Below are 57,671 nucleotides of genomic sequence, written 5' to 3' on the forward strand. Positions count from 1 at the left end.
GCTATACAAGGTTAGTTGGTGCTGAAGACAAATGGAGTGACACTAATTTTAGAATTAATCTTGATTATGAACCCGACGACAATACTTTGTGGTATTTCTCCGTTACAACAGGATTTAGATCTGGAGGATATGCTCTAGGTGTTTCAGGACAATATGATAGCGAGAGAGATGAATTTGGAACTCCAATAGGAGATAATCAAAGACTTGTTTCTTACGATGAAGAAACTGTTGAAGCTGTAGAGATAGGATATAAGGGCTTACATTTGGATGAAACCCTTCAGGTGTTTGCATCAATATATCAATATGATTACGATGGATATCAAGACGAATTACAGCAATTTGATCCAATTCGTGGTGCAGGTGCAAATTTTGTATCAAATGCCGATGGCATAACAAATAAAGGGTTTGAAGTAGAACTATATTATGCTGCAACTGAGAGACTAACTTTATCTGGTAATTTTAGCTATACAGAAACTGAGTACGGGGAAGACTATTTTGTCTTTACTGTGGATGACCCAATAAATCCAGTTCCTGTTTTTGGAACGTTTACTCAAGGATTTATTTCAGCTCAAGTTACTGATCCATCTCAAGCAGCTGACTATACAGTAAACCTTAAAGGTGGTCCTTTGAAGGGTATACCTGAAGAGAAAGCTACAATTAGAGTAAGTTATGAACAAGATACAAGATTTGGTCCACTGTATTACTTGCTAAGTCATTCGTATACTGGAGATTTTTCAGCTTCAGGTATACAAAGGCCGCTTGATAGGATTGATTCAAGAGAGACTACTAATTTAAATATTTCTTGGTTCAGTCAAGACGGAAATCTATCTGTGAGAGCTTACATCGATAACTTGTTTGATAACGATAATTACTATGCCTTAAGCACAGGAGATCATGAAACAAATTATCGAAAATCTGTTACAGCACTACCTCCTAGAGTAATGGGAGTAGACATGAGATACCGTTTCTAATTTCATAAAAAACGAGAAACAGGCTCTTAGGAGCCTGTTTTTTTTGTCTTCTTCTTTTTCTTCTGTAGTATGCTCAGCATTACAGTATGAAATTCAAAAGAACTAAAATTATTTGCACCATAGGACCCTCAACAGAGAGTTTCTCAAGTATTAAAAAACTTCATGAAGCTGGTATGAATGTAGCTAGATTAAATATGTCTCATTCCAATCATAAAAATGCAAAGAAGATAATAGATCGTATAAAAAAACTCAATCAGTCAATAGGGACTCCTGTTGGAATTTTGTTAGATACGCAAGGTCCGGAAATAAGAACAGGTGACACTTCACAAGTTGTTAATCTTGAACCTGGTCAATTAGTCTCTTTCACTATTCGAGATGAGGTTGATGTGGAAACTACATCAATAAGAGTTCATTATGATGAGCTCATTCAAAGTGTAAATGTCGGAACACTTATTAGTTTAGACAATGGACTGCTAAATTTTAAAGTACTTAAAAAATCTAAAAATGAACTTGAGTGTAAGGTCCTAGATGGTGGAAAGCTTGGAAGCAAAAGACATGTCAATTTACCAGGTATTCGCATTAACTTGCCTTCAGTTACTGAAAAAGATAAAAGGGACATTGCATTTGGTTTAAAAGAGGATGTGGATTTTATCGCCTTGTCCTTTGTAAGAAATGCTTCTGATATAGACGATTTAAAAGAGATTCTTAAAAATAAGACTAAAACAGTAAAAATTATTTCAAAGATTGAAGACAGAGAAGGGTTATCGAATATTGAAGAAATTTGTGAAGTTTCTGACTCTGTAATGGTGGCACGAGGAGACTTAGGTATTGAAACTGATCTTGCAAATTTACCAAATATCCAAAGAAAGATAATGTCTAACTGCGCAAAATACGGAGTGAGGTCTATTGTCGCTACTCACCTTCTAGAATCAATGATTGATAATCCCACACCCACAAGAGCAGAAGTTACTGATGTTGCAAATGCAATTTATGAAGGAGCCGATGCTGTCATGTTATCGGGTGAGACCACTATCGGAAAATACCCAATTGAGTCTGTAAAATTTATATCAAGAATAGCGAAGCAAACCGAAAAATACAGAACTCTTGGTTATGAAAGCAAACTCATATCTAAAACAGACTGGCAACATCTAGGCGTAGCAGCAAAGGATATAGCTGAATCTATTAAAGCTGATGGGATCATTGCAATTACTCGGTCAGGTCAAACTGCTGAAATTGTAGCTAATGCTAAACCCTTTATGATTCCTATATTTGCATTTAGCAATAATAATAAAACTATTAAACAATTGTCTTTAACTGGCTCTGTTCATGCTTATAAATCGTCTATGCACTCAGATCATGAAAAAAATCTTCAATCAATTATGAAAATTTTAAAGAAAGAACTCTCACCCACAAGAGAGTTAAAATTTGTTGTGATTTCAGGTATCCTTTCAGAAAATTCTGCTGATGCGATAGAAGTAAGATCATTGAGTACTAAATAAAAACTTACTGACAAATCATTCTTTGTATAAGCCTTTAATCTTTATTTTATACCTATAAACTTATCTACAATGACTGAATCTATAGTCGAAAGACTAACATTAAAGACAAGGATAGGCTATGGAATAGGAGATATAGCAATTTGTTTATACTGGAGTGGGGTAGGCTTATATCTTCTATATTTTTATACAGATGTTGTTGGTATATCTGCATCCTTAGCAGGGTTGATTTATTTTATTGGGATGGCTTGGGATGCTGCCACTGACCCATTCATGGGTTACATAGCTGAAAGAACAAGAACAAAATGGGGTGTTTATCGTCCATATTTATTGTTCGGCAATATTCCTTTGGCTTTGTCATTTGTTTTATTGTTTTGGGTTCCACCTCTAGAAGGTTCTTTATTATTCTTTTTTCTTTTATTCGCAAATTTATTGCATAGGACATGCTTTACTTTAGTGAGCGTTCCATTTTCATCTCTCACTCCAAGGATAACTTCTGATAGTCGAGAAAGGACTAATTTAACCGGTTTTAGAATGTTAGGAGCTCAAACTGGAACAAACCTGATGGCCCTTTTAGCTTTTCCAATTATTTTTTGGGTTGGAGGAGAGGATGAAAGTATGGGGTTTATAGTTTTAGCTTCTATAGCTGGAATAACTGCCATACTCATACACTCAATAACTTTTATAACAGTAAAAGAACCTGAGAGTGATCAGGGTATAGAGAGAGTTGGTGGAAGTCTTGCTGATGCAGCAATGGCAATTGGAAAGAATAAACCTTTTTGGCTGGTTTTTTCTGCAACTTTAATTGTAGGAATTACAACTATATTTTTTGGAAATAACCTAATTTATTACACGAAATATGCTTTGGATCTGCATGCACACCAAGGAGTAATTCTATTTACTAGTGGCATAGTAGCTTTTTTAAGTATACCAATTTGGTGGATCATCTCTAACAGATTAGGTAAGAAAATTACATGGTTAATCTCAAGCGCAATAACCTTATCTTCATTAATATTATTTTATTTTTATGATATTAAGACACTAAATGAATTACTTTTTTTAGTCGCGTTTATTGGTTTTGGCAGCGGTGCAGGAGGGATTTTATTTTGGTCCATGCTACCTGATACTATTGAATATGGGGAAGTACATACTGGGGTTAGAAGTGAGTCATCATTATATGGATTTATGACGTTTGCTCAAAAAGGGTCTATAGCAATAGCAGTATTAATCTTAGGCTGGGTTTTAGATGCAATTGGGTATCAGGCAAATCAAGTTATGTCTGCATCTACAGTTGATAATATGAAAATTATAATGACTTTGATACCTATATTGGGTATTTCATGTAGTCTAATAATAATTTATTTCTACCCTATAGACTCAAAAATGCATAAGGATCTATTGAGACAACTTCAAAAGGAAACAATATGAAAATAATTAAATGGGGAATATTAGGTACTGGTTCAATAGCAAAAGCGTTTGCAGATGCTTTAAAAGAAACTGAAGGTCAATTAGTTGCTGTAGCCAGTAGCACTGAACAAAGGGCAAAAGAATTTTGTGCACCTTATGGTTGCAAACCAATTGGAGGTCATCACAATTTAATTTCAATGCCAGAAATTGATGCGATTTATGTAGCAACACCTCACACAAGTCACTTTGAACTCACAGCCCAATGCCTAAAAAATAAAAAAGCAGTTCTTTGTGAGAAGCCTATGACTATTAATGCGACCGAAACAATGGCTCTTATAGATCTATCCAGAAAAAATAACACACTTCTGATGGAAGCATTTATGTACAAAATACACCCGCAAACCAAAAAAATAATGGAGATTATTCAACAGAAGTTGAATGCTCCATTAGATATAAGTGCTGAATTTTGCTTTTCAGTTGATGTCCCAGAAACTCATCGACTGGTTAACCGTGAATTAGGTGGCGGATCTATTTTGGATATTGGATGTTATCCAGTTTCCATATCACGACATGCTGTAGGAGCTGCAAATGGTAAGAACTTTCTAAATCCAATATCAATCGAAGGAGAGGGAGAGTTAAATTCTCAAGAAATAGATCTAAATGCTTCAGCAATTTTAACGTTTGAAGATAAATCAGTAGCTAGAATAAAGTCAGCTACCAATCTAAGCTCAGAGAGTGATGTAAGAATTACAGATGGCACCAATACTATCTTAGTAAATCAACCTTGGCATTGTGGAGAGTTTACAGACAGAAAATCTCAATTAAAAATAATAGATAAAGAAGGTAATGAAGAGGAGATTGATATTTCAACTGATAAAGGAATTTATGCATTAGAAATAGATCATTTTTCAGAAACTTTTCATACCCAAGCTACAGAATCGTCGCTTATTCCACATAATGATTCTCATGGCAATATGATCGCTCTGGATACTTGGAGAAAAGATTTAAGAGTCGTTTATGATGAAGATAGGGGGGAAAGAAGAAAGTTTCCCGTCATTTCTAACAAAATTCCAAGAGAAATACTGCCAACTCTAAAGATTCCAGGAATTGATAAAGAATTGTCTCGTTTAGTATTCGGTTGCGATAATCAATCCGATACTAATCATGCATTTGCAATGTTTGATCATTTTTACATGAAAGGAGGAAATGTTTTCGATACAGCCTATATTTACAACAATGGAAAGAGTGATTATTACTTGGGAAGTTGGATTGAATCTAGGAATTTGAGAGAAGAAGTTGTAATTCTTGGAAAAGGGGCACATACACCCGATTGCGAACCAGACAAAATTAGGCCGCAATTAGAGGAAACTTTAAATAGAATGTCCTCTGAATATCTGGATATCTATTGCTTACATAGAGATAACGAGTCTTTACCAGTTGAAGGTTTTATCGATACTTTAAATGATCTCAAAGAAGAAGGACTGATAAAGGTTTTCGGTGCTTCGAATTGGTCATTAAAAAGATTTAAACAAGCGAATAACTATGCTTTATCCAATGGAAAGGAGCCCTTTACAGTTTTGAGTAATAATTTCAGTCTTGCACGCATGAACAATCCTGTTTGGCCAGGATGTTACAGCTGTTCTAATGATGATTATGTCGAATATCTTACCGATAGTCAGGTTGCTATCTTTCCTTGGTCTAGTCAAGCCAGAGGTTTTTTTCTTGACTCTCAAGAATTTTCTGGATTAAGACATGTTGCTGATCCAAACAGAGAAGAACAAGAAAGGGTATGGGGAAGCAAGGAAAACAAAGAAAGACGAAAGAGATGTTTTGAGTTAGCTTTTCAAAAGTCAGTTGCTCCAATCCAATTGGCTTTATCATTTGTGCTTAACCAAAAGTTTCCATCTTTTCCATTGATAGGTCCTAGAAACTTTTTTGAAACTGAAAGTTCATTAGAAGCTATAAAAATTGATTTAACTGCTGATGAAATCTCGTGGCTTAATCTAAATTCTGAAACTATAAAATAATTCTTTTATAAAAATAAATTTATTGATATTCTTGCTTTAGGCGTCCCACATTCAATTTAACACGAGGGGAATTGAATTTGTGGATCTTTATTACCCTCTACAGGAGGTGATCACTATTAGTATTTATTTTAGAAGAGGAACAACAGGAGTATCCTTCTGACACGGGTTACCCCGGTTCCGGCTAACAGTTTTAACAGTTAGTTGAAAAGTAGTTGAGATACGCTTTTCGGAATCCCCGCCCTAGGGTGGGGATTTTTTTTACTTTCTAGCACCCTCACTATCGAAAACTCTCAGATAAATAAGCTGCTCGAGTTTAGACGTATTTTTAACTTTAACGTAGTCACCTTCTTCAGCTAAGATGATGTTTCCTGCAGTTATAGTCATCTCAGCTTTGTGTTCAATACCAAAACTAGGATTTGTTCCATGACCGGCTTCGTGATTTGCGTACTCCACGACTTCCATTTCACCGACACCAGATAGAAATACATAAACAACTTCCGATTCAATCAGTCTATGTCCACCGGTAGACCCATTTGGATCAATAATTGTTTTACTTGCAACGAGTTTTTCTAAAAGAGTATTAGTATAAACTTTGTAAGTATTTTCACTTCTCCAAAGATTTTCTCCGACTTGAAAGTTTTCGTATTTTTTTGCCATATCAATAAAAGTTAAAATGTTATTCTAGCATTACTTCTTCTTAACTGTTTAGTAACTTGCACTATAAGATCCATAAAGGTAATGAATCCCTGTTTTAATAGATCCTTAGGGAAACAATATTATTAACAAGATGGCCTGACTATAGAAAAAATTTACATATTCTGGCAAAATTAAATTAATAAACGGGAGGCTTTATGTCAAAACAAGCAACTTTTACTGAAATGCTAAATGGTACTGCCGAGGATTATGCAATCATCGGTAGAGAAACTTCTGAATATGCAAAAAATTTACCCGATAGAATATTAGAACATCTGGCTATTTTAAAAGGTGATACCGGCGGCTTTGCTGTTGATCGTTTTACTCATTGTTTACAAACTGCTACAAGAGCATATAAAGATGGAAGAGACGAAGAATACGTAGTTTGTGCCTTACTCCATGACATTGGAGATACCTTGGCCTCGGCAAATCATGCTGACCTTGCTGCCACAATGCTGCAACCGTTTGTTTCTGAAGAGAACTATTGGATTGTGAAACATCACGGAATCTTCCAAGGTTACTATTTCTTTGACTTTTTAGGACTGGACAAAAATATGAGAGATGAATACAGAGATAGTCCTTATTGGCATGCTTGTGCTGAGTTTTGTGCAAAATATGATCAAAATTCTTTTGATCCAGATTATGAATGCATGTCCATCGAAGAGTTTGAACCGATGGTGAGAAACGTATTTGCTAAACCAAGAAAATCTATCTACAAAGCAAGAGATTACGCCTAATCACAATTTGCTTCTATGGACAGAATAGAATCCTTAATAGGGGAGCTTACCCTTGAAGAAAAAGTTTCTATTTTGTCAGGTTCTTCAGCTTGGCATACCACTGCGGTACCTAGACTTAACATTCCACGAGTAAAGATGACTGATGGCCCTATAGGTGCCAGAGGAGATTCAGTTTCTGGTGCTACTTCGGCTTGCTTTCCAAGTGCCTCATGCCTTTCTTCTTCTTGGGACAAAGATAATATTGAAAATATTGCAAGAGCTATTGGAGTAGAAGCAAAGAGCAAAGATGCAGATGTTCTTTTGGGTCCAACCATTAACCTGCATAGGCATCCATTAGGTGGTAGACATTTCGAATGTTACTCCGAAGACCCTATTCTAACTGGTGAGCTAGCAAGCAGCTATGTAACAGGTGTTCAATCTGTTGGAGTCTCAGCATGTCTGAAACATTTCATCGGTAATGATACTGAATATCAAAGACACTTTGTAAGTTCAAATATTGATGAAAGAACTTTGAGGGAGTTATATCTTTTACCTTTTGAAATGGGCGTAAAAGCTGGATCTTTGTCAGTTATGTCAGCTTATAATCAATTAAATAATATATTTTGCTCCTCTCATGACGAGATGCTCAATAAAGTTCTTAAAGATGAATGGAATTTTCCTGGATATGTAGTCAGTGATTGGGGAGCTGCACAAGATACAATTGGGAATGCCAATGGTGGTCTTGATTGTGAAATGCCAGGTCCTGCCAGAAGTTGGGGTGAAAATCTTGTCAAAGCTGTTAGTGACGGTAAGGTCAATGAAGAAACAGTTGACGATAAGGTGAGAAGAATTTTAAGAGTAGCTGAATTTACGGGGAGATTAGATAAATTAGATGAGATGCCTGAAGAGAGTAACGATTTAGAAGAAGATAGGATTCTTATAAGAAAAGCTGGATCTGAAGGTATGGTTTTACTCAAGAATGATGGAGTCTTACCCTTACAAAAAGATAAAATCAAAAAACTTGCTGTTATTGGACCCAATGCTCTTAAGGGACAATATATGGGAGGAGGGAGTGCATCACTAAGTCCGCATTATGTCATCCATCCATTAGAGGGAATTGAGTCTGCTTTAGGTAAAGGTAAGAAAGTTGATTATGCAAAGGGCTGCCACACTCATAAATTCTTACCTGCAATTCCAGGTGAACTTTTTAAAGAAAATAATGGATTTAAGGTTGAATTTTATGATGGACAAGAGTTTGAAGGCCAACCCATTGAAACCAAGATTCTCAAAGGTAATAAGTTTTGGGCTATGGGAGGTTTTGGTTTAGATATAGTTGCGCAATCTAAACGACCTTCATTGAGTGTTAGGTTTACAGGTGAATTGCAACCTAAATTCTCTGGAGAGTATGATTTTGAAATATTTAGTATTGGACCTTCTAGGCTCTCAATAAATGGTGTAAATCAGATCGATAATTGGACTTCTCAAGATCCAGGCGATGCATTTTTTGGAATGGGTTCTGCTCCAAAAAGAAAAAAAATAAATTTTGAAGAAGGGCAAACATATCTATTAGAGGTTGAATATAAATGGGAGGGAAGATTCCCAGCTGTCCAAATTGGAATGCAGGCACCAGATCAACATGACTTAATGGAGGAAGCTATTTCTGTAGCAAAAGAGGCGGATGCGGTAATCTTAATAGTTGGTACTAATTCAGATTGGGAAACCGAAGGAAATGATAGGTCAAACCTAGACTTACCCTCCAACCAAGATGAGTTAATTGCGAAAATATGTAAAGTCAATAAAAATACTGTAGTTGTATTGAATACTGGATCACCTTGCTTAATGCCTTGGGTTGAAGACGCTGGTTCAATCTTACAATGTTGGTTTCCAGGTCAAGAGTTTGGAAATTCTTTATCTGACATAATCTTTGGAAAAATAAACCCGTCAGGTAAATTGCCAACCACATTTCCAAAATCAATTAAAGATACGCCAGCTTATGCGACATACCCAGGTAAAGATCTTCAAATGGATTATGAAGAAGGTTTATATATTGGATATAGATGGTACGAAAAGGAAGAAATTGAACCATTATTCCCATTTGGACATGGACTATCATATACGTCCTTTGAGTATTCAAATTTGAGAGCTGTTCCTCCAAAAGGAAATGCTTCTGTGGCTGCTTTTGAACTAGAAATAAGTAATGTTGGCAATGTAGCTGGCAAGGAAATCATACAAGGCTATATTAAAGTGCCAGATTCAAAAGTTGATCGTCCTCCAAAAGAGTTGAAGAAATTTACGAAAATTTCTTTGGAACCAGGTGAGACTCAAAAGATAAAATTTGAATTATCAGAAAGAGATTTATCCTTCTGGAATGTCGATAATCATTCATGGCAAGTGGAACCTGCAGAGTATATATTTGAAGCTGGTGCTTCAGCTTCTGACATAAGATGTTCAGCTTCCGTCTGGTTGGGTTGATCAGACCTTTTTTGGTGCGCCTTTTTCTTCTACCTCTTGATCATGAAATTTTCTAGTTTCAACTAGTTCTGGTATAAGTTTATCTAATTGTTCTAGAGTCCATAAATTGTCGGTAGTAAAAGATTGAATAATCGCAGGTTGTTGCATAATACCAAGTATTCCACCTTGAGAATGTATGATTTGTGAAGTTACCTCGCTAGCTTCCTCTGTACATAGCCAGGCTACTACAGGAGCTATTTGACCCGGTCCTTGTGTCCAATCATTTTCATCGTATTTTCTTCCTGCAGCTTCAATAAGATCAATTGTCAGTCTAGTAGCCGCTCCAGGAGAGATTGTATTAACTGTACATTTATACTTAGCAACTTCTAATGCAAGTGATCTGGTAAAGCCGGCTATTCCTTCTTTAGCTGCGCCATAATTTACTTGTCCAAAATTCCCAAATAATCCTGAAACAGATGACATATTAATAATTCTGCAACCCAAGACATTATTATCTCTCATGTACCTTACTAACGGTCTAGTGCAGTTGTAGTGACCTTTTAGATGAACCTCCATTATGACGTCCCAATCAGATTCTTCCATATTGTAAAGTGTTCTATCCCTCAAGACTCCTGCATTATTGACAAGTATATCCGCTCGACCAAAAGCATCTATTGCAGTATTAAATATATTTTGTCCACCTTCAACTGTTCCCACGGAGTCATAGTTGGCCGCTGCATCAGAGCCAAGTGCTTTTATTTCTTCAACAACCTCATCGGCTACTTTACTTTCACCGCTTCCATCTCTACCTCCACCCAAATCATTTACAACAATTTTTGCTCCCTCTGATGCTAAATAAAGGCATATTTCTCTTCCTATACCTCTTCCAGCTCCAGTGATTATTGCAACCTTATCTTTTAATCTAGCCATAATTTTCTCCCTCATTTATTCTACTTCGAAAAAAAATTTTAAGGTATTTATTTAGTCTCATTTAAGGTATAAAGAAAGTCGTTAATTAGGGAAAATAAGATTAATGGATAAAGATTTAGTTAAAGCCCAAAGCGCTTCAAATGGAATGCTTGGAACCTATGGCATAGGTGCTATTGGAGGTGGAATTAAAAATAATCTTTTAGGTTACTGGTTGCTCTATTACTATAATCGTGTCTTAGGCTTGGATGCTGATATGGTTGCTTTAGCAATAGCTATTGCACTTGTCGTTGATGCTTTAACTGATCCTTGGGTTGGTATATGGTCAGATAGAGTCAGAACAAAATGGGGTCGCAGGCATCCGTTTATGTACATTGCGATAATTCCTTTTGCGTTGTCATATTTTTTTATTCTTCAGGACCCAGGGGATCTTTCACAGACATCACATTTTACTAGACTACTTTTCCTTCTCATCCTCATGAGAGTATCAATGACCTTTTACGAAATTCCCAGAGGAGCCTTAGCGCCTGAGTTAACCAAAGACTATGATCAGAGGAATAAAATAGCTGGTATTTCAATGGCCTTGGGGTGGTTTGGTGGCGCTGGAATAGCTTTCATACACCAAGAATACTTTCTTGTAGATAGTTTTTCTAATGCTACAGGTTATCAGCTTCTTGGTTTCTGGGGTGGTTTAGGAATTTTTATTAGCACAGCATTCACTGCTATAGGGACTCATAGCCAAATTCCTAATCTTCATGTACCTCCAGAAAGATCATTTCATATTCCTACATTTCTAGCTGAGGCGAAACAAACTTTATCCAATAAATCATGGTTAGTGCTATTTGCCTCTGGTTGTATTTATGCATTAGTAGTAGGAACTGACACAGGTGCAGGAGTTTATTACTCTGATTATTTTTGGGAATGGAAGCCTAACGAAGTATCTTCATTTGCACTCTGGCAAGCTATTTCAGTAATAACTCTAGTTCTTCTAGCATCGTGGATAGCGAGCGGAAGAAGTAAGAAAAAAATTGCTGTAGGAATTTTTCTTTTCTCTATTTTTATAGGCCCTTTACCAATGATCTTAAGACTATTAGATCCTTATTTTGATTTACAGCTTTTTCCATCAAATGGAACTGACACAATCTGGTGGATTCTTCTCATCCATAGTTGCCTAATTGCCGCCCTGGGTTCACTGGGATTTGTTTTTGTGACCTCCATGGGTATGGAGATTGTTGAAGATGTTGAAACAACTACAGGTAGAAGAGAAGAAGGATTGTTGGGAACTGTTAATGGATTTATACAAAAGTTAATTGGGGCTGGCGGTGTTTTAATAGCAGGCTCAATTGTCAGTTGGGCTGGTTTCGATGATCCAAATGTAACAAGAGAAATGTTAACCGGTGAAATCATTAATAGATTTGCATTTGTGCATGTAGTAATTGGCATTTGTTTACCTATAATTTCTACATTATTACTTTTGATGTATGACATTGACCGTAAAGGACATTTAGAGAATGTTAATGACCTTGGCTATGTAGATAAGAGTTAATGTTCTTCTTTCCAATTTCTGATGATAATGAAAGCGCTACAAAACCTTTAGTCTGTTATTTTATTATCGGTATTTGTTGTTTCGTTTTTCTCTGGCAGAGCACACTTCCTGTTCATTTAAATAGGGAAGCAATTTATAATTTTGGAGTCATTCCTGCAGCGTTGCTTGGTTCTCAAGAAAGCTTTATAAGTCCATATTTAACAATTCTCACTTCAATGTTTATGCATGGAGGATGGATACATCTTATTGGCAATATGGTTTTTCTTTGGATCTTTGGTGACAACATTGAGGATAGTATGGGTCACAAGAAATTCCTTATCTTTTATTTGCTATCTGGTATAGCTGCTGCTTTACTTCAGACATCAATCGACCCTGAATCCAATGTCCCAATGATTGGTGCAAGTGGAGCAATTGCTGGAATTTTGGGAGCATATTTGGTTCTTCATCCAAAAGCTAATGTAAATGTTTTATTTTGGTTATTTATCTTTATAACAGTAATAAAAGTTCCTGCTTTTATTGTCCTAAGTATCTGGATCATCAGTCAATTTTTTAGTGTTTCAATGGGTAGTGAAGGTGGAGTTGCGTATTTTGCTCACATTGGTGGCTTTATAGCAGGTTGTTTTTTAATTTATTTTTTTAAATATTCTCATGTAAGGTTATTTCAAGAAGGAAATTCAAAATCTTTTGAATCAAGTAATTTCTCTATTAATGGGTTATTTAATCAAAGAAAAGAAAGGGATTTTATGCAGGAATTTATCGACACAGCGAACAAAAAAGATAAAAATTAATTAATGCGCTACATATATTATCTACTTGGAACTGTCTTTATTGTTTGCGGAATATACATAACCGGAATATATCTAGATTTATATGGTGAATTAGAAGAGCCAGGTCTTTCAGTAAATTCTGAACTTCCTAAATCTTTAGTGGATAAAAAACAAATTTCTCAAAAACCATATGGAAGACAGAAACAAATCTTATTTGGAGATACTCATGTTCATACTACATATTCAACTGACGCTTTTCTTTGGAGCTTGCCAATACTCAACGGCGAAGGTCCTCATCCGATAGCTGATGCTTGTGATTTTGCACGGTTTTGCGCCAATCTAGACTTTTGGGTTTCAACTGATCATGCAGAGGCCTTAACACCGAGAAAGTGGAAATCCATAAAAGAAGCTGTAAGGAATTGTAACAGTCCCACAGATGCAAAAGATCCTGATTTAGTAACTTTTCTCGGATATGAATGGACTCAAGTTGGAAATACAGCTGACACACACTACGGCCATAAAAATGTAATGTTTCTAGATATTGAAGAAGGCAAAGTTCCGGAACGTGCAATTGGCGCTGGTGGATTAGCGACCAACGGAATGAGAGCGGGCATACCTGGACAGTCAAGACAGTTAAGACCAGCTGCTTTACTTGATTTTGAAAATAGACACAGATATTTTGATTTTATAGCTTTTGCTGATGAACTAGCTGAAGCAAAAATGTGTGATGAAGGTATACCATCAAGTCAGTTAAGCGACGATTGTTATGAATATGCAGATACTCCGAAAGATTTATTTGAAAAGCTTAGAGATTTAAATTTCCCTACAATTGTCATACCGCATGGGAATACGTGGGGTTTTTACACTCCACCCAATTCAACTTTAGACAAGCAACTAGAGGCAGACTTTAATGATGATAATTTGCAAATTCTGTTTGAGGTTATGTCGGGTCATGGAAATTCTGAAGAGTATAGGTCCTGGAGATCATTAAATGTTGATCAAAATGGAAATTTCATTTGCCCTAAACCTACTAAAGAATATTTACCGAGTTGTTGGAGAGCAGGAGAAATTATCGAAGAAAGATGTCTCAATAACGGATTTTCAGATAGTGAATGTTCTTTAAGAGCTGAAGAGGCAAGAGATAATTATGCTGTAATGGGTGTTGCAGGACACTTAACTGTGCCCGGTGTAACAATAGAAGATTGGCTAGATTCTGGACAATGCAGAGATTGTTATCTTCCTTCTTTTAATTATAGGCCTGCAGGATCAGCTCAATATGGGCTTGCAATCTCTAATTTTGATGAAGAAAGTCCCAAGAGATTTAACTTTGGATTTATTGCATCGAGTGATAATCATAGAGCTAGACCAGGAACGGGATACAAAGAAATTGATAGATTTGTTACAACTGAAGCCAATGGACCAAGTCATGACTATGTGGGCGAAGTTCTTTACCCTGTTGAAGAAATTAAAGACAGATCAAATGATTTAAGAGACCAGCCATTACTTGGATTGAGAGCTGGATTTGGAGCTTTTGAAGCAGAGCGAGAAGCTTCCTTTTTTACAACGGGAGGATTAGCTGCTGTTCATGCTTCTGGTAGAGATCGGCAATCTATATGGCAAAGTCTAACCAGTAAAGAAACTTACGGGACTACAGGAGACAGGATTCTTCTTTGGTTTGATTTAGTGAATCAAGATTCACTGATTCCAATGGGAAGCACTGTCAATAAAACAGACAACCCTACATTCAGAGTCAAGGCAGTTGGTGCATTTGAGCAGAAGCCAGGATGTCCCGATTATTCCTCTACTGATATAACCAAGGAAGAAATAGAGAGAATTTGCAAAAATGAATGTTATAACCCTTCTGATACAAGAAAAATTATCTCTAGAATTGAAATAGTTAAGATTACTCCCCAGATTGCTAAGTCCGAGCGTATCGAAGACCTAATTGATGATGCTTGGAAAACTTTTGAATGCAAACCAAGTCAGCAAGGATGTGAGATTGAGTTTATAGATGAAGAGTTTGAAGATAACTCAAGGGATACAATTTATTACGTTAGAGCAATCCAAGAACCATCACCTGTAGTGAATGGTGGCAATCTTCGTTGTACTTTCAACGATAAAGGAGAGTGTATTAAGGTAAATATCTGTTATGGTGATTCAAGAACTGACAAAGAAGATGATTGTCTGACTCTTTCTGAGGAAAGAGCTTGGTCTTCTCCAATTTATATAAATTTTACCGAAGCTTAAGATAATACACATAAAGCATGGAAAAGCAGCCACAAGAAACTCAGTTAGATTTTAAAACAAAGTTTTTTTATGGGTTTGGGTCCATATCATTTGGAATTAAAAACAATGGCTTTAGCTTTTTTGTTCTTTTTGTTTACAACTCTGTATTCGGTTTGCCTGGGTGGATGACTGGACTTGCGCTGAATATAATTCTAGTAATTGATGCAATCACAGACCCTTTAGTTGGTTATTATTCGGATCGAACCAGATCTAGGTGGGGTAGGCGACATCCATATATGTATGCAGCTGCTATACCGGTCGCGATAACTTACTATTTCCTTTGGACACCTCCTGAATACTACTCCGATTGGCAATTATTTTTCTATTTTTTGATCTGTGCAATCATTATTAGAGTTTTCATAACATTTTATGAGGTGCCTTCAATATCTCTAGGACCTGAGCTTACTAGCAATTATGTAGAAAGGACTTCCCTAATGTCTTATAGATATTTCTTTGGTTGGTTTGGAGGTTTAACCACTTATAATTTAGTTTGGTTTTGGTTTGGACCCAATAATGTAACTGATGCATATTCCGATGGTAGATTTAACCCTGATGCTTGGGCAGATTATGGTTTAGTCGCAGCTTTTCTTATTTTTTTAGGAATCCTAGTTACGAGTCTTGGTACCCATAAACATATTCCTAGGTTATTAGCTCCTCCCGAATCTAAAGCTGCACCTTTAGGAGAAGTTTTAAAAGAACTTAAAGAAACCTTACTCTCCAATAAGTCTTATATGTTTCTATTTTTTTCAGGTCTTCTTGCCGCTATGGCAGGAGGAATTGAAGCAGCATTTGCAATATATTTTGATTCTTTCTTTTGGGGTTTAAATACGAATGAGATGCTAACAAGAGGGTTATGCCTTTACCTAGCCCCAATAATAGCCATTTTCACTGCTCCAATTCTTACAGATAGATTTGGTAAAAAGAATACTGTAATGTCCATTTGGGCTTTTCAGATAATATTTGCTGCTTTGCCTTTTGCACTCAGATACATAGATTTGGTTTATGGAACTTCTCTTTTCCCAGCAAATGGTAGTGTTTATCTTCTGCCTGTGTTGTGCGTACATGTTGTCATAAATGTCTCCGCTGGAATAATAGTATTTGCTACTCTCGCCTCGATGCTTATGGACTTAGTTGAAGATATTCAGCTTAAGACAGGCAGAAGAGAGGAAGGGATACTTTTCTCAGCTAGAAGTTTTGCGGATAAGGCAGTTAGCGGTTTTGGTTTAACCTTTGCTGGAATAATCTTAACTCTTATTTCTTTTCCTGACCCTGAGGCTCGACAGATGCTCGATAATGTCATTCCAGATCAAATACTGGCTAACCTAGCTTTGTGGTATGTGCCAATTTGTATTATTGCTTTTGGAAGTGCTTTATCTCTAGTTTCAGGCTACACACTAACCCGAGATGATCACGAAGAAAACGCTGCAAACCCAGATACTAAAGTTTGGAAAGATAGTTAATGCTTCACGCACACTTATACAACTCACCAGTTGGAGATATAAGCTTAATAAAGGACGAAATGGATTTAATAGGCTTATCTTTTTCAAATCAAATCCCTAATAATATTGAAACAAAAAATGATATAAACCTCTTCAAAATAATAATTGATCAGTTGAATGAGTATTTCTATGAAGGTAGAAAAGATTTTACTATCCAATACAGATTACCCTTTACTGGTTTTAGATCAGCAGTTTTTGAAGAGATGATTAAGATACCTTATGGAGAATGTGTTTCATATTCTTATCTTGCAAAGAAAGTCGGTAATCCAAATGCTTATCGAGCAGTTGGTACTAGCTGCGGAAAGAATCCACTTCCAATAGTCGTGCCCTGTCATAGGGTTGTATCAAAATCAGGATTAGGGGGCTTCACTGGGGGATTAGATGTTAAAAGATTTCTCTTAAAGCTTGAAAGCAATTAAAATTCAATAATGAGTGCAATTACATCTATAGAAGAAAAATTGAAAAAAGCGCTAGACCCTAGTCATCTAGAGGTAATAGACGAAAGTTATCTTCATAATGTAGAACCAGGTAGAGAATCCCACGTAAGGATAGTGGCTATCTCTAATCTCTTTGAGGGACTCAATTTAGTTAAAAGACATCAGCTTATTTATGCCGAGATACAAGAAGAGATAGATGGACCGATACATGCCCTATCTATTCATACTTTTACGGAAAATGAATGGATAGAAAAAAATAAAAAAACAGAGCCTTCTCCAAATTGTCTGGGCGGCAGTAAAAACGATAACTAGAAAATTAAAATGGCGGATAATCATGTCGTTACCTTCTATTCAATAGAAAAAATTGGTGACCATAAAAAAGTTGGTAGGACTGTTGAACGACACTGTATTAAAAACAATATAGTAGGAACTTTTTTTTCGACGCCGCAAGGTATCAATACTACTTTGTCTGGAAAGAAAAAGGCTTTAATCGAGCTTGTTTCCTTATTGAAAAAGAAATTTAAATTAATAATCAAAGACGAAACATGGTCTTCGTCTAATTCTTTGCCTTTTAAGAGATTAAAAATAAAGTGTAGAAATAGATTGTTGCCATTAAAGGGTGATTTCGATCCAGTTAATTCAAGAGGTAAACATTTGAATTACCAGGACTGGAATAAATTAATTACGGATCCCAATACAATCATTCTTGATGTCAGGAATAATTACGAAACGGAAATAGGCACCTTCAAAAACTCCATTATCCCTAAAATGAATAATCTAACTGAATTTCCTCATTTCGTTGATAAAGAGTTATCTGAAACAAAAAAGAAAAAGATAGCTATGTTTTGTACAGGAGGTATAAGGTGCGAAATAGCTTCCTCTTTCATGATGAATGAAGGTTTTGAAGATGTCTATCAACTTGATGGTGGTATTTTAAGATATCTCAAAGATGTTCAAGAAGAAAATTTATGGGAAGGTGAATGTTTTGTTTTTGATGAAAGAGTAACTGTAGATAAGCATTTAAACCCAGGAAGTTTTCTTCAATGTTTTGGTTGCAGAAGACCTCTATCAAAAACTGATCTTGAATCAAAATATTACAAAAAGGGCGTATCTTGTCATAAGTGTTACAACATCTCTTCTAAAAAAGATAAGGAAAGATTCTCTCAAAGACAATTGCAAATTGATTTAGCAGAAGAACGAGGGCATGTTCATATGGGTGTTAACGCAAAACAAAATAAGATATAAAAATGTCTAAAGTCTTTTCTAAATTCGTTACATCTTACCCAAAGATGCTTTTTATTTCTTTTCTTGTCGTTTTAACTTTCTCTATATCAAATCTTAGTAACTTTAAGCTAGATGCCTCATCTGACTCTCTTGTATTGGAGAGTGATGATGATCTCAAATATTATAGAGAAGTAAATTCTGATTATGCTTCATCTGACTTTTTAATAATAATCTTTAAACCAAAAGAAGACCTATTTTCTGATGTGACTATTTCTCAAGTGAGAGAAATGGTAAATATTTTTGAACAAATCGAAGGAGTTGATTCTGTTCTTAGTTATTTAGATGCGCCATTACTTTTTAGCCCTAAAATGAGTATGAGCGAACTAGCTGATAATCTTCGGACTATTGAAGACGAAGGTACTGATAAAAACTTGGCAAGGCTAGAATTCAAAAATAGCCCTTTATATACAGATCTACTGACGGATAAAGAAGCAACTTATACCGCAATGCAATTATTGCTAGAAAACAATGTTTCTTACGAAGCAGCTATTAATCAACGTTATCAAATTCTCGAACTTATAAATTCTGAACAATATTCCCCTGCAATTCATGATTTACAATTAAAAAATATAAATGAGGAAATAAAAATACTCAATTCACAAGCATCTATAGATAGAGACGCGCTAATTGAATCGACAAGAAAAGCAATAAACACTTTTAGAGATAAAGGTGATATATACCTTGGCGGCACTGCGATGATTGCGTCTGACATGATTAGTTTTATAAAAAGTGATCTTCAATATTTCGCACTTGGTGTGCTGATTATGTTTGTAATAACTTTAAGTTTAATTTTTAAAAAATTACGTTGGGTTGCAATGCCCTTGATTTCAAGCGCTTTAATTTCTCTTTTCGTTATAGGGTTTTTGGGCTGGATGGACTGGAGGGTTACTGTAGTTTCTTCAAATTTCATCTCACTTCTATTAATAATATCAATATCTTTAACAATACACTTAATTGTTAGATATCAAGAGCTGTATGAGATTAATCCTTCACTCGAAAAAAAGGATTTAGTAGCTTTAACATTAGAGCAAATGTTGAAACCTTGCTTCTATACTGCTCTAACCACAATCATTGCTTTTGCATCTCTGGGAGTGAGTGAAATTAAACCTGTTATGGACTTTGGTAAGATGATGGTTGCAGGAATATTTTTTGCTTTTATTTTTTCTTTTTTTCTTTTTCCAATATTCAGTCTACTTTTTACCTCTAGTCTTGATCAAGAATCGAAAGATTTCAGTAAAGGGGTAACCGTAGGTTTTTCTAAGTTAACTGAAAAATTAGGAAGTTACATCAGTCTTATTGGAATTATTTTATTTTGTATATCTATATATGGCATCAACCAACTTACAGTTGAGAATAGATTTATAGACTATTTCAAGCCATCTACAGAAATCTATAAAGGCATGGACTTACTTGATAATAGGCTTGGTGGTACAGCACCTTTAGATGTAGTTATCAATGCACCCAAAAATTGGGCAACTGATGTAGAAGAAGAATCTTTCGATGATGACTTTGGTTTTGAAGATGAAGAATCAACTATTAATGGTTACTGGTGGAATACTATTTCTTTAGAAAAGCTTGAGCAGATTCACGACTACTTAGATTCTTTACCAGAGATAGGAAAAGTTCTTTCCGTTGCTAGTGGTATAAAAGTAGCAACTGAACTGAAAGATGGCGAGCCTTTGTCGGAGCTTGATTTAGCTCTTGTTAAAAACATGCTTCCAGAAGATATTAAAGAGAATTTACTGAGTTCTTATATTAGCAACGACGAAAATCAAGTTAGGATATCAGCCAGAGTGATTGAGTCTGCCGAGGGTCTCAACCGAAATGAGCTCTTGTATGAAATTTCTGAGACTTTAAAAACAGATTACAATTTGGAAGAAGAACAATTTAGGCTGACTGGCTTAGCAGTGCTTTACAACAATATGTTGCAAAGCTTATTTGATTCCCAGATCGGTACTATTGTTATTGTCTTCAGCATTATTTTTTTAATGTTTTTAATCCTTTTTCGTTCTTTGTATTTATCCATTATTGGGATTATTCCTAATCTATTGGCAGCAGGAGTTGTATTGGGAACTATGGGTATTTTTTCAATACCCCTAGACATTATGACCATTACTGTTGCTGCTATCAGCGTTGGTATGGCAGTAGATAACACTATCCACTATATTCATAGATTTAAAAAAGAATTTAAAGTTTCAGGAATCTATATTCAGGCTATGAAAGATAGTCATAGAACCATAGGAAGGGCAATGTTTTATACTTCATTAACAATCATTCTTGGATTTTTAGTATTTTCAACTTCTAATTTCAATCCAAGTGTCTACTTTGGGTTCTTTGTATCATTAGCGATGGTTATGGCATTATTAGGGGCACTAACGTTATTACCCCAATTGATTCTTTATTTTAAACCATTGGGAAAAGAAAAATTAACAGGAGACTAGTATGGGACCACTAAAGGGATTCAAGATAATTGAAATGGCTGGAATAGGTCCAGGACCATTCTGTGGAATGATTTTGGCTGATCTTGGAGCAGAGATAATAAGAGTTGATAGAGCTTCGGCTGCAGGGACAGGTTCAAGAGAAGAGCCAGCTAACCGTGGGAAGAAATCAATCGCTGTAGACTTAAAGAGCGAAGATGGAGTAGAGGTAGTATTAAAATTAGTCGAAAGTGCAGATGCTATTTTTGAAGGTTTCAGACCTGGTGTAATGGAAAGATTAGGACTAGGACCTGATGTATGCCAAAAAAGGAACGAGAAACTAGTTTTTGGAAGAATGACTGGATGGGGTCAAACTGGTCCATTGGCGAATGCAGCTGGACATGATATTAACTATATTGCTTTATCAGGAGCTTTAGCTGCAATAGGAAGAGACGATTCTCCTCCTGTTCCACCTTTAAATCTCATTGGAGATTTTGGAGGCGGTGGCATGTTATTGGCGTTAGGTATTGTGGCTGCTCTTTTAGAGACTCAGAGTTCCGGTAAGGGTCAGGTCATTGATGCAGCCATGACTGATGGATCTTCTCTACTAATGACAATGATGTATTCAATGCATCAATCAGGGTTTTGGAACTTGGAACGCCAAACTAATCTTTTAGATGGAGCAGCACATTTTTATGATACTTACGAGTGCAAGGATGGAAAATATGTATCAATTGGGTCGATTGAACCTCAATTTTACACCTTACTTTGTGAAAAGGCTGAGTTGTCAATTGATGACTTTGGAGATCAAATGAAACGAGATACTTGGCAAAATAAAAAACAACTGATTAAGGACGTCTTTTTAACAAAGACAAGAGAAGAATGGTGTGATCTTATGGAGGGGAGTGATGTATGTTTTGCACCTGTATTGGATATGAGTGAAGCACCTTTGCACCCGCATAATATCGCTCGACAAACGTTTATTGAAATTGAGGGTGTAACCCAACCCGCACCTGCTCCAAGATTCGATAGAACTCAAAATGAAATTACGCTACCACCAGCCATTGCAGGTGAACATTCAAAGGATATACTAGAATCAATAGGTATTGATAGTAATGAATATGATAGATTGATTTCATCGGGTTCTGTAGTTTGAGAGAGCTCATCCTAATCTCCGGAGAAGACTGTAATTTATGCAGAGAAGCTCAACAATTACTTTCTCAGATATATCTGAAAGACTGCATAATTACCACTGTAGATATATATTCAAAGAGAACATATGTTGATAAATATTGGGATAAAATTCCAGTCATTCTCTATGGTGAACAAGAGTTACTTTGGCCGTTTGATGAAGAGAAAGTAATTAAACTTTTAGACTGATATATCAAAAAAATCTAATGAATTCATATAAATGGCTGAAAAAACTAATTCTTCGCTTTCTCTTCTTAACTCTGAAACCTTTCTAGCGATATGATTCAAGTACTTGGGTTCATTTCTGGAGGATTTATCAATATCCATATCTCTAGGTAGCAAATATGGGGCATCAGTTTCTATCATTAATTTTTCTAGTGGTATTTGAGAAATTAGCTCTTCTAGATGCTTGCCTCTTCTTTCATCACATAACCAGCCGGTTATTCCTATGTAGAATCCCATGTCGAGGTATTTCTTCAAAGCTTCCTCTGTTCCTGTGAAACAATGCACAACACTTTTGGGTAAATCTTTTAAGTATAGAGATGTAATGTCAACAAATTTTTCATGGGCGTCTCTCTCATGCAAGAATAAAGGTTTATTTAATTCAATGGATAACTCGAGATGGGCTTCAAAACTCTTTTGTTGATCTTCTGGGGAAGAAAAATTTCTATTAAAATCTAAACCCGTTTCTCCTATCGACTTAACTAAATCATTTTTTAATAAATCTTTAATTTCACTAAAGGCAGCAGTTGAATATTCCTTTGCATTATGAGGATGTATTCCAGCGGTAGAAATACAAGTTTTGGGATATCTCTGAGTAATCTCGAAGGCTTCTAAGCTATCTTTTACTGAAGATCCGGTGACTGATAATCTTTTTACCCCAAGTTTACTCGCCTCAATTATTACGGAATCTAAGTCTTCAGTAAAAGACTCATGTGTCAAATTGGCTCCGATATCAAAAAATTGTTCTTGAATAAGTGGCATTATGACCTCTATTATAAAACAGTATATTTTTTAGGGGGAGATATGAGCGGACCATTTAAAGGAGTTAGAGTACTTGAATTAACTTCTACAGTATCAGGACCTTTTGCTGGAATGATGCTTGCTGATCAAGGCGCTGAGGTTATTAAGATTGAACCACCCGGTATAGGAGATCTTGCTAGATTCATGGGAACTATTAAAGATGGAATGGGTGCTATGTTTTCTACTCTCAACAGAAACAAGAAGTGTATATGTTTAGATTTCAAAAACGAAGAAGACCTGTCAGTCTTAATGCAACTAGTTTCAACAACTGATGTGTTAATTGAAAATTATAGACCAGGTATTGTTAAAAAACTTGGAATTGATTATGAGACTTTAAAAAGAATCAAAACTGATTTGATATATTGCTCCATATCAGGTTACGGACAGTCAGGCCCTTATAAAGAAAAGAAAGTATATGATCCATTGATCCAAGGAACAGTAGGCATTCCTCATGCTCAAAATAGTGAATTTCCAGAATTGATAAGAACAATTATTTATGACAAGGTCACTGGATTAACGAGCGCTCAAGCAATTTCAGCAGCTCTTTATCAGAAAGCTAATGGCGAAGGTGGTCAGTATCTTCCAGTATCAATGATGGAATCAGCTCTCTACTATAATTGGCCCGATTTAATGATGAACTATACATTTGAGGAGGGTGGTATAAATTTAGGTGAACTAGCAGATTTATTTGAGGTTTATGAAACTAAAGACGGAGGAGTGGTTCTTATAATTATTGCAAATGATGAAGTATTCACAAAATTTTGTGAAGTTTTTAGCCTCTCATTACACCAAGATGAAAAGTACAATAATCTTGTCTCCAGAATAGTTAATAAAGAAGAATTAACCAAGGAAATAAATAAAATTACTAGGAATTTATCTAGCAAAGAACTCGAAGATAAAATGGATAATGAAGGAATCTCGGCTTCAATTTGTAATGATTTAAACAAAGTTCATCTTGACCCTCAAGTAATTGAACAAGGTTCGATCGTTGAAATAGACCATCCTGAGTTGGGTAAAATGAGAATGCCAAAACCCCCAGCTAACTTAAAAGGGCAAAAAGAGTTTCCGCGAACTCTTGCGCCTATCCTAGGCTTTGATAATAGACAAATCTTGGAAGAGCTTAAGATTGATAATGATATAATAGAAAGAATGGAAGAAAGAGAGAATCAAAACAGGATGTTGATAAAAGCAATGATGGATGCTCAAAATCAATCCCAAAATGGTTAAAACATTCTTTGATTTATTACTGACTGCTATAGTCGTGACTATTCTTGTTGTAGTCGTATCCACATCTAGCAATCTTTTATGGCTCAACTCTATGAATATGCCGATTGATTTTAGTTTAGTTACTTCTACTTTCTTAAAAGATGTAGTTGGTATGAACTTTAACTCCCAGATACCACTCTATTTGCTAATTTTAATACCCTTGATTCTATTTTTATTTAGTACAAAACTAATATCTAAGAGATTTTTGTTAAATAGAGTATTTCCTTATGTTCTTGCCGGAGGATTGTCTATGCTCTTTTTGATGATTCTCTTGCCATTTGCTCTTGATAACTTGGAACCTATATCTGGATCAAGAACAAATATTGGAAAGTTATGTATGACAATATGCGGATGCCTCGGTGGATATTTATATGGTTTTAGACAAACAAGGAAAGATGATAATGAGATATAGTCAACCTACGTTAATTTTAGTGATATCAATAATATCTCTCTTTCTCAGATCTGAAGAGGTTAATTACAATTACACAATAATTGCTGAAGGACTTGATAGGCCTTGGAGTCTTGCTGTAATCGATGATGAAAATATTATTTTTACAGAGTTATCGGGAAACTTGAGACAGATAAAAGATGGTAAGTTACTTTCTGCTCCAGTAGCCGGTACACCTGAAGTGCTTTTCAAAGGACAAGGCGGTATGTCTGGAGTCGTTTTGGATCCAAATTTTCAAAACAATAAAGTTTTGTATTTGGCATTTTCTGCTCGTGATGCAGGGGCAAGAACCAATACCTTAAAAGTAATCAGAGCAGTTCTTTCCAATAATGAGCTTAAAGATGTTAATGAAATCTTCAGTGCCTTTCCTTCTCGAAATACCGCTCTTCACTATGGAGCTAAAATGGTGTTCATGGATGATGGTACTTTGCTAATTACTAATGGTGATGGTTTTAACTATCGTGAGAAGGCTCAATCATTAGATAACCATTTTGGGAAAATTGTAAGGATAAATTCAGATGGTTCTTTGCCAGAAGGTAATCCATTTTCAGATGATCCAAATGCTCTTCCTGAGATCTGGTCTTATGGACATAGAAACCCCCAAGGCATAATAAATTATAAAGGTGAGATTTATGGGTTAGAGCATGGACCAATGGGTGGAGATGAAATAAATGTAATTAAGCCAGGAAATAATTATGGTTGGCCTGCCATAACTTACGGCAAGGATTATAACGGTTCGATCATTTCTCCATTTACTGAGATGAAAGGGATGGAACAACCAATTAAATACTGGGTACCATCTATAGCACCTTCAGGAATGATGCTTTATGACAAAGACTTATTTCCTGAATGGAAAGGAAGTATATTTGTTTCGTCAATGAAACCTGGAAGTGTAAGAAGATTGGAGCTTAAAGAGAATAAGATTATTCAAGAACATATAATTTTCGATGATTTAAGCAGGATTCGTGATATTGCATTTCTCCCAAATGGCTCAATACTTCTGGCAACTGATGGAAGTGGAGGAGAGATAATAAGTGTCCAACCAAATTAAGGAAAGAATATGTGGGCAAGGATAATTCCTGGAATCATAGGTTCAATTATGATGTTAACTGCTTTTAATTGGATAATTGATCCATCCTCAGCTGCTGCAGGCTTATCAATGTCTTTATTACAAGGAGAAGGTGGTAATACTCAAATAGGTGATTTCACCTCTTTCTTTTTTACTGCTGCAATCATGGCCATCATAGGTGCATATAGAAATGAGCATATATGGATTTATGCTACTGTTTGTCTTCTGGGTTCAGCGGCTATATTTAGAATTTATGCAGGTCTCATGCACGGAACAGAATTCTTAACGTCAGCAATTTTTTTCGAAATCTTGACCTCTATATTATTAATAATCTGTATAAAAAAGATTAAATCAACAAATCAATAAGCTTGTCAGTCCATAAATAACAATACTAGGATATTGGTAGATTTAACTCTAAAAAGTTGGTTAGCGATTTTTTTACTTTGTGATAAAGTCACGATAAATCTTAAAAGGAATAAATATGAAATTTAAAGGGACTGATTCTTATATCTCAACTGAAGATCTTAGTATGGCAGTGAATGCCGCAATAGAACTTGAAAAGCCATTACTGATTAAAGGTGAGCCAGGAACTGGCAAAACTATGCTAGCTGAGCAAGTTGCCGAATCACTAAATATGCCATTAATTGAGTGGCATATAAAATCTACAACGAAAGCTAGACAAGGCCTTTATGAATATGACGCTGTAACAAGACTGAGGGATTCACAACTTGGGGATGAACGAGTTAAAGACATCTCTAACTATATTCAAAAAGGAAAAATGTGGGAGGCTTTTACCTCCGATGAAAGAGCAGTTTTGCTTGTTGATGAAATTGATAAGGCAGATATAGAGTTTCCAAATGACTTATTACAAGAGATAGATCGTATGGAGTTTTATGTTTATGAGACTAAAGAGACAATTAAAGCGGTTCAAAGACCTTTAGTAATCATTACAAGTAATAATGAGAAAGAACTACCCGATGCTTTCCTTAGAAGATGTTTCTTCCACTATATCAACTTCCCAGATAGACCGACAATGGAAAAAATTGTAAAAGTCCATCATCCTAAGGTTAAGAAAAATTTAGTAAAAGATGCTTTAGAAATTTTCTTTGATATAAGAAAGGTACCAGGAATGAAGAAAAAACCTTCTACTTCAGAATTGATCGATTGGTTAAAGCTACTAATGGCTGATGACATTCCTGACGAAATTTTTAAAAATAGAGATCCCTCTAAAGCAATACCACCTTTATATGGCGCACTTGTGAAAAATGAACAAGATGTTCAATTACTTGAAAGATTAGCATTTATGGCTAGAAGAGAAGGTAATACTAATTCTTAATGTTTATATCTCTTTTTAATACTTTAAAAGCTACCGGAGTACCCTGTTCCTTAAGAGAACTATTGGACTTAATTGCTGCTGTAGATAAGAGGCTAGCTTTTGCAAATATGAACGAATTTTACTTCTTGAGTAGGGCTATTCTGGTGAAAGATGAAAAGCACTATGACAAATTCGATAGAGCTTTTGATATTTACTTTAAAGGAATTGAAAGCATAGATGATATTTTAGAAATGTTAATTCCAGACGAATGGTTGAAAGCCGAATTTGAAAAACACCTTACTGAAGAAGAACTAAAAGAAATTCAATCCTTAGGTGGTCTAGAGAAACTTCTTGAAGAGTTTAAAAAGAAACTTCAAGAACAAGAAGAGAGGCATGAAGGTGGCAGCAAACAAATAGGAACCGGTGGCACTTCTCCATTTGGAAATTCTGGGGAGAATCCAGAAGGTATTAGAGTCGGTGGTGAGGGAGGAAAAGGAAAAGCAGCTAAAGTATGGGAAGCAAGAGATTTTAAAAATCTTGATGACGATGTTGAGCTCGGTACTAGGAATATGAAAGTTGCTCTCAGAAGACTCAGAAAGCTAATCCGAGACAGTGCTGATGAAGAGTTTGATCTAGACAGTACCATCAGCTCTACTGCTAAAAAAGCAGGTCTGTTAGATGTTAAATTTCGTCCTGAAAAGAGAAATGCTGTAAAAGTACTAGTTTTGTTTGATGTGGGTGGTTCTATGGATCCTCATATCAGAGTTTGTGAAGAATTATTTTCTGCAGCCAAAACAGAATTTAAAAATTTAGAATATTTCTATTTCCATAACTTTATTTATGAGACTGTGTGGAAGGATAATAGAAGAAGACAAAATGAAAGAGTTTATACGGAAGACATAATTCATAAGTATTCAGCTGATTATAAAATTATTTTCGTTGGAGATGCGACCATGGCTCCATATGAAATCACAAATCCTGGTGGAAGCATTGAGCATTGGAATGAAGAAGCAGGAGCTCTTTGGATGAAAAGAATGGTAGGTATCTATGACAAATTAGTTTGGTTAAACCCAGTGCCTCAAGAGCATTGGGAATATAGTGCTTCTGTTGAACTCACCAGAAGCCTTGTTGAAGACAATATGTTTCCTTTAACTATTAGGGGTCTCGAAGAGAGTATGGCTTATTTGAGTAAGTAACTCATGAAAGCCCTTTCCATCAATAACTTAAAGAAAGAATATGCTGGAGGCTTACAAGCCTTAAAAGGTATTGACTTAGAGGTTACCCAAGGCGACTTTTTTGCACTTCTTGGACCAAATGGCGCAGGAAAATCTACAACTATAGGTATTATAAGTTCGCTAGTTACCAAAACCTCAGGCCAAGTAAAAATTCTAGATATAGATATTGATGAGAATCACTCGCTAGCAAAGAAGAAACTTGGTGTTGTAGGTCAAGAAGTTAATTTTAATCAATTCGAAAAGGTCGGCGATATAATAAGGAATCAAGCTGGTTATCATGGATTGAGTTTTAAAGAAGCTAGAGAAAATGCTAAGTATTATATGCAGAAGCTTGATATCTGGGATAAACGTAATGATCAAGCCAGAAAGCTTTCTGGGGGTATGAAAAGAAGGGTAATGGTTGCAAAAGCTTTAGTAAATAATCCTGAACTTTTAATATTAGATGAACCAACTGCTGGAGTAGATATTGAACTCCGTAGATCTCTTTGGGATTTTCTGACTGAAATCAATAATGAGGGAACTACTATAATCTTAACAACACATTATCTTGAAGAAGCTGAGAGACTATGCAGGAACATAGCGATAATAGATTCAGGAGAAATCGTCGAAAATACAAGTATGCAAGAACTGTTAACACGCTTAGAAGAGGAAACATTTGTTTTCGATCTTAAAAATCCTTTACAAACACTGCCTAAAAATATCGACTACGAAGCTGTTTTAGAAAATCCTCAAAAACTAAAAATTACTATTGGAAAGGGCCAGGGTCTAAATACTATTTTTAAAGTCTTATCTGATTCTGGAATTCAAATATCAAGTATGAGAAATGATACAGGTCGTTTGGAAGAGCTATTCATGGGGTTGGTTGATTCAAACTTGAATGGAGATGAAAGATGACTCCATTAGAACAGTATAGAGCACTGATAACAATTATTTACAAAGAGATCCATAGATTTATGAGGATTTGGACACAAACTCTCATTCCACCAGCAATAATGATAATGCTTTATTTTGTTATTTTTGGAACTCTTATTGGTAAAAGAATTGGACAAATGGGAGGCTTTGATTATATGCAATTTATGATCCCAGGTTTGATCATGATGTCGGTCATAAGTAATTCATATTCAAATGTAGTTTCCTCTTTTTTTGGTCAAAAGTTTGCGAGAAGTATTGAAGAGCTATTAATCACTCCATTACCACACTATCTAATTTTGCTAGGCTGGGTTCTTGGCGGAGTGGCTAGAGGACTTTTAGTTGGAGCAATAGTAACCTTAGTGTCTCTGTGGTTTTATGATTTATCAGTAAGTAACTGGACTTTGAGCATATTTGTAGTGATTTCTACATCTATACTTTTTTCATTGGGAGGATTTTTAAATGCTCTGTTTGCAGAGTCGTTTGATGATATATCAATTATTCCGACTTTTATAATGCAGCCTTTGATTTATCTCGGTGGGGTTTTCTACTCTATTCAATTACTTCCTTCTTTTTGGCAGACAGTATCGCTAGCCAATCCAATTCTTTATATGATCAATGCTTTTAGATATTCTATTTTAGGAGCTTCAGACTTAGAAGCTCTTGGTTTTTCAATAAACTCTGCAATTTTTATGATTATAGGATTTATAGTTCTATTTACTTTTATTTGTTTATGGTTCCTACACAAAGGGCGTGGTATCAGAACTTAGACAATGGTTAATTCAATCCTAGGACAAGATTCAGCTATTCCTTTGCAGTATGATCCATCGATCCTCTCACCAATGAGTAGGTTAGATTCAAGAATAAAAACGGGTTTAAATGAATTTCAAGATTTTCATGGAAGAGATTTTTGGACTTCCTATGAAACTTCATGGCTTAATAAAGAAGGCATACCCCAAAATAAAATTCTCAATATCTCTTATGATTGCAACTCAAAATTTTTTGTGGAGTCAAAATCTTTAAAGTTATATTTATATTCTCTTAACAACAAAAAGTTTAAATCTATAGATTCTCTAAGGAATCTAATAAAAGATGATTTAGAGAAAGCATTGAAAACTGATGTTGATGTTGATTTGAATAAGTTACCAAGATTAATTACAGACAGCTCAACTTCGATAGACGAAGTATATTTAGATAAGATTGATTCTTACCCGAATTCTCAAGTAATCCAACCAGGAGAAAAGGAATACACCAGCGAACATCTCTCATGCAGTCTTTTTAGAAGCTTATGTCCTGTTACCTCGCAGCCTGACTGGGCAACTATACATATTTCCTATAATGGAAACTCTATTCAACATAAGGGACTTCTTCAGTATTTGCTTGCCTACCGAAATCACCAGGGATTCCATGAGGAGTGCGTAGAAAGAATTTTTACAGATTTATTGAAGAGGTGTAGATTAAAAAAACTTTCAGTAAGGGCAAATTTCCTTAGAAGGGGTGGAATTGAAATCAATCCAATCAGGACGACACCAAATTTTGATATTGAAATAACAAGAGATATTAGACAATAAACTTTTATAGATGAAAGATTTAGAGGGTAAAAGATTGAATGAGTTAGAAGCAAGAGCAATATTTCAAGAAGATACCATAGAAAAGCTAAGTAAGGAATTGAGCATTCAACAGAAAGAAATTATTCAGTTAAAAGAAGAAATAAAGACTTTAAAAGAATCTTTCGAAAAGAACATTATTGAAGATACTACTGAGAAACCACCTCATTACTGATAAACAATTTGTTTTTCAGAGATTTATAAAACAATATAATGCCGAAACAAAAAAGGAGAGATGGCAGAGTGGTCGAATGCGCACGCTTGGAAAGCGTGTAAGGTGTCAAAGCCTTCGAGGGTTCGAATCCCTCTCTCTCCGCCATTAAAAATTATATAAATGTGAGTGTGAATCTGACTAATGAAGACTGTTTAAGGTAATAGGGCTTTCCGCATCTGGAGTTGATATACTTATTTTAAATTGAGACACATTGGGACTTGAGGTGAACTATCAGCTAATTTAAAGGAGAAAAATATGAATGATCTTAAAAATAAAACTTTATTTGTTTCAGGGGCCAGCAGAGGTATAGGCCTTGCAATTGCTAAGAGAGCTGCCAAGGATGGAGCAAATATTATTTTAGCTGCAAAAACAGCTGAACCTCACCCAAAACTTCCAGGTACTATTTATACTGCTGCAGATGAAATTATTGAAGAGGGCGGTCAAGCATTGCCCGTAATTTGTGATATACGAGACGAAGAAAACGTTAGGGATGCGGTAAATAAAGGTTTAGATCATTTCGGCAATATTGATATTTGCGTAAACAATGCGTCAGCAATTCAACTAACTGGTACTCTTCAAACCGATATGAAAAGATATGATTTAATGAATCAAATAAATGCCAGAGGTACTTTTTTAGTCAGTAAAGTTTGCCTTCCTCATTTGCTAAAGTCTGATAATCCTCATATTTTAAATTTGTCGCCCCCTTTGGATATGGATCCAAAATGGTTCGGGCCGCATGTTGCATATACGATGGCTAAATTTGGAATGAGTCTTTGCGTTCTTGGTATGGCAGAAGAATTTAAACAAGATGGGGTCGCTGTGAATGCCCTGTGGCCCAGAACTGCTATTGCGACTGCAGCGATAAAGAATACATTAGGAGGTGACAGTATTATGAATATATCAAGATCTCCAGAGATAATGGCCGATGCAGCATATATAATATTAACTAAAGACTCTAGGGAATTTACTGGGAATTTCTGCATTGATGATAACTTGCTTGCTGACAATGGAGTGACTGATTTCTCCCAGTATGCAGATGTTCCTTTTTCAGAATTGGCACCGGACTTTTTTGTTCCTGACGATATTGAACCGCCCGAAGCTGCAAAAAATAGTTAATGAAAAGATTCTTTCTTACAGTTTTTGTTTTTTATCTATCTTATTTTTTGGTTTCAGATGAAAAAAAAATTGAAGACTGTACTTTGATAGAAAACAATGAAGAAAGACTCTCTTGTTTTGATAGCTTCTTTAAAACCGATAAAAAATTAATTCTTGTCGATCAAGACGATATAGCTATCTTTCAAGAAAAGATCGAAGATACTAATGGAGATGATGATAAGGTAATAGTTAAAGCGCCAAGATCTGTTATTAATGATAATCTCGCCCTAGTAGGAGTGAGACTGTCTGGAAGAGACTATTTATTTGAGTTGAACGATAAGTCTGTTTGGAAAAATATAGAAACTATTAGAAAAAAAGATATTCCCACACCGGGTGATAAAGTATTTCTTGAAACTGGTTTGTTTGGATCTATGTTTTTAAAAATAAAAGGTGAAAAAAATAAAATTCGAATAAAAAAAGTAAGAAATCTATGAATAAGATAAAAGAAAAAAGGGAGTTTGAAGCTTCTCCAGAGATTATTTGGAATATCGTGAGTAATATCTCTAGAAGTGACTGGGTACCAGGAGTTGAGAGTATTGAACTTAAAGGCAATAAGAGGATCTTCAAGATGACAGGTATGGGCAGACTAGTTGAAGAAATAATAGAATGCGATGATGAGAATATGGAGCTTTCGTATTCTGCGATAGAGACTGTGATTCCTATTCAACACCATCTTGCAAAAATTAAATTGTCAGAAATGGAAGGTAATACGATTTTTGAATGGACTACCGAGATTGATCCTCCTGAATTTTCTGAACCAATCAGACAAGGTATGCTTTCATCTCTTGACCAACTCGAAAAAGTACTAAAAAACACTTAAAAAACCTTTTTCTTATCATGCATAACTGATAAGGTTCTTAGACATACATAGATTACTGGGGAGGGTTTATGTTAGTACTAAGCAGGAAAGCTGAAGAATCAATGTACATTGGCGATGATATTAAGATTACGGTTTTAGATATCAGAGGAGGGCAAGTTAGGATAGGCATCACGGCACCTCAAGATGTCAAAATTCATCGAGAAGAAGTATACAATCGTATCTCAAGTGAAGATTAGATAGCGAATGAAGTTATCAAAATAGGAGTTATAATCTATTCTAGGGGCTGTAGCTCATTTGGATAGAGTGTCTGGCTACGAACTAGAAGGTAGCAGGTTCGAATCCTGCCAGCCCCGCCAAAAAAAACATTTAAGAAGGAAATAAAATGAATGCAGTAGATAAATGGCATGAAGTAATGAAAAGCGGCGGTTCGGGAGCAGAAGATAAACTTGATAAGCTTCTTCATGAAGATGTCATATTTTATTCGCCAGTGGTATTTACACCCCAAAGAGGAAAAGATATTACTAAGTTGTACCTATCAGCTGCATCGGGTGTATTTAGTGATGAAAAAACAAATAAAGATTCAGATAAAAAGAACTCCAAGTTTAAATATGTTAAAGAAATTATTAGTGGTAATTCTGCATGTTTAGAATTCGAAACTGAGATGAATGGAATATACGTTAATGGCATTGACCTTATTACATGGGATCAAGATAACAAAATTATTGAATTTAAAGTAATTGTCAGACCTCTTCAGGCAGTAAATACGTTACATGCAAAGATGGGCAAAATGCTGGATAAATTAAAGTCGAAGTAATTTTGAGAGTTTTTCTTTCATATGGAGTTCATCTTTTTACTGTATCTGGTGTTTTCTTCAGCTTTTTGGCTCTGATTGCATCCATCGAAAGAAATTTACCTTTAGTTTTTTTCTATCTGGCAATTGCACTCTTTATAGATGGAGTAGATGGATCCTTAGCCAGAAGGGTAGATGTAAAAAAATATACACCAAAGATAAATGGAGAAAATTTAGATAATATTATCGACTATCTAAATTATGTTTTTCTTCCTGCTTTTGTAATTTATTGGCTTGATTTAGTTCCTGAAGGAATGGCTTTAATATCGGTAGCTACTATTCTTATAGTGTCTTGTTATACATTTGCGAATAATAATATAAAAACTTCTGATTTTTATTTCTCCGGCTTTCCTGCCCTTTGGAATGTAGTAATCCTCTACTTTTATATATTAGACACTGGTCCTTTTACTAATCTTTTAATTATCTTTGCCTTATCCTTTCTTACTTTTATTCCTTTTAAGTACTGCCATCCATTTAGGGTAAGAGAGTTTAGAAAATCAACTTTATCTGTTTTGATGATATGGATGATAACAACGGTGCTTTTGTTATATTTTGATCATTTAGATGAAACACTCTTAAGAATAGCTTTTTTAATTTGGTCGTTAACAAATGTGTATTTTATTTTTTTAACAATATTAAGAAGCTTTAAAAATAGTTGATTATCTTCAAAGTAACAAGATATTTAATTCTCATATTTTTTCTCGAAACCATTTAGTAATTATAGTTTTTTCTCCTTTCAATACAGGATGGGCTTGATGCATTGTATTTTCATTCGGAGAGCCATCTTCATTTAAATTATTCCAAATAATCCCCTTACCTGCTATCGGAGAGAATACTTTGTCTAACACAGGGAATTCTGTTTCTCCACCTTCATTGACGTCATTAAGATAAACCATAAAAGTATAAGACCTTTGCCCACGATTTTTGGAGTAATCCTGTAATTGGGAAACTTCAAAATAATCAGTATGGGCCTTAAATTCTTGCCCTTCTAAATAATGCTGTCCTTGAAGTGTTTCTCCAAGCTTCCTATCTATTCCTATAAAATCACATATTTTTTTATCAATTTTCCTTAAAAAAGGGTCATTTCTTCTTCCTAAATCGCAAGTGCTACTGGTCCTATATGTAGGATCATATTCTCCCGCACTTGCTATTGTTGAAGGTCTTAACGTTCTTTTTATTTCAAAAATTAATCTTTTACACTCTTCTTTTGTTAAAAAGCTATTAATTTCATAGATTTCTGCTTGTACATCTTTTATTTGGGTAGCAGAAATATTCTTATTGGGTAAATAATTGCGTTTATCAGAATCTAGTTTCTTTAATTCATCTAAATCCCCTTTAGTCAGATCAAGTCCAAGTGCTATTTTGCATTGAGAGATAGAAAAACCCTCCTCAAGAAGAATAGCTAGCAATTGGTTCTTATCACAACCTTTTTGGATATTTTCAAATATCCAATTCAACCAATCTTGAGATAAATTCTTCTGCATAGCTCAAGAATTCGGCTTTATAAGATATTTGTCTCCTGTTGCTTGCTTTGTATATGAAAAAATATTTTCCGCCTTCAAGACTTCATTCAATGTAATAACATTGGAGTATTTACTTTCAAAAGTAGTATGAATTTCATCAGCAACCTTTCTGCGCAATTCACCAAACTTTTCTGGTCCAATTTTTCCTATAAAAGGAGTAAGTAACCAACCACCTAATCCCCAAGAGAAACCAAAAGAACGTGTAAGTGTAGTGGGATTTCTATCAAGTCCACCGTATATATAAACCTGTTTAAATTTATCTGATCCATATCTGCTATATTCAGTCGCAGTTTTATTTGCGGCAATTTCCATCGCAGTTAATATTTGGCTGGATAGTTTTCCACCTCCGGTCGCATCAAAACCTAGAGTAGATCCTGACTGAACAAGAGCTTCCACAAGATCATCCATGAAACTATCCAAACTTGAATTGCAGACATAATTTGCACCTAGGGATTTGAGCAAATTTACATGCTCTTCTTTTCTAACTACATTCACCAAAGGTATATTTTCCGCTAAGCAAATTTTGATTAGCATTTGTCCTAGATTAGATGCTGCTGCTGTATGAACAAGGCCGGTATGATTTTCCATTCTCATAGTCTCTACCATTCCTAGAGCAGTCAATGGATTAACAAAACAAGATGCAGCTTGTTCTGCCGTAGTCCCATCATGCATCACCAAGCAACTTGATGCTGGCACACATCTATATTCAGAATACATTGCGCCCCCAGCTAGACCTACAGTTTTGCCTATCAAATGTTCTGCCCCTTTACCTGCAGATTCAACTATTCCAGAACCTTCGTTACCAACAGGCAAGTTTTGATCAAATCTTGCTGCAACAGATCTAATTAATCCATCTGGAACTTTCATTTCTACGACTGAACCTTTTTCAACTTCTTTGAGTGAAGAAACATCTGCTGGTCCAACTAAGAGTCCCAGATCCGATGGATTTATTGGTGTTGCTTGAACCTTAATCAGTACCTCACCATCACCGGGATCGGGTACATTTACTTCATCTAAAGATATAGTGAGTAAACCTTCCTTGGAGATTTTAGACTTGATTTGCTTTGATACTGTCATGATTCATTTAATTAAGACTTGTAACTTGATAGCTTTCAACTAATTTTCCATATTTCTCTTCATCAAACCATTCCATTTGTTTTTCTTGCCATTCGGTATCACTCTCCAAAGATGAAAGAGACTTTGCTTGAGCTTCTTCTGAAGTTGATAACATAACAAATTGGAAATAATTTTTGCTACCCAATCCATGCTGCCATAGATCAATTAGAAAGCCATGTTTTTCGAATATAGTTTTTGCCTCTTCTAAAGCCTCTAATGTTTCAGCTGCTTTACCTTTCTTTGGATCCCATACCCAAACCTGAACTATGTAATCTCCTGGATCAATATCATCTAATGAAGTCATTTGGTAACTTCTTACAGGTTCAAGGATGTCTTGACTGTTAAATTTTTCTAGATAGGGCGTCCAAGCTTCAGCAGTATATGCTTTTGCTCTATCTTCATATGTGTTGAAGAAGTCAACCCATAAGAACATTTTTTCTGCTCCTCTACCAATATTTTGTTGATGCACAATTACCAGTTGGTCATTAGCAAGACCAATATCTCTTCCTTCTCTCATCAATTCTGCAGCTTCGGTTAATTTACCGGGTTTGGCTTTATAGAAATAAGCATCAGCATAACCAGCAGAATATGCCGTTGAAAGAAAACCTATGCATAAAACTGCAACATAATATTTTAGTGATTTCATAAAAACTCCAATTTCTTTAAGTTTATAAGATAACAGACAATAGTGCCTTCATGTAGTTTTTTAAAAATCTTCTTTACACATGGCAACAAAAGAGTAGGGTAACTCAAGGAGTAGATTTATGAAAAAAATATTAACAATTCTAGCTTTATCATTACCGCTCACAATCTTTTCATCTACATTAGTGATTCTTGAATGTGAATTAATAGATGATGGAACAATAGAAGACGTGAAAAGAATTAATTCAGCATGGGTTAAGAGTGTAAATGAACTGAATGATAAACAAGTAAGTAGTCAAGTTTTGGAGGCAGTGTTGTCAGATAATATGGAAGGTTTTATATATATAGATACTTATGAAGATTCCATACATTGGGGACAAATTAGATATGAAATTAAAAATGGCACTATCCAAGATATCGATGAACAATTTGATGCAGTTTCTAAGTGTACCGCAGGTAAAATGTATGACGCTGAACAAAGTTGATCATTCAGCTCATAACAGACATTAACAGGTTCATATGTAGAATACATTTATAGATTTTATGTATAATGCAGGGCCTTTTGCGGGTATCGTATAATGGCTTATTACCTCAGCCTTCCAAGCTGATGATGTCGGTTCGATTCCGACTACCCGCTCCAACTAAAAGTTTTATTAGATGATAGTAACAATAGATATAAGTATGTATCCAAATAGGGAGGAATTTGTTGAACCAATAAAAGGTTTTATTGAAATTATAAATACTTTCCCAGAAATTAAGATAAAGACTTTTCCAACCAGCACCGTCATCCAAGGAGAATATGCCTACACAATGAAAGCTGCGCAAGAAGCAATATCTGAGGCTCACGTTAAATACGACAAAGCCATTTATGTAATGAAAATAATACCCGACTACGAAGCCTTATAAAATTTCTTTGCTCTGTGTTCCTCTAGTTAGTGACTCGTTTAGGCTGAGTATTCCAAATATAGACTAAAGAGTAGAACCAAAATCCATTGAGTAAAGGTTCTATAATAGCATCCAGTACTGCTTTATCTAGAGCGAAACCAAGTAAGAAGAAACTCCAAGATGTCGCGATAAGAAAATGTCCTATTGTATAGATTACGGCCAATGTGCCTGTCTTTAGTTTTTTGTGCGCGTATTTGTGAAGCAGATAGAACCAAAACCCATTGATGATTGGCTCTAAGATTGCGTCAGCAGATGCAATTAGAAAGCTAGCACTGAATATTAAAGTAGCACAAGCCCAGGCTATGAAAACATGCCCCACTGTGTAGAGTATTGAGAGCCCAAAGCTACTCAGAGAGTGGATCAGTGAGTTGATCCTACTTATTTCAACTAGAAATTTGTTCAATTGTTTATCTTCAAGATTATTTGTAATTAGCTATAAATTATACTTATATTACTTTAAAAAGAATGAAAAAATTTCATTAAATAACTCATTTATCGGTGTTTACATTATCTGATTCCACAATTCGAGTTCTTCGATTCTAAGATAACTGTTTATTTCTTTAACTTTTTCTAAAGTTTCAGATTCTTTGGGACCATAATTGTGTCCAGGGTAGATGATAGTCTCGTCAGGAAGTTTAGACAGTTTGCGGAGGCTATGGAACATATCTTCAGAATTTGCTCCAGGTAAATCAACCCTGCCACATCCTTGAACAAAAAGTGTATCTCCAGATATAAGACTGTTATTGACTTTGAAGCACTGAGAGCCCGGTGTATGTCCTGGAGTATGAATAAACTCTATGTCATTATCTCCAATCTTCAAATGATCCCCGGAATCTACTATGTTCATATCTATATCAGATAAACCAGTAACTTTTTTGAGGCCTTCAGCCTCGTGTTTGTTGACGAAAGTTTTTACAGATTCTTTTTCTAATACTTCAGCCAGACCCTCAATTGAGTGACCTCCCATACTTCCACCAACGTGATCTGGATGATAATGAGTTACCAAAACGCATGAAAGTTTGAGATCTCTTGCTTGAATATGATTTAGTAAACCTTCTACATCCCAAGCAGGATCAATTAAGGCTACTTCTCTAGTTCTTTTTGATCCAATCAAATAGATAAAATTTTCCATCGGACCGACAAGTATTTGTTCGAGATATAAATCATCATTAATCATATTAACTTTCTCCTTTAAAAGTTTCTTCAAGGACTATCTTATCCTCTTTGTACTTTATTCCTGCTAGATAATAACAAGGAATAGATACAATACTGATGATTGAGAAAATTACCAGCATTAATGTATAGGGTTCTAAGTAACCGGAAGACCTTAGAATATCAGCGCATAATCCTCCTCCTAAAGAGCCAATGGTTAAGCCAATTAAATTTAGTGTAAGGATATAAAATGACACGACTGTTGCTTTGATGTTATCAGGAACTAGTTCCTGTACGGTGGAAAAGGTAGGTCCGAAGAAACATCCTAGTTGAAAGTAACCAATTATGATTCCAATCCAAAATACTATAGTTCCAGGCTCAACAAATCTGTAGAAAATACCAATAGGTAAAGTTAATAGTGCAAGCCAGAATAAAAACATAGGTCGTCCTTGGTTAGTATTTTCTTGCCACCAATCACTTAATAATCCACCTATCAAATTTCCTGATAAACCTGCGAACACACCTATCCACCCAACAAGCTGAGCTATTTCAGATCTTTCATATCCTCTTTCCTGAACTAACCAAAGTTGTTCAAAACCTGAAGCTCCAAGCACTATATGATAAAAAACACCTGCTACTATTGTGAACCTTAATGCAGATGAAGTTTTAAGAGCCTTTATTAATGTCTTTACTATATTTGCAGTACTTTCCTTTGATAAAGTAGGGCCCTTATTATTTGGAGTATTATTTTGTCTTTTTCTATCTTTAAAAAGAAGTGCACAGAGACCTAATATGAGTCCAATGCCACCTAACAGATAAAAACAATTTCTCCATCCTAAGGATTCACCTAGATAACCAGCAATTAAAAGACTTACCCCTACACCAATTGGGACACCCATATAATAAAATCCTGCAGCAAAACCCATTTTTTTTGATGGAAATGAGTCTGATAAAAGAGACATAGATGTTGGAGTTAGAATTGACTCACCCACACCAATAAACATTCTTGGAATTGCCATTGATATAAAGCCTTTAGCCACACCTGTGAGGGCAGTAAAAATACTCCATAAAACTACTCCAAATGCTATGAGTTTTGGTCTATTCACCATATCTGCAAGAACGCCCATAAACAGACCTGCAATAGAATAAAAAACAATAAAAGGAACAGTTGTTAAGAATCCGTATTGAGTATCTGTGAGGCCCAAGTCAGGGACAATAAAGTTAGCAAAGCTAGCTATAAGTTGACGATCTACAAAATTAAGAAGATTGAGAAGTGTTAGGAAGAATAAAAGCCTATATGCGTTCATAGGAACCCTTTTTACTAAAGATCATATCATAGAGATTACATATAATAATATTTGAAAAGGTCTAATTCTAAGTGTTATAGTTGAGCAACACACTCGGGGTACTTGAATGAAAATAAAAAGAGATTGGTCAAATTCAGATATGAGGTCAGTAATGCGCGGAGAGGCTATGCATTATTTTTCAGGTGGTCAACATTATTATGTTTCAAAGGATTGGTACGTCTGGTTTCTTGGCAACTCAACAAGATATTCTATTTTTCATACCTTTCTTTGGAAATACGGAAATGGCGAAATGGTAAGTTATACAGATTTAACTAGAACGGAAAAGATAGGATCTCAAAGATTAAAAATAGACTCTATCAAAGCTACAATAAGAGAGGGCTTAAATCTAGGTTATATACAAGCATTTAAATCTGAAAAGGACAGAAGGGTAACTATGTATTCTTTCGATGAATCTATCTTACAAGAAGTAACAGATTATTGTTTTATGATGAGACGGAATCGCATGTGGGAGTTGGCATCATTTATCAGCCAAGGATCTACAGCAACTATTAATAAAGAACTTGCTAATGCAGGAATGAAGAAAGAGTGGTTTGATTCAATAAATAGCTTCATTTCTCTTTTAGCTGGAACAGCTAAAGCTGTTTTTGGCCAGGAACAGTTTCCTAATGTAATTGCAATAGATAAAAATAAAAGCTAAGAAATTAGCTGTAACTTTTAGTCTTTATTAATCTTGTACTTGTTCAAATTTTCTATAAATTGTTCCACTAATTGGTACAGTTTGAGTGGGCTCATTCTATAGATTTCACCCATCCCTTCCCAGGATATAGTCTTTATCTTGAGCCCGCTTTCTAAAATTAAGAATTCTCATTGAACATTGCCGTTCTACCGCCATCAACTACGATATCTTGGCAACTGACAAAACTACCTGCATCACTAGCTAGATAGAGTGCAGCTTCTGCTATATCTGATACTAGACCTGATCTTTTTAATGGTACTGCTTGAGCAAGATTACCTTCAAGTTTCTTTAATTTTCTTTCATTTTCTTCAGCACTGAGTGTATTAGATACTCCTGAGCCACCCCAGAAGATTGGTGTCGCAATAGCTCCTGGTGATATAGCATTTACTCTTATATTATCTTTTCCAAGTTCAACTCCAGACATTTTTGTGAAATGAGTAACACCTGCCTTTAAAGCAGAATATAAAGGATCCCCTTGTCTATATCTAATTCCTGCAATGCTTGAATTATTGATAATGCAACCTCCACCATTTTCCCTCATTGGACCAATGGCATATTTGGTGCCAAGAATGACACTAGCTAGAAGTAAATGAACCCCATAATCAATATCCTTTTGAGTCACATTCTCGAGGCCAGCTCCAACTGGCCCACCGGCATTATTAAAAAGAATATCCAACTTACCTAAGTTTTCAGTTGTAAAAGAAATTGCCTTTTTAATATCTTCTTCTTTTGTAACATCTGATAAGCAATAATAGGCATTTTCACCCAATTCTTTTGCTAATTTAGATCCTTTTTCTTCAGACCTACCTGAAATAATAACTTGTGCACCTTCTTCAATAAATAATCTAGCTGTCTCTGCTCCAATGCCACTGGTTCCGCCTGTAATAAGTGCTACTTTATTCTCTAGTCGAGCCATATTAATTTCCTCCTTTTAAACATCTATATGTTTCGTTTATGAGTTCTAGCGATCTTCCATCGGCTGCAAAATTATTTTTCATGTTATTCATGACATAAGAAATACCAATTTTGTTGATAGAATCTCCAAATCCACATGAACCTCCCCATCCGGAATGACCAAAAGAGCTTTCCTCTGGACCATATATTACTTTATGCATATTCATAATAAATCCTGAACCCCATCTTGTAACAACATCTAAAACTAAATCCCTATTGGTAATTCTTTCCTTTGTCATAGTATCGATTGTTAAATCTTCAAGAATTTTTTTTGATTCTTCATCAGTAACAACTAGGCTATAAAGCTTAGCAATACCCGAAGCGCAACCTTGACCATTGGCCGATGGTATTTCTGCAGATCTCCATGCTCTTGTATTTTGATGTTTAAGCAAATTAGGACCTCTTCCAGTTGCAATTTGAGCTTCATTCGGATGATTATTTGATTCATTACTCTCCTTTGCGAATGGAACCATTTCTGCGACTCTATATTCCTCTTCTTCAGGAAGACCGATATAGAAGTCAATATTGTTTGGATCGCCTATCTCACTTCTAAAATATTTGCCTAGAGATTTTCCGGAGACTCTTAAAATTAATTCAGACGTTAGCCAGCCGTAAGTCATGGAATGATATCCTGAAGCTGTTCCTGGCTCCCAAAGTGGTTTCATTAAAGCAAGTTCATTAGCCATTTTTTTTTGGTCGTAGTAGTCTTCGGCTTTTGTTGCCATAGAGCCACAAATACCGGCTTGATGAGAGAGAAGCATACCTACAGTAATTTCTTCCTTTCCGTTGCAGCCAAACTCGGGCCAGTATTCACAAACTTTCGCATCGTAGTCAATTAAGTTATTTTCGTAGGCATGAGCTAGAGTTATAGCAGCTACACCTTTAGTGGTTGACCATACGTTAGCTAAGGTATTTTGTTCCCATTCCTTTGTTTTCTCTTTGTTTGAGAAACCTCCCCATATATCAATTAGTGGCTCCCCATCTTTATAAACTGCAAAAGAAGATCCTATCTCTCTGTCTGTGTTATGTAAGTCATCAAACAATTCTTTTACTTTTAAAAATTTACCTTCACAAGTTCCCTTAACGTCCATTTCTCTCCTTTTTTTTAAAAAAAATATGTTACAGAATTTTCTTAAATTCTAAAATTTTATCTAAATCCTTTCTATCATTTCGTATATCTGAAATTATAATAAAACCATATCTATTAAACTCTATTTGATCTTTTTTGATCTTTATATTCGATGAAATATTACTATCAACACTTAGGTCACCTTTATCTATGAGGTAAGTATTTTCACTTAAATTAAATATACAAAGTGTTTTTGTATCTTGAGTCTCTCTATTAAATACAAGTAAGTCCTCGTGTTCATTTAAGAAATTATGCTTTCCTGCTAATAAAGCTGAGTCAGATTTTCTGAAAAAAATAAATTGTTTATAAAAATTTAAGATTGAATTCGATTCATTTTCCTGAAGACTTACCGATCTATTTTTCTGTTTTTCTTTTACTGGTAACCATGGAGATTTATTACTAAAACCTGCATTGATTTTTTGGTGATCCCATGTCATCGGTGTTCTGCACCCATCCCTACCTTTATTTTTTGGCCAAAATCTGATTCCTGGAGGGTCAGTTAATTCATCAAATTCTAATTCTGTCTCCACCTGACCGAGTTCCTCACCTTGATATAAACATGGAGTACCCGGCAGTGAAAGGAGTAAGGCGCAACTTAGCTTTGCAAAACTATCACTTTCATTTTTATCCCATCTTGAAAGATGTCTTGTAACGTCGTGATTTGAAAAACTCCAACAAGGCCAACTATCATAACCCTCACTATAAAATTCTTTGATGGTGTCTCTAAAGAATTTAGCTGAAAACTCTTTACCAAGAAGCTTAAAACTATAAGCCATATGAATCCTTGACTTTTTGGTATATTCCTTCATCAATTTGATCGCTCTATGTGAATCGCCAATCTCACCAATAGAAGCTTTCTCAGGATAACAATTTAATAAATTTCTAAATTTATTTAAAAATACTAAGTTCTCATCTTGATTGATAGCAAACAATTGATTTTGCATATAGTAAGGATTAACCGGAGGACTTTTGAAAGATAAAGGACTCTTCGGATTATTCCTCAATTTCTTATCATGGAAGTAATAATTAACTGTATCAAGCCTAAAACCATCTACACCTTTTTTTAGCCAAAATTCAACTTCTCCTAATAAGAAATCTTGAACCTCTTCATTGTGAAAATTAAAGTCAGGTTGGCTAGACAGGAAGTTATGAAGATAGTACTGTCCTCTAAGAGGTTCCCATTCCCATGCAGAGCCACCAAAGACAGATAACCAATTATTAGGTGGAGATCCGTCCTCATTAGCATCAGCCCATACATACCAGTCTGATTTTCTCGAAGATTTACTGCTTTTACTATCTATAAAAGCTTCATGCTTGTCTGAGCTATGTGAAAGAACTTGGTCAATGATGACTCTTATATTTTTTTTATGTGCCTCTTCAAGTAATTCATCAAAGTCATCCATATCACCAAACAAAGGGTCTACTTGAACATAGTTACTGACGTCATATCCCATATCCTTCATAGGTGACATAAAAAAAGGTGATAGCCAGATAGCATCGATACCTAGACTCGAAATATAATTAATTTTTTTTGTTATGCCTTTAAGGTCACCGACCCCATTATTAGAAGTGTCTAAATATGACCTAGGATAAATTTGATAGATAATTGCGTTTTTCCACCATTCATTCATTTTTTGATTTCAGCCAGTTTATAAGATTCTCTTCAAATGGTTCGATAACTTTATATGTTTTCATATCTTGCTCAAGATTTTGAATTGCTTGAATTAGATCAGAAATAGCTTTTTTATTATTAATTATGTCAGTTATGGGGTTAACGTGAACTCTTACCGCGAATAAAACTGCTCTTGAATAATCTAACCGTCTGATCGTTTGCCTTTCAACTCTTAAGAAAAGCTTGTCTGGTTGTGTGTTTTTGATTTCTACTAAACTCTTATTACCTACTGGTTGAAAAAGTTCAGGACTATCAAATATAGACCAATTATACCTTTCAAAGATTTTCTGATCAGGCAAGTTAGTAAATATGGTATTGACTCTTGAATCTATTTTATCTTTGTAACCAGGAACAGATCGATGAAGTTCTGAAAGAGATTGTTGAAATTTTTCTTTTAATGACCATCTAGTCGGCGCGCAAAGTGAAGCTGAATCAAGATAAAAGATATTTTCTTTTGGCTTCATGATGATCAGATCTTCTTGAATAAGAAGTGATGCCAATTCTAAAGGGTCTTGAAAATCATCATAATAATAAAGACGATTATTCCTTTTGGATTCGATGGAATCCGTCTTTATTTTATAAGAATCATTATGATGATTCTTAAGATGCTCTAACACGAGATCTAAAGCCTCTTTTTGAGTATCTTGCGAATCATGAGAAGTTACTAAAACTTCTTCTTTTTTTTCTGAGTATAATTTTTCTTTTAGAGCAATTTCTTCCGAAAAAAGATGATCTATTTCTAACCAAGAACTATCCTCGATCGGCCTTAAACCAATATCAACCCCACCTTTTCCATCCTTGAAGGGCAGGTGGACTAGGTTGTTCAAGATTAATTCAATCCTCTTTTTTTCAGAAGTGGTTCTATTTCGGGCTCCTTGCCTCTGAATCTAACATACTGAGTCATTAGATCATCTGTGTTACCCGCTGAATAGACATATTTTTTAAGTTTATCAGCAGTTTCTTTATCAAATAGTCCTTTGTCTTTAAAAGCTTCAAAAGCATCAGCTTCGAGTACCTCTGTCCATAAGTAACTGTAATATCCTGATGAATATCCGCCTGCGAATATGTGACCAAAATAAGTACTTCTATATCTCGTTTCAATTTCATCAATTAAACCTAGATCCTTTAAAGCCTGATCTTCAAATTTATCTATATCTGTGATTGTATTTTTATTTGTGTGGTAAGCCATGTCCAAATGAGCTGCAGCTACATATTCTGTTGTTGCGAAACCTTCATTGAATGTTCCGGCATCGGATATCTTGTCTAGCAATTCATCAGAAATGACCTCGCCTGTTTGATAATGTTTTGCAAAAGTTTTGATTACTTCTGGTTCTCTTGCCCAGTTTTCCATCATTTGTGAAGGAAATTCGACATAGTCTCTGGTTACGGAAGTTCCGGATAGACTTGGATATTGAGCATTTGATAGAAGGCCGTGTAGCCCATGACCAAATTCATGAAACAAAGTCTCGACTTGTTCAAAGGATAGAAGGGAAACGCCATCAGCATTTTCTGGAGGAAAATTGCATACATTAATAACAATGGGTATTACATCTCCGTCAAACTTACTTTGACTTCTAAAAGTACTCATCCATGCACCACCTCCTTTGTTCGGCCTCAATGTAAAGTCTGTATAAAAAATACCTATCACTTTATTATCAGAGTCCTCCACAACAAAAGAACGAATATTTTCACGGTATTTTGGCAAGTCATTTCTTTCACTAAAAGTTATACCAAACAATTTATTCGCAACATCAAAAGCACCCTCTAAGACCTTTTCTTCACTGAAGTATGGTTTGACCTCTTCCTCTTTAAAATCAAATTTCTCTTGTCTTAATTTTTCTGAGTAGTGCCACCAATCCCATGCTGCCAACTGAAAGTTAGCACCTTCCTCGGAAATTAACTCCTGCATTGCCTGAACTTCTCCCTTAGCTTTTTCGATACCAGGTTCCCAAACTGTTTGAAGAAGTTTGTTAACATTTTCGGGAGTCTTTGCCATGCTATTATCTAAGACATAGTCAGAATGACTGTCAAAACCGAGCATTGAAGCTTTTTCTTGCCTAAGCGCAATCATTTCAGCAATTATTTTTTTATTATCAAATTCGTTGTCATTATCTCCACGTTGTATATAAGAATTGTAAAGCTCTTCTCTAAGGTCTCTTTTGGTAGAGTATGTAAGGAAAGGGTACATGCTGACTCGAGTTGGTTTGAATACCCATTTACCTATTTCTCCTTCAGATTCAGCTAAAAGAGCAGCCTGTCTTATCTCTTCATCAGGTAGGCCATCAAGATCGTCTTCATTATCAATAACCATGCTATAAGAATTTGTTTCTTTAAGAACATTTTGATCGAATTGAACTGATAAAGAAGATAAAGAACTATTAATTTCAGTTAACCTATCCATTGAATTTTGATCAAGATTTGCCCCTGATCTTATGAATCTTTTATAAGTCTCTGCAACTAATCTAGCTTGCTCTACTGACAGACTAAGCGATTGCTTGTTTTCATAAATTTCCTTAATCCTCATGAAGAGTTTTTTATTTAAAAGAATTGAATCATTATGTGAAGATAATTTTGGACTTACTGTCCTCTGAAGAGAATCCATATCATCATCTGTATTAGATCCCTGAAGATTAAAAAAGACACTACTCACTTTGTCCAATGTTTTACCTGAACGTTCTAAAGCTTCTATGGTATTTTCAAACGTAGGTGCCTCAGTATTATTAGCAATAACATCTATTTCCTCTAGGTGCTCTTTCATCCCTTGAATGAAGGCGGGTTCGTAGTGAGAAAATTTAATTGCCTCAAAAGGAGGAATTTGAAAGGGGGTCTGGTATTCGTTTAGAAAGGGGTTCATAGAATTATCCTCATATGTACAACTAAAAATTAAAAGCAAAAGAAAAGGAACGTGCTTCTTTAACATGAGGTAATATTACTTAAATATCTTTTATTGTGAATAAATATTTTAGGGTATAAGAATTATGAAAAATCCTGCTTTTATTTTTTCTTTATTGAAACGTTTTGTAGGAATAATATTTTTAATTCTTAATTATCTTTGCTACGGGTTAATGGTAAAACTTGCAGCAGACTCTAGCTTGTCAGCATTTGAAAGAATAATCTATCCATCTCTAGTATATTTAATTAGCTGGATATTTGTCATTCTAGGTATTTATTTGGCTGGACCTGAGCTTGTTGCGAAGATCAAAGAGTTTTTTATATACATTAAAAATAAATTCTTGAGGAAAAAAAATGATAGATAGACTCGACCACTTAATAGTCTCTGTTAAAGACATTTCTGCTGCTGAAGAAAATTTTACTAAGTTTTTTGGAATAGAACCTGTTTGGAGGGGCGTACACTCTGAACTAGGAACTATAAATGCTATCTATAATTTTAGTAACACTTACTTCGAGATCTTAGCGGCAAAAGGAGAGGGAATTGGTGCAGAACTTGTAAAACAATCCATACAAGAAAAGGGTGAAGGATTAACCGGTCTAGTTCTGGGCAGCGATAATCTGCAAGATTGCGAAAATCAAATCTCAAAAAAACATTTTAAATCTACACCTATCTCAATTGGAGAAGGAATGGATTCTGATAGAGGTGATATAAGAAGATGGAAAAGTTTGTTTCTTCCAAATGAGCTGACACGCGGTATGTTTGTCTTTTTAATAGAACACACCGAAGGACATTTACCCTTACCTAATAAATTTCCAGATTCTTCCGTAAATAAGCTTGATCATGTTGTTATCAACACAAATGACCCTGATGGATTTATCGAGGTCTATCAAGACATATATGGAATAAGACTTGCATTGGATCAGACCGTAGAAAAATGGGGCGGTAGAATGCTCTTTTTTAGACTCAATAAAACTACTATAGAAGTCATAGCAAAAAAGGATGAAAATAAAATAGAAGATAAATTATGGGGTCTTGCATGGGATGTGGAAGATATCAGAAAAACTCATTCAAGACTTTGTAATGAAGGATTTGAAATAACCCCCGTAAAAGAGGGTAGAAAGCCCAATACACTTGTTGCTACTGTAAAGTCAGATGTCTACAACATACCAACTTTAATTATCCAACATCTCTCCTCTTAAATTTATCGTATATCCAATAGGGTGAGTAAATTATAAAGAATAAAACTGCTCCAATAATAATCAACAGAGGTATATGCAAAGGTGGTTCTGGAAAAAAGTCTAGAATACTCTCACCAATTGGTTTTGTGCCGAGATACCAATAATTTGCTGGAGGTCCTAAAAGCATATTTACTACATATATGATCGGTAGAATCGATAAAGACACATAAATCCCATTTTTAACAGAACTAAGAGTAGGTCGATTTTTTAAAGCTATGCAGGCATAGGCTATTGCAATTATTAAAAGCCCATGGCCTATAAAAAATAAGATAAATTGTGGGTCTGGAAAAGTTTTAGGAATATCAGGGGTGATTAATGCGTTAATTCCTCCTCCGATCCCCCAGAAAAAAGATACCTCAAAAAATATTCTTTTTTCCGTGAGTAAAAATATCCCAATAAACAATGTAGATAAATTGCACATATGAATAGGTATCAGTTTGATCCAGGGAAAATCCAACCCGTAGTGCCAAATAAATGGTTTAATTAACTCCAACGTAATAGCAGAGACTCCCAAGACCTTGGCAATTAATACTTTATTAACTAGATCGCTATTTTTTAAAAAAAAAGGAAGCAATAACGCCACAGCAAATATCAATAGTAATGTAACTAAGTGAGACTCCCCAAAGATCTCAAAAGGTTGCGCATTCATTTATTCAGTATAAAAATAAATTTACTTGTATGGTAGTTAAGAATTTCAACAATATAATGACAATATGGAAAAAAATTTAGTTAGTTTTTTGCCAACAATAGAAAAAAACGAAAAGATAATTCTGTTAAGAGCTTTCTTATTTTTCTTTTTCGTTTTAGCTTCTTGGTATGCATTGAGACCTGTAAGAAACGAACTAGCTGTTCAAGGAGGAATTTATAATCTACCCTGGCTATTGATGGGAGTTATGCTGGCTATGCTCATTATCAATCCCATTTATTCATGGTTGGTTTCTCGTATAAATCAAAATCGTTTAATTCTCTATATCTACTCTTTCTTCATTCTGAATTTAATCCTATTTTTAATATTATGGACATTTGCAGGAGAAGACGGTCGTATTTGGACAGGTAGAGCTTTCTATATCTGGGCAAATGTATACTCATTTTTCGTTGTATCTATTTTTTGGGTAACTATGATTAATTTCTTTTCGCTTACAGACGCAAAAAAATTCTTCGGTATTATCAGCGCAGGAGGTTCATTAGGTGCTTTTTTTGGATCTACTGTTGCAAGATATTTTTCAACTGAAATTTGTGGCAATACCTCTATTTCTGATTTAGGGCCTATGAGCTTGATAGTTTTTTCCATTTTTTCACTTCTTTTCGCTATTTTTTTTTCTAGGACATTCAAGCCTAGAGCATTAGATATGGACAATTCTCCAAAAGAGTTAGGTGGTTCTAGCTTTGAAGCAATTCAAAATATTATCAAAGATCCCGCCATAAGGAATATAGGTCTTTATGTCATATTATTCACTATGTTAATGACAACCTCTTGGATGATTTCTTTAGGAATTGTTGAGGAATGGTCAAAAGATCCATGTGAAAGGACTGGTTTTTTTGCAAGAATAGAGCAAATTGTTACTCCTTTAACTCTTTTAATGCAGCTCTTCCTTGCTTCCTATATCTTACGAAGAGTAGGTTCCTTAGCTGTGCTATCTATTTACGGTGTCTTGTTTGCCATTGCTTTCATGGCTTATGCTTTTTATCCAACCATTACAACTGTGATGATGGTTGTGATAAGTCTGAGAATATTTGAATATGGACTAAATAAGCCTACTAGAGAGTCAATCTACACAAAGCTAAAACAACAAGATAGATATAAATCAACGGTTTTCATAGATACGTTTCTTGCAAGATCTGGCGATGTCATTGGAGGATGGTTTGTAAGAGGTTTAGTTGGAACTGGAATAGCGGTGTTATCCGTCACATGGGCCGCATTACCTTTTGCATTATTTATCTCTTACATGGGTTTCCAAGTAAATAAGGCAGTTAATGATGAGTGATGAATTTATTAACGTCGCAGACATAACAGATATAGAAATTAATCAATCTCAATCTGTAGAATTAGAAGGAAAAGCTGTATTAATTTGTCATACAACCAAGGGAATATTTGCTGTAGAGGATAAATGCAGCCATGCAGATATTCCTCTTTGTGGAGGACAAATTATAGATAATTTCATAACTTGTCCTGTTCATGGGGCTGTATTTGATCTAACTGATGGATCTGTACAGTCACCTCCAGCCTTCGAAGATCTAGAAACTTTTGAAGTAAAAATTGAGGGCACTTCTATTAGTGTTAAAAAAAGTATTTCAGAGTAATATTAATTTTATGGATTATGAATTTATTGACTGTATTGAAATCGAGCCCTCAATAAGGCGTATTTTCTTAAATAGGCCTAATAAAAGAAATGCTCTTTGCAACCCATTAAGAAAAGAACTTTTCAATTGTTTAGAGGCTTTAGATAATGACTCTAAAGTAAAAGTTATCATCATATCTGGCAAGGGGTCATGTTTCTGCGCAGGATACGACCTTTCATATGATAACAGCAAAGATTTACCATACCATGCCAGTAAGACAGATGGGTTTTGGCCACGCCATGTAGTTGAAGGAGCCTTTAAGATATGGGATCTTTCAACACCCGTCATTGCAGAAGTGCATGGCTACTGTTTGGCAGGAGGAACAGAACTCGCAGCTTCATGTGATCTTGTTTATTGCTCAGATGATGCTGAAATAGGGTATCCAGTAGTTCGATCAATGAGCCCTCCAGATAATCAATTCTTTCCTTGGTTGTTGGGCATGAGAAACGCAATGGAGATGATGCTTACTGGAGAAACAATAACAGGAAAACAAGCAGCAGAAAATGGGTTTGCAAATAAGTCTTTCTCTGCTGACATTTTGTCAAAAGAGGTTGAAAAAATTGCAAGTAAAGTAGCAAAAGTGCCTTCGGACATACAGGCGATCAATAAAAGATCAATACATAGACAGATGGAGATTATGGGTATGAGAGATGGCATAAGGGTCGGTACAGAATTACAAGCTCTTGCTATGCACAGTAATTCCACTAAAGAACATCTCAAGGAGCTTTCATCAGGATTAAAAGAAGCATTGGATAAGAGAGACAAAGACTTTGGTGACTATAGGACAAAAAATAAAACATAAAATTCTGATAATTTTTGTGTGTATCATTTTAGGTTCCTGCTCTAATTCAACTCAACCAAATGGTGTTGAATGGAGTGGCCCACTTAATTTCATGCATGTTACAAAAGAAAAAATGGAAATGATTTATTCGGTTGATGTCACAGGACAAAAAGTTTTTCTGGATGGTTTCTACGAAGTCACTAAAAAAAATACTGATAAAGTCTTATTCCGTTTAAAAGTTGAAGAATTAGAGCTCGGAAATAGAGAGGACGGAAGAAGCTTTTGTAGAGTATGGGGTGAGATCGATGAAAGCCATATCCAAAGTTACTTGTTCGCTTTAGATTGTAAGCCAATCTAATAGATGAAATCTGATTTTTTAAAGTCCCAAAAAATAATTCATTGGATAATGGCTATCATTATTATGCTGGATCTTAATATCGCACAAAAATTTGGAGGAGAGATGGATATCTTGGATAGGCTGGAATCAAGGATTGATCACACTAGTGTCGGACTATTCATAACATTTCTTTTTTTATTGAGAGTCTTCTTAAGATATAAATATGGATCTCCGGGTTATCCCGACTCCATGCCTAGATGGCAAGTAATCTCAGCTAAAGTTGGTCATTACGGACTTTACTTCTTGATGGGTGGATTGATTGTTACCGGTTTGTTGACAGCAAGGTATGCAACTGACCCGATTCTTGCTTTTAATACGCTAAATCTAACAATGGGCAATGGGGATTTACAAATTTATAACGTAATTAGATTTTTTCATGAGGTTTTTACAAATTTAATAATAGCCTTTATCGCTATTCATATTTTTGCTTCTATGTATCATCATTTCATTGCAAAAGATTTAACAACTTTAAATATGATTAAATTTTGGAAGAATTGATTTAACCCCAACTAAATTTAGCCCATTAATTCATTATTCTCATTTTTAAGTCGTTGATAAGCATATCAATAGAAATATTTGAATTTGTAGATCCAAAAATATATCTATCAGGTCTAACTAGGAAGGCTGTATCCTTTTCCATAAAAGATTTCATCCAAGGATTTTTCTCAATATATTTCTTTTCAAGAATGACTAACTTACATTCTATTAAATCAAGAAATTCACATTGATCTTCAGAGATTTCCAAAGGAGATTTTGATATCAAAGAAAAGTTTTTCCCTAAAATATGATCCATTCTCTTTACAACTTCTTTATTGTAATACTCTACGGGTTGGGGAAAAATCTCTCCAGCATTCATTGACTGATCAGCCTTTCCACCAAAAAAAAGACCCTTCGTAAGATTAGGTAATATAAAAGATCCATAACCCTTCTGAACTAAATCCTGTGATACCTCCTCTGGAGTTTCTGCCTCAGCATAAGCTTCCATTAATTCTCCAATACCCGCAGAATTTTTCACAACAAATCTAGAATGCGGAATTCTCTCTATCTCGAAGCTATCGACTAAATTTGTATTTAACTTATTTTTAATTGATACCGCGATTTTCCAGGATAAGTTCACTGCATCTCTATAACCAGACATCATACCTTCTCCCATAAATGGAGGAGCTTGATGCGCGGCATCGCCTATTAAAAAGCAGTTACCTTTCTGAAAATTTTTAGCAATTACCGAATGGAACTGGTAAACAGCCTTTCTTATGATTTTATATTCTTCTGGCTGCAACCATTTAGCTATCAGCTCGTGAATGGTTTTGTCATCTAAGAAGCTTTCCTTATCTTCATGCTCATGAATAATGAATTCCCATCTTCGAAAAGGTAAGTGAGAAGGAACAAAAGTTGCAAGCCTTTCTTTGTCACAAACTTGTATTAACTTATCACCAAGTTTATCAGGCTCATTTAGTTCAACATCAATAACAATCCAATCACGATTATAATTTAAGTCCTCTTGAGAGATGCCTAGCTGTTTTCTTACAACACTTGATCCTCCATCAGAGCCTATTAAATATCTAGAAGTAAAATCTTTCTCTTCTTGATTATTTAAATTGATAGTTTTAAAACTTACAGATTCTTGATTTTGATCAAGACTTATGAATTCATGTTCTAACATAATTTCAACATTAGAATTTTCTAATTTTTTTCTTATATCACGATCTGTGTAGGGCTGATGAAATAGGCTTGATGCCGGCCAACCATTTGCTGATACAAAACCTTTTAAATCAATAGAACCACCAATAATTTCCAAATTCTTGTCAGAAAAGTAAGCACCTCCAAGAATAGTGCTATTTTTAAGGTAAATGTCCTCAATTCCAGCTAATTGCGACATTCTAAAACCTTGATCGCTTACAGTTACTGCTCTCGGAAGATTGTAAATATCTTTTTCTTTATCGATGCACAGGACTCTCATACCGTATGATTCTAAGAGAAGTGCGGCCATACTTCCGGCAGGTCCTATACCTATTATGGCTACATCAAAATGATTCACTAATTTAATGCACTTAGTTCCTTATGAAAGGATTTAAGAAATGGATTATTTTGAATGGCATAGTTTAGCTCTTTTATACCTTTTTGAAGGTTAGGATTGTTTTGATCTACTATTCCTTTGATGAAACTATCTCTTTGTTTGATTTTTTCATAGTAAGCATTGATGAATGGTTTTTTTTCAAGCAAAAGACCGTTCCAACCGCACTCATCTAGGCGATGAAGGATAACGGACCAACTTATATCTGCAAGAGAGAAATTGTTAGATGCAAGCCAATCTTTTTTACTTGATGACAGTTCAGTTTCTAACTCGCATAAATGCTTATTCAGTTGTTTAAAAGCAGATTTAATGAGATTTTGAATCGGTGGTAATTTTATGAAATTAAACCCAAATATTTTTAGCAGCAAAAAAATAAATACTCTCTGTTTCATTGGATGAGAAATTAATCCTTTCATAACTTCTAGGATAGAGACGTTTTTTAGCATAGTGGTAAAAAGTGGAAAGGTAAGGGGTCCAATCGTATTACCGGCATATTTTTCATGACCTTTTATTGGATTTCCAACCATCGACGCTTTATCTGTCCAATAATTTATTGATTCAACATCACCATCTTCAAGCGTATTTAAGTTTTCCTTACTATTGAATATGAATTTAATTTGTTCATGTGATTCGTATATAGGCCTGCCTTTATTGAGCAGGACAGGAACGGTTGCTCCTGGATTTATTTTTAAAAATGATTTTGAGGCCACTTCATATTTTCCTGTTTCAATCAGATCTATATGTTTTGAATCATATTTGAAACCTACTTCATGAAGACAAATTCTAACTTTCCTGGAACACAGTGAAAAATCATTATGATAAAGGGTCCATTCTGCTGAGGTTTGCTCGACTAGGAAATCTTGAAGGCCTACTTGCATCCTATGCATTTGTTTTAGAGCAAACTATTAGACAATAAGGTGATGTCCACCATCCATGAGCATTGTCTCACCCGTTACTACTTTTGATATTTCAATAAAGTTATATATACCTTCAGCAACTTGTTCTGGAGTAACGGTAAGTTTAAGTGGTGTAGTAGAAGTTAGATTCTCCTTAGCTGCATTATAAAGATCATCACCCATGCCTTTTCTTAGCCAATCTCCTTGAATAAAACCAGGGCAGATTGCATTGACTCTTATAGGACCGAGATTTCTGGCCATAGATTTCGTCATTGTATTTAGCGCACCTTTTGATGATGCATAGGCAAGAGAGCTACCAATGCCTTTTATCCCTGCAATTGAAGAGATATTCACAACACTTGGATTGTCACTTTTCATTAACATTTCTTTACAAGCCTTTACCATCTGGAAGGGCCCCACAACATTAACTTTGTAAATATGTAAAAAATCATCAGCATCTAAACCATCAAGATCGGCATGATTAAATACAAATTTTGTTGTTCCAGCATTATTTACAAGAGCGTCGATTCTTCCCCATTTTTCGATCGTTTGATTGACTGTTTCTACGCAATCATCATTCTCAGAAACATCTGCCGTTATGGCTAGAGCTTCGACTCCCAATCCCTCACATTCTTGGACTATATCATTTGCATCTTGAATAGTGCTTGTACATGTTATTGTCACATTCCACCCCTTTGAGGCGAGCAATTTTGCTGTAGCTGCTCCAACGCCTCTACTTCCACCAGTTATTATTGCTACTTTATTGGATGTTGCATTAGCCATATTTAAATCCCATCATTTATCTATTCACAAACTCTTTTGTACTTTCTTCTTTAAGTACAAAACCTGGTTTATCTTTGAATGTATTTTCTACCCATTTTAAGGCATCTTTTTCGTCTAACTCTGGATTCCATGGCTCACCTTGAGGTTGTTCTACATCCCAGGGAGTATCCAAAAATATCTCCATTCCATTATTTTCAGGATCATTAAAATAAAAGGATAGTGCATTTCCATGACATAAAGGCATGTATTCATGATTGATAGCATCAAATTTCTTTTTGAACTCTTTCAATTCTGAATATGTTTCAACTCTAAATGAAATGTGGTTCAAAGCAGTTGGAGTTCCTATATCTTCTCTACCTAGTACAAATGCTAATTGATGATGTTCATCTGGATCATAACTAATAAAGATTATCTCAGGACCATTTTCAAAGATTGGGCCACTGTCACTAACTTTAAAGCCCAAAGTATTTATATAAAAATCTAATATTTTTTCTTTATCTTTAATGTTAAGTACTGTGTGTGACCATCCTAGTTTCATCTCTTCACCAATTTTATTATCTATTTATTCTATCTAAGCAAGCTTGTCTTACTCAACCCCTGAATGATTTGTAATTCTTTTGCATACATTTTCTAATGAACCAAGACCTTCAATACTTGTCGTTAGAACATCGCCTTCTTTTAGGAATTTACCTTCCATTACACCAACACCCCCAGGTGTTCCTGTAAAAATAATATCGCCAACATTCAGAGTTACTATCTCAGATAGATATTTAATAATTGAAGGAATATCGAATATAAGATCATTCGTGTTGTCATTTTGCCTTATTTCATCATTGACCTTACATTTTATATTGAGGTTTTCCTTATTTTCCAAAGCATCTAACGAAACAAGGTAAGGACCCATGGGTCCGAAAGTATCAAACGATTTGCCTAGATTAAATTGAGGTGGTTTGGCAGCAAATTGCACGACTCGATCTGAGATATCTTGACCTATACATAATCCAGCAACATGATCCCAGGCATCATCTACACTTATATCCTTTCCAGACTTACCAATGACAGCTACT

61 protein-coding genes and 3 tRNA genes (2 of these 64 cut by a window edge) are annotated in these 57,671 nt (G+C 35.1%); 44 read left to right on the forward strand and 20 right to left on the reverse strand.

Going from position 1 to position 57,671, the window contains the following annotated elements; genetic code table 11:
• The 4 genes from M9C83_03235 to M9C83_03250 form a co-directional block, all read left to right on the forward strand.
• Positions 1-971, forward strand: the 3' end of a protein-coding gene (locus M9C83_03235; protein ID URQ67221.1) for a TonB-dependent receptor. Its footprint begins 2,062 nt before the window's first position; only the last 971 of its 3,033 coding nucleotides appear in the window; its start codon lies beyond the left edge, outside the window; it ends in the stop codon at positions 969-971.
• 86 nt (positions 972-1,057) lie between these two features.
• The gene (gene pyk / locus M9C83_03240; protein URQ67222.1) at positions 1,058-2,470 is read left to right on the forward strand and encodes a pyruvate kinase; all 1,413 of its coding nucleotides are present in this window, start codon (positions 1,058-1,060) and stop codon (positions 2,468-2,470) included.
• Between the two features lie 69 nt (positions 2,471-2,539).
• Positions 2,540-3,895 (forward strand): glycoside-pentoside-hexuronide (GPH):cation symporter, encoded by a 1,356-nt coding sequence (locus tag M9C83_03245; GenBank protein ID URQ67223.1) that lies wholly within the window; start codon positions 2,540-2,542, stop codon positions 3,893-3,895.
• Positions 3,892-5,901, forward strand: coding sequence for an aldo/keto reductase (locus M9C83_03250; protein URQ67224.1), 2,010 nt, complete (start codon positions 3,892-3,894; stop codon positions 5,899-5,901). Before M9C83_03245 ends, M9C83_03250 begins: the two co-directional genes overlap by 4 nt.
• 258 nt (positions 5,902-6,159) lie before the next feature.
• Here the strand turns inward: M9C83_03250 and M9C83_03255 are convergent, their stop codons facing one another.
• Positions 6,160-6,558, reverse strand: coding sequence for a cupin (locus M9C83_03255; GenBank protein URQ67225.1), 399 nt, complete (start codon positions 6,556-6,558; stop codon positions 6,160-6,162).
• 194 nt (positions 6,559-6,752) lie between these two features.
• On the opposite strand from M9C83_03255, the gene M9C83_03260 reads away from it, so the two are divergent.
• The gene (locus M9C83_03260; GenBank protein ID URQ67226.1) at positions 6,753-7,331 is read left to right on the forward strand and encodes an HD domain-containing protein; all 579 of its coding nucleotides are present in this window, start codon (positions 6,753-6,755) and stop codon (positions 7,329-7,331) included.
• Positions 7,332-7,346: 15 nt separating this feature from the next.
• Positions 7,347-9,782, forward strand: a complete 2,436-nt coding sequence (locus tag M9C83_03265; GenBank protein URQ67227.1) for a glycoside hydrolase family 3 C-terminal domain-containing protein — start codon at positions 7,347-7,349, stop codon at positions 9,780-9,782.
• On the opposite strand, the gene M9C83_03270 is transcribed toward M9C83_03265, so the two are convergent.
• Positions 9,783-10,691, reverse strand: coding sequence for an SDR family NAD(P)-dependent oxidoreductase (locus M9C83_03270; protein URQ67228.1), 909 nt, complete (start codon positions 10,689-10,691; stop codon positions 9,783-9,785).
• A gap of 103 nt (positions 10,692-10,794) precedes the next feature.
• On the opposite strand from M9C83_03270, the gene M9C83_03275 reads away from it, so the two are divergent.
• The 9 genes from M9C83_03275 to M9C83_03315 are packed head-to-tail and all read left to right on the forward strand — an operon-like array spanning position 10,795 to position 22,080.
• The gene (locus tag M9C83_03275) at positions 10,795-12,234 is read left to right on the forward strand and encodes an MFS transporter (protein URQ67229.1); all 1,440 of its coding nucleotides are present in this window, start codon (positions 10,795-10,797) and stop codon (positions 12,232-12,234) included.
• Positions 12,234-13,022, forward strand: a complete 789-nt coding sequence (locus M9C83_03280) for a rhomboid family intramembrane serine protease (protein ID URQ67230.1) — start codon at positions 12,234-12,236, stop codon at positions 13,020-13,022. The genes M9C83_03275 and M9C83_03280 overlap by 1 nt, the downstream gene beginning before the upstream one ends.
• 3 nt (positions 13,023-13,025) lie before the next feature.
• Positions 13,026-15,248 (forward strand): DUF3604 domain-containing protein, encoded by a 2,223-nt coding sequence (locus M9C83_03285; protein ID URQ67231.1) that lies wholly within the window; start codon positions 13,026-13,028, stop codon positions 15,246-15,248.
• A 17-nt stretch (positions 15,249-15,265) separates the two neighbouring features.
• Positions 15,266-16,747, forward strand: coding sequence for an MFS transporter (locus M9C83_03290; protein URQ67232.1), 1,482 nt, complete (start codon positions 15,266-15,268; stop codon positions 16,745-16,747).
• The gene (locus tag M9C83_03295) at positions 16,747-17,205 is read left to right on the forward strand and encodes a methylated-DNA--[protein]-cysteine S-methyltransferase (protein ID URQ67233.1); all 459 of its coding nucleotides are present in this window, start codon (positions 16,747-16,749) and stop codon (positions 17,203-17,205) included. Before M9C83_03290 ends, M9C83_03295 begins: the two co-directional genes overlap by 1 nt.
• Positions 17,206-17,214: 9 nt before the next feature.
• Positions 17,215-17,535: a BolA/IbaG family iron-sulfur metabolism protein gene (locus M9C83_03300; protein ID URQ67234.1), complete on the forward strand. Its 321-nt coding sequence runs from the start codon at positions 17,215-17,217 to the stop codon at positions 17,533-17,535.
• A gap of 9 nt (positions 17,536-17,544) precedes the next feature.
• Positions 17,545-18,468: a rhodanese-related sulfurtransferase gene (locus M9C83_03305; GenBank protein URQ67235.1), complete on the forward strand. Its 924-nt coding sequence runs from the start codon at positions 17,545-17,547 to the stop codon at positions 18,466-18,468.
• Positions 18,469-18,470: 2 nt separating this feature from the next.
• On the forward strand, positions 18,471-20,948 hold the full coding sequence (locus tag M9C83_03310) for an MMPL family transporter (protein ID URQ67236.1): 2,478 nt from the start codon (positions 18,471-18,473) through the stop codon (positions 20,946-20,948).
• A gap of 1 nt (position 20,949) precedes the next feature.
• Positions 20,950-22,080, forward strand: coding sequence for a CoA transferase (locus M9C83_03315; GenBank protein ID URQ67237.1), 1,131 nt, complete (start codon positions 20,950-20,952; stop codon positions 22,078-22,080).
• Positions 22,081-22,295: 215 nt separating this feature from the next.
• On the opposite strand, the gene M9C83_03320 is transcribed toward M9C83_03315, so the two are convergent.
• On the reverse strand, positions 22,296-23,099 hold the full coding sequence (locus tag M9C83_03320) for a TatD family hydrolase (protein URQ67238.1): 804 nt from the start codon (positions 23,097-23,099) through the stop codon (positions 22,296-22,298).
• Between the two features lie 42 nt (positions 23,100-23,141).
• Here M9C83_03320 and M9C83_03325 point away from each other — a divergent pair, with 42 nt between their 5' ends.
• The 18 genes from M9C83_03325 to M9C83_03410 all read left to right on the forward strand — a co-directional run bounded on the left by M9C83_03325 (position 23,142) and on the right by M9C83_03410 (position 34,685).
• A complete protein-coding gene (locus M9C83_03325; GenBank protein ID URQ67239.1) occupies positions 23,142-24,365 on the forward strand; it encodes a CoA transferase in 1,224 nt (407 codons plus the stop codon).
• Positions 24,358-24,816, forward strand: coding sequence for a hypothetical protein (locus M9C83_03330; protein URQ67240.1), 459 nt, complete (start codon positions 24,358-24,360; stop codon positions 24,814-24,816). The genes M9C83_03325 and M9C83_03330 overlap by 8 nt, the downstream gene beginning before the upstream one ends.
• Positions 24,806-25,903 carry a PQQ-dependent sugar dehydrogenase gene (locus tag M9C83_03335; GenBank protein ID URQ67241.1) on the forward strand — a complete coding sequence of 366 codons (1,098 nt, stop codon included), beginning with the start codon at positions 24,806-24,808 and terminating at the stop codon, positions 25,901-25,903. Before M9C83_03330 ends, M9C83_03335 begins: the two co-directional genes overlap by 11 nt.
• A gap of 9 nt (positions 25,904-25,912) precedes the next feature.
• Positions 25,913-26,287, forward strand: a complete 375-nt coding sequence (locus M9C83_03340) for a hypothetical protein (GenBank protein ID URQ67242.1) — start codon at positions 25,913-25,915, stop codon at positions 26,285-26,287.
• 115 nt (positions 26,288-26,402) lie between these two features.
• Positions 26,403-27,257, forward strand: coding sequence for a MoxR family ATPase (locus M9C83_03345; protein URQ67243.1), 855 nt, complete (start codon positions 26,403-26,405; stop codon positions 27,255-27,257).
• Complete coding sequence (locus tag M9C83_03350; GenBank protein URQ67244.1) at positions 27,257-28,432, forward strand: VWA domain-containing protein; 1,176 nt, start codon at positions 27,257-27,259, stop codon at positions 28,430-28,432. The genes M9C83_03345 and M9C83_03350 overlap by 1 nt, the downstream gene beginning before the upstream one ends.
• A gap of 3 nt (positions 28,433-28,435) precedes the next feature.
• Positions 28,436-29,365 carry an ABC transporter ATP-binding protein gene (locus M9C83_03355; GenBank protein ID URQ67245.1) on the forward strand — a complete coding sequence of 310 codons (930 nt, stop codon included), beginning with the start codon at positions 28,436-28,438 and terminating at the stop codon, positions 29,363-29,365.
• Positions 29,362-30,150 carry an ABC transporter permease gene (locus M9C83_03360; GenBank protein ID URQ67246.1) on the forward strand — a complete coding sequence of 263 codons (789 nt, stop codon included), beginning with the start codon at positions 29,362-29,364 and terminating at the stop codon, positions 30,148-30,150. Before M9C83_03355 ends, M9C83_03360 begins: the two co-directional genes overlap by 4 nt.
• A 3-nt stretch (positions 30,151-30,153) precedes the next feature.
• Entirely contained in the window at positions 30,154-30,951 is a 798-nt protein-coding gene (locus tag M9C83_03365) for an NADPH-dependent 7-cyano-7-deazaguanine reductase QueF (GenBank protein ID URQ67247.1), read from the forward strand.
• Between the two features lie 10 nt (positions 30,952-30,961).
• On the forward strand, positions 30,962-31,162 hold the full coding sequence (locus M9C83_03370) for a SlyX family protein (GenBank protein ID URQ67248.1): 201 nt from the start codon (positions 30,962-30,964) through the stop codon (positions 31,160-31,162).
• 54 nt (positions 31,163-31,216) lie between these two features.
• A tRNA-Ser gene (locus M9C83_03375) sits at positions 31,217-31,306 on the forward strand.
• 150 nt (positions 31,307-31,456) lie between these two features.
• Entirely contained in the window at positions 31,457-32,317 is an 861-nt protein-coding gene (locus tag M9C83_03380) for an NAD(P)-dependent oxidoreductase (GenBank protein URQ67249.1), read from the forward strand.
• On the forward strand, positions 32,317-32,790 hold the full coding sequence (locus tag M9C83_03385) for a hypothetical protein (GenBank protein ID URQ67250.1): 474 nt from the start codon (positions 32,317-32,319) through the stop codon (positions 32,788-32,790). Before M9C83_03380 ends, M9C83_03385 begins: the two co-directional genes overlap by 1 nt.
• Entirely contained in the window at positions 32,787-33,176 is a 390-nt protein-coding gene (locus M9C83_03390; protein ID URQ67251.1) for an SRPBCC family protein, read from the forward strand. Before M9C83_03385 ends, M9C83_03390 begins: the two co-directional genes overlap by 4 nt.
• Before the next feature lie 68 nt (positions 33,177-33,244).
• Positions 33,245-33,412, forward strand: a complete 168-nt coding sequence (csrA, locus tag M9C83_03395) for a carbon storage regulator CsrA (GenBank protein URQ67252.1) — start codon at positions 33,245-33,247, stop codon at positions 33,410-33,412.
• Positions 33,413-33,455: 43 nt separating this feature from the next.
• Positions 33,456-33,532 (forward strand) — tRNA-Arg (locus M9C83_03400).
• A 26-nt stretch (positions 33,533-33,558) separates the two neighbouring features.
• Complete coding sequence (locus tag M9C83_03405; GenBank protein URQ67253.1) at positions 33,559-33,990, forward strand: nuclear transport factor 2 family protein; 432 nt, start codon at positions 33,559-33,561, stop codon at positions 33,988-33,990.
• 2 nt (positions 33,991-33,992) lie between these two features.
• Complete coding sequence (locus M9C83_03410; GenBank protein ID URQ67254.1) at positions 33,993-34,685, forward strand: CDP-alcohol phosphatidyltransferase family protein; 693 nt, start codon at positions 33,993-33,995, stop codon at positions 34,683-34,685.
• A gap of 30 nt (positions 34,686-34,715) precedes the next feature.
• On the opposite strand, the gene M9C83_03415 is transcribed toward M9C83_03410, so the two are convergent.
• From M9C83_03415 to M9C83_03425, 3 genes are read right to left on the reverse strand one after another with little or no spacing between them, the layout of a single operon-like run.
• Positions 34,716-35,510, reverse strand: a complete 795-nt coding sequence (locus M9C83_03415; GenBank protein ID URQ67255.1) for a 2OG-Fe(II) oxygenase — start codon at positions 35,508-35,510, stop codon at positions 34,716-34,718.
• A gap of 3 nt (positions 35,511-35,513) precedes the next feature.
• Positions 35,514-36,626, reverse strand: coding sequence for a zinc-binding dehydrogenase (locus M9C83_03420; protein ID URQ67256.1), 1,113 nt, complete (start codon positions 36,624-36,626; stop codon positions 35,514-35,516).
• Positions 36,627-36,633: 7 nt separating this feature from the next.
• A complete protein-coding gene (locus M9C83_03425; protein ID URQ67257.1) occupies positions 36,634-37,311 on the reverse strand; it encodes a hypothetical protein in 678 nt (225 codons plus the stop codon).
• 118 nt (positions 37,312-37,429) lie between these two features.
• Between M9C83_03425 and M9C83_03430 the strand changes: the two genes are divergently transcribed.
• The 3 genes from M9C83_03430 (at position 37,430) to M9C83_03440 (ending at position 38,213) form a co-directional block, all read left to right on the forward strand.
• Entirely contained in the window at positions 37,430-37,792 is a 363-nt protein-coding gene (locus tag M9C83_03430) for a hypothetical protein (protein URQ67258.1), read from the forward strand.
• Positions 37,793-37,871: 79 nt separating this feature from the next.
• Positions 37,872-37,947, forward strand: a tRNA-Gly gene (locus M9C83_03435).
• A gap of 17 nt (positions 37,948-37,964) precedes the next feature.
• Positions 37,965-38,213: a hypothetical protein gene (locus M9C83_03440; protein ID URQ67259.1), complete on the forward strand. Its 249-nt coding sequence runs from the start codon at positions 37,965-37,967 to the stop codon at positions 38,211-38,213.
• Between the two features lie 22 nt (positions 38,214-38,235).
• Here the strand turns inward: M9C83_03440 and M9C83_03445 are convergent, their stop codons facing one another.
• The 3 genes from M9C83_03445 to M9C83_03455 all read right to left on the reverse strand — a co-directional run bounded on the left by M9C83_03445 (position 38,236) and on the right by M9C83_03455 (position 40,711).
• Positions 38,236-38,655 carry a hypothetical protein gene (locus M9C83_03445; protein URQ67260.1) on the reverse strand — a complete coding sequence of 140 codons (420 nt, stop codon included), beginning with the start codon at positions 38,653-38,655 and terminating at the stop codon, positions 38,236-38,238.
• A gap of 99 nt (positions 38,656-38,754) precedes the next feature.
• Complete coding sequence (locus tag M9C83_03450; GenBank protein URQ67261.1) at positions 38,755-39,429, reverse strand: MBL fold metallo-hydrolase; 675 nt, start codon at positions 39,427-39,429, stop codon at positions 38,755-38,757.
• 1 nt (position 39,430) lies between these two features.
• Entirely contained in the window at positions 39,431-40,711 is a 1,281-nt protein-coding gene (locus tag M9C83_03455) for an MFS transporter (GenBank protein ID URQ67262.1), read from the reverse strand.
• 106 nt (positions 40,712-40,817) lie between these two features.
• Between M9C83_03455 and M9C83_03460 the strand changes: the two genes are divergently transcribed.
• Positions 40,818-41,408 (forward strand): hypothetical protein, encoded by a 591-nt coding sequence (locus tag M9C83_03460; GenBank protein URQ67263.1) that lies wholly within the window; start codon positions 40,818-40,820, stop codon positions 41,406-41,408.
• Positions 41,409-41,565: 157 nt separating this feature from the next.
• Here M9C83_03460 and M9C83_03465 read toward each other — a convergent pair whose 3' ends face one another.
• From M9C83_03465 to M9C83_03485, 5 genes are read right to left on the reverse strand one after another with little or no spacing between them, the layout of a single operon-like run.
• Positions 41,566-42,363 carry an SDR family oxidoreductase gene (locus tag M9C83_03465; GenBank protein URQ67264.1) on the reverse strand — a complete coding sequence of 266 codons (798 nt, stop codon included), beginning with the start codon at positions 42,361-42,363 and terminating at the stop codon, positions 41,566-41,568.
• Between the two features lies 1 nt (position 42,364).
• A complete protein-coding gene (locus tag M9C83_03470; protein URQ67265.1) occupies positions 42,365-43,492 on the reverse strand; it encodes a beta-lactamase family protein in 1,128 nt (375 codons plus the stop codon).
• A gap of 28 nt (positions 43,493-43,520) precedes the next feature.
• Positions 43,521-45,161, reverse strand: a complete 1,641-nt coding sequence (locus M9C83_03475; protein ID URQ67266.1) for an alpha-amylase family glycosyl hydrolase — start codon at positions 45,159-45,161, stop codon at positions 43,521-43,523.
• Positions 45,154-46,029 carry a DUF3445 domain-containing protein gene (locus tag M9C83_03480; GenBank protein URQ67267.1) on the reverse strand — a complete coding sequence of 292 codons (876 nt, stop codon included), beginning with the start codon at positions 46,027-46,029 and terminating at the stop codon, positions 45,154-45,156. The genes M9C83_03475 and M9C83_03480 overlap by 8 nt, the downstream gene beginning before the upstream one ends.
• 2 nt (positions 46,030-46,031) lie before the next feature.
• Positions 46,032-48,056, reverse strand: coding sequence for a M3 family metallopeptidase (locus M9C83_03485; protein URQ67268.1), 2,025 nt, complete (start codon positions 48,054-48,056; stop codon positions 46,032-46,034).
• 124 nt (positions 48,057-48,180) lie between these two features.
• Here M9C83_03485 and M9C83_03490 point away from each other — a divergent pair, with 124 nt between their 5' ends.
• Both M9C83_03490 and M9C83_03495 read left to right on the forward strand, forming a co-directional pair.
• Positions 48,181-48,459 (forward strand): hypothetical protein, encoded by a 279-nt coding sequence (locus M9C83_03490; GenBank protein ID URQ67269.1) that lies wholly within the window; start codon positions 48,181-48,183, stop codon positions 48,457-48,459.
• Positions 48,449-49,294: a VOC family protein gene (locus M9C83_03495; protein URQ67270.1), complete on the forward strand. Its 846-nt coding sequence runs from the start codon at positions 48,449-48,451 to the stop codon at positions 49,292-49,294. Before M9C83_03490 ends, M9C83_03495 begins: the two co-directional genes overlap by 11 nt.
• Here the strand turns inward: M9C83_03495 and M9C83_03500 are convergent.
• On the reverse strand, positions 49,272-49,982 hold the full coding sequence (locus tag M9C83_03500) for a TIGR02206 family membrane protein (GenBank protein URQ67271.1): 711 nt from the start codon (positions 49,980-49,982) through the stop codon (positions 49,272-49,274). The two genes, M9C83_03495 and M9C83_03500, sit on opposite strands and share 23 nt — an antisense overlap.
• 64 nt (positions 49,983-50,046) lie before the next feature.
• Between M9C83_03500 and M9C83_03505 the strand changes: the two genes are divergently transcribed.
• From M9C83_03505 to M9C83_03525, 5 genes are read left to right on the forward strand one after another with little or no spacing between them, the layout of a single operon-like run.
• Complete coding sequence (locus M9C83_03505; GenBank protein URQ67272.1) at positions 50,047-51,318, forward strand: MFS transporter; 1,272 nt, start codon at positions 50,047-50,049, stop codon at positions 51,316-51,318.
• Positions 51,311-51,634: a Rieske 2Fe-2S domain-containing protein gene (locus M9C83_03510; GenBank protein ID URQ67273.1), complete on the forward strand. Its 324-nt coding sequence runs from the start codon at positions 51,311-51,313 to the stop codon at positions 51,632-51,634. Before M9C83_03505 ends, M9C83_03510 begins: the two co-directional genes overlap by 8 nt.
• A 10-nt stretch (positions 51,635-51,644) precedes the next feature.
• The gene (locus M9C83_03515; GenBank protein ID URQ67274.1) at positions 51,645-52,475 is read left to right on the forward strand and encodes an enoyl-CoA hydratase-related protein; all 831 of its coding nucleotides are present in this window, start codon (positions 51,645-51,647) and stop codon (positions 52,473-52,475) included.
• Complete coding sequence (locus M9C83_03520; protein ID URQ67275.1) at positions 52,447-52,812, forward strand: hypothetical protein; 366 nt, start codon at positions 52,447-52,449, stop codon at positions 52,810-52,812. The genes M9C83_03515 and M9C83_03520 overlap by 29 nt, the downstream gene beginning before the upstream one ends.
• A 48-nt stretch (positions 52,813-52,860) precedes the next feature.
• Positions 52,861-53,349, forward strand: a complete 489-nt coding sequence (locus tag M9C83_03525; protein URQ67276.1) for a cytochrome b/b6 domain-containing protein — start codon at positions 52,861-52,863, stop codon at positions 53,347-53,349.
• Between the two features lie 25 nt (positions 53,350-53,374).
• Here M9C83_03525 and M9C83_03530 read toward each other — a convergent pair whose 3' ends face one another.
• The 5 genes in view from M9C83_03530 to M9C83_03550 are tightly spaced (at most 48 nt apart) and all read right to left on the reverse strand, a layout consistent with a single transcriptional unit that may run on beyond the window.
• Positions 53,375-54,889, reverse strand: a complete 1,515-nt coding sequence (locus M9C83_03530; protein URQ67277.1) for a bifunctional 3-(3-hydroxy-phenyl)propionate/3-hydroxycinnamic acid hydroxylase — start codon at positions 54,887-54,889, stop codon at positions 53,375-53,377.
• Positions 54,889-55,812: a glutathione S-transferase family protein gene (locus M9C83_03535; protein ID URQ67278.1), complete on the reverse strand. Its 924-nt coding sequence runs from the start codon at positions 55,810-55,812 to the stop codon at positions 54,889-54,891. Before M9C83_03535 ends, M9C83_03530 begins: the two co-directional genes overlap by 1 nt.
• An 18-nt stretch (positions 55,813-55,830) precedes the next feature.
• A complete protein-coding gene (locus tag M9C83_03540; protein ID URQ67279.1) occupies positions 55,831-56,604 on the reverse strand; it encodes an SDR family oxidoreductase in 774 nt (257 codons plus the stop codon).
• Between the two features lie 16 nt (positions 56,605-56,620).
• Positions 56,621-57,142, reverse strand: coding sequence for a VOC family protein (locus M9C83_03545; protein ID URQ67280.1), 522 nt, complete (start codon positions 57,140-57,142; stop codon positions 56,621-56,623).
• Positions 57,143-57,190: 48 nt separating this feature from the next.
• On the reverse strand, positions 57,191-57,671 hold the 3' portion of the coding sequence (locus M9C83_03550) for a fumarylacetoacetate hydrolase family protein (protein URQ67281.1). The gene runs 383 nt beyond the window's last position; the window shows 481 of its 864 coding nt (coding positions 384-864); its start codon lies off the right edge, out of view; the stop codon is at positions 57,191-57,193.

This window comes from SAR86 cluster bacterium, from assembly GCA_023703575.1.
Lineage (GTDB): Bacteria > Pseudomonadota > Gammaproteobacteria > Magnimaribacterales > Magnimaribacteraceae > Magnimaribacter.

Bases quoted from the DNA above. Each gene is read 5' to 3' on its own strand.
- M9C83_03495 (URQ67270.1), top strand. From the start codon at position 48,449: ATGATAGATAGACTCGACCACTTAATAGTCTCTGTTAAAGACATTTCT.
- M9C83_03245 (URQ67223.1), top strand. From the start codon at position 2,540: ATGACTGAATCTATAGTCGAAAGACTAACATTAAAGACAAGGATAGGC.
- M9C83_03275 (URQ67229.1), top strand. From the start codon at position 10,795: ATGGATAAAGATTTAGTTAAAGCCCAAAGCGCTTCAAATGGAATGCTT.
- M9C83_03455 (URQ67262.1), bottom strand. From the start codon at position 40,711: ATGAACGCATATAGGCTTTTATTCTTCCTAACACTTCTCAATCTTCTT.
- M9C83_03540 (URQ67279.1), bottom strand. From the start codon at position 56,604: ATGGCTAATGCAACATCCAATAAAGTAGCAATAATAACTGGTGGAAGT.
- M9C83_03250 (URQ67224.1), top strand. From the start codon at position 3,892: ATGAAAATAATTAAATGGGGAATATTAGGTACTGGTTCAATAGCAAAA.
- M9C83_03365 (URQ67247.1), top strand. From the start codon at position 30,154: ATGGTTAATTCAATCCTAGGACAAGATTCAGCTATTCCTTTGCAGTAT.
- M9C83_03310 (URQ67236.1), top strand. From the start codon at position 18,471: ATGTCTAAAGTCTTTTCTAAATTCGTTACATCTTACCCAAAGATGCTT.
- M9C83_03295 (URQ67233.1), top strand. From the start codon at position 16,747: ATGCTTCACGCACACTTATACAACTCACCAGTTGGAGATATAAGCTTA.
- M9C83_03535 (URQ67278.1), bottom strand. From the start codon at position 55,812: ATGCATAGGATGCAAGTAGGCCTTCAAGATTTCCTAGTCGAGCAAACC.
- M9C83_03415 (URQ67255.1), bottom strand. From the start codon at position 35,510: ATGCAGAAGAATTTATCTCAAGATTGGTTGAATTGGATATTTGAAAAT.
- M9C83_03345 (URQ67243.1), top strand. From the start codon at position 26,403: ATGAAATTTAAAGGGACTGATTCTTATATCTCAACTGAAGATCTTAGT.
- M9C83_03260 (URQ67226.1), top strand. From the start codon at position 6,753: ATGTCAAAACAAGCAACTTTTACTGAAATGCTAAATGGTACTGCCGAG.
- M9C83_03420 (URQ67256.1), bottom strand. From the start codon at position 36,626: ATGACAGTATCAAAGCAAATCAAGTCTAAAATCTCCAAGGAAGGTTTA.
- M9C83_03525 (URQ67276.1), top strand. From the start codon at position 52,861: ATGGCTATCATTATTATGCTGGATCTTAATATCGCACAAAAATTTGGA.
- M9C83_03270 (URQ67228.1), bottom strand. From the start codon at position 10,691: ATGGCTAGATTAAAAGATAAGGTTGCAATAATCACTGGAGCTGGAAGA.
- M9C83_03450 (URQ67261.1), bottom strand. From the start codon at position 39,429: ATGATTAATGATGATTTATATCTCGAACAAATACTTGTCGGTCCGATG.
- M9C83_03490 (URQ67269.1), top strand. From the start codon at position 48,181: ATGAAAAATCCTGCTTTTATTTTTTCTTTATTGAAACGTTTTGTAGGA.
- M9C83_03465 (URQ67264.1), bottom strand. From the start codon at position 42,363: ATGGCTCGACTAGAGAATAAAGTAGCACTTATTACAGGCGGAACCAGT.
- M9C83_03370 (URQ67248.1), top strand. From the start codon at position 30,962: ATGAAAGATTTAGAGGGTAAAAGATTGAATGAGTTAGAAGCAAGAGCA.
- M9C83_03330 (URQ67240.1), top strand. From the start codon at position 24,358: ATGGTTAAAACATTCTTTGATTTATTACTGACTGCTATAGTCGTGACT.
- M9C83_03390 (URQ67251.1), top strand. From the start codon at position 32,787: ATGAATAAGATAAAAGAAAAAAGGGAGTTTGAAGCTTCTCCAGAGATT.
- M9C83_03505 (URQ67272.1), top strand. From the start codon at position 50,047: ATGGAAAAAAATTTAGTTAGTTTTTTGCCAACAATAGAAAAAAACGAA.
- M9C83_03380 (URQ67249.1), top strand. From the start codon at position 31,457: ATGAATGATCTTAAAAATAAAACTTTATTTGTTTCAGGGGCCAGCAGA.
- M9C83_03340 (URQ67242.1), top strand. From the start codon at position 25,913: ATGTGGGCAAGGATAATTCCTGGAATCATAGGTTCAATTATGATGTTA.
- M9C83_03430 (URQ67258.1), top strand. From the start codon at position 37,430: ATGAAAAAAATATTAACAATTCTAGCTTTATCATTACCGCTCACAATC.
- M9C83_03475 (URQ67266.1), bottom strand. From the start codon at position 45,161: ATGAATGAATGGTGGAAAAACGCAATTATCTATCAAATTTATCCTAGG.
- M9C83_03350 (URQ67244.1), top strand. From the start codon at position 27,257: ATGTTTATATCTCTTTTTAATACTTTAAAAGCTACCGGAGTACCCTGT.
- M9C83_03500 (URQ67271.1), bottom strand. From the start codon at position 49,982: ATGAATGCGCAACCTTTTGAGATCTTTGGGGAGTCTCACTTAGTTACA.
- M9C83_03515 (URQ67274.1), top strand. From the start codon at position 51,645: ATGGATTATGAATTTATTGACTGTATTGAAATCGAGCCCTCAATAAGG.
- M9C83_03440 (URQ67259.1), top strand. From the start codon at position 37,965: ATGATAGTAACAATAGATATAAGTATGTATCCAAATAGGGAGGAATTT.
- M9C83_03545 (URQ67280.1), bottom strand. From the start codon at position 57,142: ATGAAACTAGGATGGTCACACACAGTACTTAACATTAAAGATAAAGAA.
- M9C83_03360 (URQ67246.1), top strand. From the start codon at position 29,362: ATGACTCCATTAGAACAGTATAGAGCACTGATAACAATTATTTACAAA.
- M9C83_03285 (URQ67231.1), top strand. From the start codon at position 13,026: ATGCGCTACATATATTATCTACTTGGAACTGTCTTTATTGTTTGCGGA.
- M9C83_03405 (URQ67253.1), top strand. From the start codon at position 33,559: ATGAATGCAGTAGATAAATGGCATGAAGTAATGAAAAGCGGCGGTTCG.
- M9C83_03425 (URQ67257.1), bottom strand. From the start codon at position 37,311: ATGAAATCACTAAAATATTATGTTGCAGTTTTATGCATAGGTTTTCTT.
- M9C83_03325 (URQ67239.1), top strand. From the start codon at position 23,142: ATGAGCGGACCATTTAAAGGAGTTAGAGTACTTGAATTAACTTCTACA.
- M9C83_03280 (URQ67230.1), top strand. From the start codon at position 12,234: ATGTTCTTCTTTCCAATTTCTGATGATAATGAAAGCGCTACAAAACCT.
- M9C83_03485 (URQ67268.1), bottom strand. From the start codon at position 48,056: ATGAACCCCTTTCTAAACGAATACCAGACCCCCTTTCAAATTCCTCCT.
- M9C83_03300 (URQ67234.1), top strand. From the start codon at position 17,215: ATGAGTGCAATTACATCTATAGAAGAAAAATTGAAAAAAGCGCTAGAC.
- M9C83_03320 (URQ67238.1), bottom strand. From the start codon at position 23,099: ATGCCACTTATTCAAGAACAATTTTTTGATATCGGAGCCAATTTGACA.
- M9C83_03315 (URQ67237.1), top strand. From the start codon at position 20,950: ATGGGACCACTAAAGGGATTCAAGATAATTGAAATGGCTGGAATAGGT.
- csrA (URQ67252.1), top strand. From the start codon at position 33,245: ATGTTAGTACTAAGCAGGAAAGCTGAAGAATCAATGTACATTGGCGAT.
- M9C83_03290 (URQ67232.1), top strand. From the start codon at position 15,266: ATGGAAAAGCAGCCACAAGAAACTCAGTTAGATTTTAAAACAAAGTTT.
- M9C83_03255 (URQ67225.1), bottom strand. From the start codon at position 6,558: ATGGCAAAAAAATACGAAAACTTTCAAGTCGGAGAAAATCTTTGGAGA.
- M9C83_03355 (URQ67245.1), top strand. From the start codon at position 28,436: ATGAAAGCCCTTTCCATCAATAACTTAAAGAAAGAATATGCTGGAGGC.
- M9C83_03460 (URQ67263.1), top strand. From the start codon at position 40,818: ATGAAAATAAAAAGAGATTGGTCAAATTCAGATATGAGGTCAGTAATG.
- M9C83_03470 (URQ67265.1), bottom strand. From the start codon at position 43,492: ATGGACGTTAAGGGAACTTGTGAAGGTAAATTTTTAAAAGTAAAAGAA.
- M9C83_03305 (URQ67235.1), top strand. From the start codon at position 17,545: ATGGCGGATAATCATGTCGTTACCTTCTATTCAATAGAAAAAATTGGT.
- M9C83_03385 (URQ67250.1), top strand. From the start codon at position 32,317: ATGAAAAGATTCTTTCTTACAGTTTTTGTTTTTTATCTATCTTATTTT.
- pyk (URQ67222.1), top strand. From the start codon at position 1,058: ATGAAATTCAAAAGAACTAAAATTATTTGCACCATAGGACCCTCAACA.
- M9C83_03510 (URQ67273.1), top strand. From the start codon at position 51,311: ATGAGTGATGAATTTATTAACGTCGCAGACATAACAGATATAGAAATT.
- M9C83_03335 (URQ67241.1), top strand. From the start codon at position 24,806: ATGAGATATAGTCAACCTACGTTAATTTTAGTGATATCAATAATATCT.
- M9C83_03265 (URQ67227.1), top strand. From the start codon at position 7,347: ATGGACAGAATAGAATCCTTAATAGGGGAGCTTACCCTTGAAGAAAAA.